Source organism: Marinomonas sp. ef1 (assembly GCF_002806845.1).
GTDB classification, from domain to species: domain Bacteria; phylum Pseudomonadota; class Gammaproteobacteria; order Pseudomonadales; family Marinomonadaceae; genus Marinomonas; species Marinomonas polaris.
The window spans coordinates 1-57,208 of record NZ_NHTT01000018.1; the positions used below are offsets into that span (position 1 = coordinate 1).

A 57,208-nucleotide genomic window follows, 5' to 3' on the forward strand; every position below is an offset into this window, starting at 1 on the left:
ATTTTTTTTGATCAACTACATCTCGGTAAAACCGGTCTGCGATGATCTTCTGAAGCCTCCAGCGAGCGCCCACACAAATTATCTGATTATCTATTTTAAAGAGCGGGCTGACTTGAATACTTAATCAGATCTTAATCTAGTAAAGTTGAACTTGGTCTTCGTTGCTCTGAAGCCTTGTCCGTGTCAGCGAGGGCGTATATTAAGGATCTACAGATTTTGTGCAACCCTTTTTTGAAGAAAATTTAAATTAATTTAAATTCGATCAAACTTCTACGATACGTAGTTCTTTAGGCATAGAGAAAGACACATTCTCTTCTCTACCTTTTAACTCTTGAGGTGCGCTACCACCTTCCTTAACAAGACGATCAATCACCTCATTAACAAGTACTTCAGGCGCAGAGGCTCCAGCAGTTACGCCAATACTACGAATACCTTTCAACCAATCGCACTGAATCTCACTGGCATTATCGATCAAATAGGCTTTCGCCCCCATTCTTTCAGCCAATTCCCGAAGACGGTTTGAATTAGAGCTATTCACTGAACCAACAACAAGAACTAATTCAGATTCTTCTGCTAGCGTCTTCACAGCATCCTGACGATTCTGTGTGGCGTAACAAATGTCATCTTTCTTTGGACCACAAATCATCGGAAAGCGTTTTCGAAGTGCATCAATAACAACCGAGGTATCATCCATAGACAACGTCGTTTGAGTGACAAAAGCAAGACGCTCAGGATTCTTAACCTTAAGTCTCTCTACATCAGCAGGACTCTCTACTAGATAGATAGCACCACCCTGACGATCATCGTACTGACCCATCGTACCTTCGACTTCTGGATGGCCATCATGACCAATCAAAATACATTCCATGCCATCACGAGAATAACGCAACACCTCCAAATGCACTTTTGTCACTAGTGGACAAGTCGCATCAAATACTTTTAAACCTCGATCTGTCGCTTCATCTCGAACGGCTTTTGAAACACCATGCGCACTAAAGATAACAATGTTGTCATCTGGTACTTGATCAAGTTCATCAACAAAAACTGCACCGCGAGACTTCAAAGACTCGACGACAAATTTATTATGTACCACTTCATGACGAACATAGATTGGCGCTTCAAAAAGATCCAAGCAGCGATTAACAATATCTATCGCCCTATCAACACCAGCACAGAAGCCACGAGGGTTAGCAAGTTGAATAGCAAAACTCATGCGGCATCCTCAATAGCTATGATTTGCACCCTAAAAGTAAGTGACCGACTAGCAAGAGGGTGATTAAAATCGACAACCACTTCTTTCTCACCAATCTCAGCAATGACACCCGGCAATTCGTTTTTGCTCATATCAGCAAAAGAAACCACCATCCCTTCTTCTAGATCCATAGAGAACTGTGAACGAGGCATACGCTGAATATTGCTTTCATTGTGTACGCCAAAGGCTTTTTCTGGCGACATAATGAAAGAAGCTTCTTGCCCTACAGACATACCTAGTAAAGCAGACTCAAAATCTGGCAATAAACTCCCATCACCAAATACAAAGCTAGCTGGAGATCGAGAAAAGTTAGAATCAACGATTTGACCATCTTCAAGTGACAACTCAAAGTGCAGAGTGACCCTGCTTGCCGCTGTAATTACGCTCATTCTTTTGTACCTTCCTGCTTTTTCGACACGAAACTTTCAAGCAACATTAAAATAACACCAATAGTAATAGCACTGTCAGCAAGGTTGAACGCAGGAAAATACCACGACTGCTGCCAATGAAATTGTAGAAAATCTACAACATGACCATAAACCAATCGATCATAAAGGTTACCAATCGCTCCACCCAACACAAAAGTCAGTGCCAGTGATTCTAATCGGTTGGTTTCTGCGATCTTAACAAGACGCCAACTAATACCAACAACCACTGCCAATGCGATCAAAGAGAAGAACCAACGCTGCCAACCACCAGCTTGCGCGAGGAAACTAAAGGCAGCACCAGTGTTGTATCTCAATGTCAGGTCAAAGAATGGAAAAACGGCAATTTCTTGTCCATAAAATAAGTTGGACACAACCGCTTGTTTTGTTACCCAATCTAAAACAAAAAGAATAAGAGCCAGCGCCCACCAGCGCTGGACTCGTTTCCACACAATCAAAGCAGTCATTAGGCGTAAAGGCGCTGTTCACCTTCCCCATCTGGCAAGTTAGAGATACAACGATCGCACAACTCAGGATGCGCTGCTCGCTTACCAACTTCTTCACGGTGATGCCAACAACGTACACACTTAGTATATTTACTCAACTCAACGTGAACTTTCAGACCATCAAGATCGGTAGCAACCGCGTCATCATCCGCTTGAGACAAAGGCAACACTTTAACGTCAGAAGCAATTAAGACAAAGCGCAACTCTTCACCTAAGCGATTCAATGTTGCTTGCAAAGCATCATCACAATAAAGTGTGATATCAGCACTTAAGCTCGCTTTCATCTTGCCCTCACTACGCGCAGCTTCTAATACTTTATTCGTTGCTACTTTCGCTTCAAGAACCTGCTTCCAGAATTCACGACCCATTGGCTCATCACCGGACAACTCTTCAAGGCCTTCATACCATGTTTCTAAGAAAACAGACTCACCGCGTTCCCCAGGAAGTGTTTGCCAGATTTCGTCAGCAGTGAAGCTCAAGATCGGTGCAATCCAACGAGAGAAAGCTTCCATCACATGGTAAAGCGCAGTCTGCGCAGAACGACGCGCCAGGCTGTCTTCTTGTGTTGTGTATTGGCGATCTTTGATGACATCCAGATAAAAACCACCCAAATCTACGGAACAGAAGTTCTGGATTTTCTGGTTCACTGTATGGAATTGATATTCGCTGTAAGCGATATTCAATTCTTTTTGCAACATGGCAGCACGATCTACAATCCAGCGATCTAACGCAATCATCTCGCTAGAAGGAACCATATCAGCCGCTGGATTAAAACCATTTAAGTTTGCCATCATGAAACGCGCAGTATTACGGATACGACGATAAGAATCCGCTACACGCTTAAGAATTTCATCAGAGACAGTCATTTCAGTGGTGTAGTCGGTCGCTGCTACCCACAAACGGATAATATCGGCACCCAAGGTATCCATGACTTTCTGTGGTGACAGTACGTTACCCAAAGACTTCGACATTTTGCGGCCATCGCCATCAACGGTAAAACCGTGAGTCAATACTTGCTTGTATGGCGGCACACCACGAATCGCGATTGAGGTTTTCAACGAAGACTGGAACCAACCACGATGCTGATCTGAACCTTCTAGGTACAAATCGGCAGGAAAGCTCAATTCATCACGCTGATCGATAACAGAATAATGGGTCACACCGGAGTCAAACCATACATCTAACGTGTCAGTTACTTTGCTGTATTTTTCAGCATCAGCACCCAACAACTCCTCTGCTTCCATTTCAAACCAAGCGTCGATTCCTTCAACTTCGATGCGCTTAGCAACTTCCTCGATCAAACGTGGCGTTTCAGGATGAAGCTCTTGAGTCTCTTTGTTGATAAACAACGCAATCGGCACACCCCAAGTACGCTGACGAGACACACACCAATCAGGGCTGTTATTCAACATCCCTTCCATACGGTTTTGTCCCCAGCTTGGTACCCACTTCACACCTTCAACAGCATGCTTTGCAGAATCCAGCAAACCTTCTTTGGTCATACTGATAAACCACTGAGGCGTCGCACGGAAGATTAGTGGCGTTTTAGTACGCCAGCAATGTGGGTAACTGTGGAAGATCTTCGACTCAAACACCAAAGCGTTATTACGATTCAGTGCCTCAAGCACGGCATCATCTACTTTATAAACATGCAAACCAGCAAACTCGCCTGCAGCATCAGAGTAAACACCATTATCTTGAACAAGGTTGATAGTGCCAATGCCATTTTCACGACCGACGTTAAAGTCATCCACGCCGTGGTCTGGTGCAGTATGCACGCAGCCAGTACCCGCTTCCGTTGTTACGTGCTCACCCAAGATGACAGGAATATCGCGCTCTAGGAACGGATGATCCAACACAGTGCCTGCCAGTTCAGCACCAACGGTACGACCAACAATGCGGAAATCAGTTACGCCGTAGCGAGACATAACACTTGCGACCATGTCTTCAGCAACAATTAAACGCTCTTTGCCTAAGCCCATATCGACTTCAACTAGCGCATAGTTGAAGTCTGGATGAACAGAAACAGCTTGGCTCGCTGGAAGCGTCCAAGGAGTGGTTGTCCAAATCACAACAGAAACCTTACCTTCACCCTCGACATCAGAGAATTTAACAAGTAAAGCAGCTTCGTCTTGTGGCACATAACGCACATCCAAAGACAAAGACGTTTTATCTTGATATTCCACTTCCGCTTCCGCCAAAGCAGAACCACCAACAACACTCCAGTAAACTGGCTTAAAGCCTTTTACCAAATGACCGTTCTCAGCGATTTTGCCTAAAGCACGAACAATATTGGCTTCTGTTTGGAAGTTCATTGTCAGATAAGGATTTTCCCAATCGCCCATCACACCCAAACGAATAAAGTCTTTTTTCTGTTCTTCTATTTGCGTATAAGCGTATTCGCGACATTTCGCGCGAAACTCTTTATAAGAAACTTTCGTCCCCGCTTTACCGATCAATTGCTCAACTTTGTGCTCAATTGGCAAGCCGTGACAATCCCAACCAGGAATATAAGGCGCATCAAAGCCACTAACGGTTTTAGACTTAACAATAATATCTTTGAGGATTTTGTTAACCGCGTGACCAATGTGAATACTGCCATTTGCGTACGGAGGGCCATCATGAAGAATAAAAGATTTACGGCCTTTACTTACATCACGTACTTTTTGATATAGGTCCATATCCTGCCAACGCTTAAGCATTGCAGGTTCACGTTTTGCCAAATCTCCACGCATTGGGAAGTCTGTATCTGGCAAATTCAGTGTCGGTTTATAATCACTCATGGTTTATCGATTCATCCTCAAAGATCATCTTTTCACTGATTAGCAAAGAAGCGTAATGCTTCTTCTTTATCACATTGAATTTGTTTTTCCAGCGCATCTAAGCTGGCCATTTTTCGCTCTGCCCTAATAAAATGACAGAAAGTAACCTGCACATATTTGTCATACAGATCACCGTTAAAATCTAATAAGTGCACTTCCAGTATCGGCGTCTTGCCTTGAACGGTAGGACGCACACCAATATTCGCAACACCGTTATAGGAGACGCCATCAACCATAAAGGTCACAGCATATACACCAGACAACGCAGACTTAATACCTTTAAGGTGCACGTTAGCCGTTGGAAAACCCAATTTTCGACCAAGTTGCTGTCCATGTATCACACGACCACTTAAGGTAACCAAGTGCCCCATGTTCATCTGTGCGGCAGTAATATCGCCGCGCTCTAGAGCATCCCTAACCAGAGTACTACTCACTCGCTCATTCAAAGTGTTTAACACTGACGGTGTATTTTCAACATCAAAGCCATGCTGACCACCAAACTCTTGCAGATAATAAAAATCACCTTGTCGATCACAGCCAAAGCGAAAATCATCTCCCACTACCAAATGCTTTACAGACAAGCCATCTAGCAAAATTTGCTGACAAAATGCCTGCGCATCTAGTTGTTGAAGTTTAGGGTTGAACGGCATGCAAAGAACATAATCGATACCCTGCCCTTCCAACAATTTCACTTTATCCCGCAGACGACCAATACGACCTGGGGCCGTATCCGGTGAAAAGAACTCTCTCGGCTGAGGTTCAAAGATCATGATAGCAGCAGGCGAATTGTATTGTTTAGCCAAAGCTTTTACTCGCGCTAATATAGCGCCATGCCCTAAGTGAACACCGTCAAAATTCCCTATCGTCAGCACGCATTCTTTATGCTTTGAACGGATATTATGAATACCGCGAATTAACTCCATAGAACCCCGTACAAAACAATTAAATCCAGCGTCGAAAAAATATCATGGATTATATAGCAGTTAACCAGATGAAGGTAGGCCAGAACTTGAACAAGCTGTGCAAACCAATAATCAAAGCAAAAAACACTTCAATACACCTAATGCTTCAAAATGGAAGGACGCAAACCCGCCGCTACCGCGACAAGAACGTACACCAGCACACCGCAAACGACAACCATCAAGGTACAGCCCACCCGATACAAGTCATCCATCTGGGTCCATTGCCACCCCTGAAGAAGAAACAAATACAAGCACACACCAAGCGCAACGGTAGCACTCACCAATATACGCAACAAACGCTTCCATTGAGCAGAAAATACGTGATATTGCTTTTTGTACAAACCGCGCCACAATAAAAAAGCATTTAAACCTGCAGACAAACTTGTCGCCAACGCCAACCCCACATGCCCCAATGGCCACACCAAAATCAAATTCAGCACCATATTCGATATCATCGCAATGATCCCAATACGTACAGGCGTTCTTGTATCCTGTCTCGCATAATACCCTGGCGCCAGTACCTTAATCAGCATCATAAACACCAACCCCAGTGAGTAAGCCTGCAGACTCTGAGCAGCCATATGAACATCATTCACCGTTAACTCACCACGATAAAAAATCGTCGCAATCAAAGGCTCAGCCAACATAAACAAAGCAAGAGAAGACGGAATAGCAATCAGCAAAAGTATTCGCAGCGCCCAATCGAGTGTTTCAGAAAACTTCGACGCTTCGCCACCAGAAAAACTACGCGACAAAGAAGGCAAAATAACCGTACTGATGGCAATAGCAAAAATACCCAACGGCAACTCATACAAGCGATCCGACAAGTACAACCAAGTAATACTGCCCGTTTGCAGAAAAGAAGCCAACACCGTATCAAGAAGCAAATTAATCTGACCGACAGACACACCAAACAATGCCGGCCCCATCAAAAGCAAAATTCGCTTCACACCTGGATGACGAAAACCCAACGTCGGCATCGGTAGCAATCGCAACCTCGCCAAAAATGGCACTTGAAACATCAACTGAATCAGCCCCGCAAAGAACACCCCCCAAGCAACAGCGGTTTCGGCCTGGGCCGCAGTGCGAGCAAAAAACACCGTCGCAACAATAAGAGAGATGTTCAGAAAAATCGGCGTAATAGCCGGAACCGCATATTCACCATGCGCGTTTAAAATACCGCCTGCCAATGCCGTTAATGAAATAAATAACAGATATGGAAAAGTAATGACTAACAGCTCAGAAGCCAATTTAGTCTGACCATCATCCGCAGCAAAACCAGGTGCAAATACATACACCACCCAAGGAGCACACACCATGAAAAGCACAGTAATACACAACAAGATCAAAGCCAGCGACCCTGACACAGCAGAGATAAGTGCTCGAACCTCGTCCTTGCCTTCTTTTACTCGGTAGTCACTCAATACTGGGACAAAAGCTTGAGCAAACGCCCCTTCGGCAAATAATCGACGAAAAAAGTTAGGAATTTTAAAAGCAACATAAAATGCATCTGCGCTGCCACTTGCACCTAATACATACGCCAAAGCAGCATCTCTTACCAAGCCAAGAATACGAGAAAAGAAAGTACAAATGGAAACCAAGACACCAGAACGCAACAAAGACAAAGACTTAGGCTCTTTATCGAGGAGGGATTTTTTTTCGGACATAAAAATTTACGACGTATGCAATAGATAGATCGACAAAGAATAACACCAGGTACTACCAGAGCGCAGCCAAATATATAAGCTCATTTGACTAATTTTTGTATAATAGGGTTGTGGCAACGCTAAAAACTGGTAAAATCCGCCGCGAGATTTCAAAGTTAAAACTTGACATTAATTTCATGACACAGCAGAGTGCTGGGTCATTACTTATTCCAATTTAAAGGAGCCAGACCGTGGCAAATTCCGCCGGTTCAAAAAAACGCGCGCGCCAAGCAGTAAAAAGCCGCGCTCACAATGGTAGCCTTCGTTCAATGGTTCGCACATACTTGAAAAAAGTAGATGCAGCTATCGAAGCAGGCAATCAAGCTGACGCACAAGCAGCTTACGTTCTAGCAACTTCTAAGCTAGACAAAGCCGCTGACAAAGGCCTATATCACAAAAACAAAGCAGCTCGCCATAAGAGCCGCTTGAGTGCTAAAATCAAAGCACTGGCCTAATACCTATAAAAAAACCGGCAAATGCCGGTTTTTTTATGTCTTTTATTTATACACCTGAAAATACACCTCGACTTTTTTGCCCAAACAGCATCAGCCAAACAAAACCACCAGCCAAACCACTGCCGCCAAGACCAAAGCCAACATGACAGCTGCAGAGCCTAAATCTTTCGCACGACCAGACAATTCATGATGCTCACTACTAATTCGATCAACCACAGCCTCAACACTTGAATTCAGCGTTTCAACAATCAACACCAAGCCTACAGAAAAAATCAGTACCGCACGCTCAAGACCAGTATCACCAAGCCAGATAGCAAAAGGCAAAGAAATCAAAAACAAAACAGCCTCTTGACGAAAAGCCGCTTCATGTTTCCATTGAGCTCGCAAACCTTGATAAGAATATTTCGAAGCACTCAATACGCGATCTAAACCTACTTTACCTGGCTTTGCCATGACACCACTACCTCTTAAATAATAACCAAATCATCGCGATGAATTAACTCTGGTTCACCCTTGTAACCCAAAATCGCTCCAATATTAGACGAAGGCTGACCAAGCAGCTTCAACGTTTCAGCCACACTGTAGTTCACTAAGCCGCGAGCAACCAGACCACCTTGCAAATCGACACAAATAACCATGTCTCCGCGCGAAAAAGTACCCTGCGCATCTTTCACTCCAACAGCCAAAAGACTCGTACCCGCTTTTCGCAACGCCTTTACGGCGCCATCATCTAAAATTAGGGCGCCGCGACTCTTCAAATGCCCAGCTAACCATTGCTTACGCGCCGCTACCCTTCCGTGTTCCGGCTGCAACCAAGTTCCTAATATTTCGCCTGACGCAACACGAACAATTACATTTTCTTCGCGACCTGAAGCTATCAAGGTATCCGCACCAGAGCGTGCAGCCAAAAGCGCAGCTCGCACCTTCGTTAACATTCCGCCACTACCTAGTACACCAGCCCCGCCACTCGCCATAGACTCAAGACGATTGTCCGATGCTGATATATGAGAGATTAAAGTTGCATCTTTATGATCACGTGGATTTTTATCGAACAGCCCTTGCTGATCTGTAAGGATGATCAACAAATCCGCCTCAATAAGATTAGCAACCAAAGCACCCAGCGTATCATTGTCACCAAACCGTATTTCGTCGGTTACAACTGTGTCATTTTCGTTAATTATAGGTACAACACCGAAACCAAGCAGAGTTCGCAACGAAGATCGAGCATTTAAATAGCGTCGACGGTTCGACAAATCATCATGGGTAAGCAAAATTTGCGCAGTACACAAACCATGCTTCTCAAAGTGAGACTCATAAACCCCAACCAATTCCATCTGCCCAACTGCCGCAGCAGCTTGCAGCTCATTTACTTGAGTGGGGCGAGAAGAAAAACCAAGACGCTTCATACCTGCAGCAATAGAACCAGAAGACACTAAAACGACTTCCTTTCCTTGCGCTCGTAACTCAGCAATTTGAGCAACCCAAAGACCAATTCGGGCAACATCCAACCCCTGACCATCGTTTGTCAGTAGCGCACTGCCGATTTTAACAACGACACGCTGCGCCTTAGCTATTTTTTCTCGCATTTCCATGATACTACTTATTCTCACCAATCAAGTTAGCTAACGTATTCCACTTCAACATCGTAGTCATCTTCATCAAAATCGTCATCATCAAGCAACAAACCTGCTTTACGACGTTTTTCACGTAATGACATAATACGGTTTCGACCTTCTTCATCAATCAAGGCGCGCATTGCTTTTTCTTTCTCACGAGCTTCTGGGCTTTCTAGCAACAACTCACGCTTTTCATCAAGCGCCGTCATCAGGTCTAAACACAACACCTCTGTGCCTTCACCTGATATCGCCGAAATACGGTAAGCCTTACCTTCCCATCCAAGTGCGTCAATAACACTCTGACAACGCTCTTCCAACTCATCTTCTGGCACCATGTCGGTTTTATTTAAAACCAACCAACGGTCACGCTCTGCCAAAGCAGGGCTGAACTGATGCAATTCGTTTACCGCAATAACCGCAGCTTCTGCCGGGGTAATTTCATCCCAAGGCGCCAAATCGACGATGTGCAACAAAATGCGGTTGCGCACCAAGTGCTTCAAGAAACGAATACCAAGACCTGCACCTTCAGATGCACCCTCGATAATTCCAGGAATATCGGCGATTACGAAGCTCTGGTGTTTCTTCACTTTTACCACACCAAGGTTCGGCACCAAGGTTGTAAAAGGATAATCAGCCACTTTTGGCTTAGCAGAAGAAACCGCACGAATAAACGTCGATTTACCTGCGTTAGGAAGACCAAGCAACCCTACATCGGCCAAGACTTTCATCTCTAGCTTCAGCGTACGCTCTTCACCTACCGTACCTTTCGTAGTCTGTCTTGGCGCACGGTTGGTACTTGATTTAAATCGAGTATTCCCCAGACCATGATGACCGCCTTGGGCCACTTTTAACTTTTGACCGTCACGAACAAGATCACCAAGCGTCTCGCCGGTATCATCATCAATAACCGTCGTACCAACAGGCACTTTAATTTCAAGATCAGGTCCTTTCGAGCCGGTCATATCTCGACCTTGACCACCCTCACCACTTTCAGCGATGTATTTTTTCGTAAAACGAAAATCGATCAAGGTGTTTAGCGCCTCATCAGCAACCAACACAACGCTGCCGCCATTACCGCCATCGCCGCCATCGGGACCACCTTTAGCGACAAATTTTTCACGCCAAAAGCTCAACGCTCCATTTCCACCTTTACCCGCTCTTACATAGATACTGGCTTCATCAACAAATTTCACAATAACACCTCTTCGGTGGATTATCAGAATCAACAAACCCTGATTATAGAATTCTTCCAAAAAAAAAGCCCCGCGTCGCGGAGCTTTTTTTAAGTTTTTAGTAAGCGATTAAGCAGCTACGACAGAAACTGTACGACGCTTCAACTTACCTTTCACTTCAAACTTCACTTGGCCTTCAACAACAGCGAACAAAGTGTGATCTTTACCAATTTGAACACCAACTCCAGGGTGGAACTGAGTACCACGCTGACGAACAAGGATGTTACCTGGGATCACAACTTGACCACCAAAACGTTTGACACCTAATCGTTTCGACTCGGAATCGCGACCGTTACGAGTACTACCACCCGCCTTTTTATGAGCCATGACTTACTCCTTAAATTTGAATAGTTAGCGCTTAGTTAATACCAGTTATTTTCACTTCCGTGAACCACTGACGATGACCCATACGCTTCATAGAATGCTTACGACGACGGAATTTCAAAATTTTCACTTTGTCTCCGCGACCATGAGCAACAACTTCAGCTGTTACTTTAGCGCCTTCTACAACTGGTGCACCAACTTTAACGTCGTCGCCGTTGCATACAAGAAGAACGTCATCGAATTGAATCGAACCGCCTTCTTCAACAGCTAATTTCTCAACCTTAAGGGTTTGGCCTTCTTCTACACGGTATTGCTTACCGCCAGTTTTGATCACTGCAAACATGTTCTTCTCCAATGAGATTTACCCGGCTACTGAAATTGAATTTGACCTACTTCTAGTGGCAATAAGTTCCTGACCGAATCGGACAAAAATCACTAACCATATGATAGGGAGCAAAATGTGGGTAAATCGGACGCGAGATTGTACAAAATCACACCACCCAATACAAGTGAAAAGCAATGTCTTTATACATTTTTCGTATTTTGGGTTGACCCTGACACAAGCCTTACCTAGCATGAGGCACACTTGCTGATCAGCTTGGGACTATTTAGCTTCGGAAATTGCATGCAACCTATACAAATACACGATGTTGTGGCCAATGAATTTGGCCAAGTGAATGACTATATTGTGTCACAACTTAGTAGTGACATCCCTCTAATCGAGCAAATCGGCTACTACATCATAAGCAATGGTGGAAAACGATTGCGACCTCTATTGGTGTTATTAGCAGCTAAAGCGAGCGCTGAACTAGATAAACCAAGACTAGATCAAACCATTCAAATGGCAACCATCATAGAGTTTATTCATACATCGACACTATTACATGACGATGTTGTTGATGAATCAGATATGCGCCGTGGAAAAAAAACGGCCAATGAAGAATGGGGCAATGCCCCGAGCGTTCTAGTTGGCGATTTCCTTTATTCTCGCGCCTTCCAAATTATGGTGGATGTCGGCAGCATGCAATGCATGAGCGTTCTTGCTAAAACAACCAATATTATTGCCGAAGGTGAAGTTCAGCAGCTCATTAACTGCGGCGACCCCGATACAACCGAAGAAAGCTATTTGAAAGTCATCCAATACAAAACAGCAAAACTGTTTGAAGGCGCCGCCCTTTGTGGTGCAATTATTGCAGGTGCGAACAAAGAATATCAAGAAGCTCTAAGACATTTTGGCATGTACGTTGGGACAGCTTTTCAGTTAATTGACGACGTAATGGATTACACCAGTACAGCTGAAGAAATGGGCAAAAGTGTTGGCGATGACCTTGCTGAAGGCAAACCCACCTTGCCGCTTATTTTCACTATGAAACATGGCCCTAAAGACGCAGTGGAGCGAGTCAAGCAAGCTATATTAACCGGTGGACTTGACCAGTTAGAGTCAATTATAAATGACGTGCAAAACTGCGGAGCCATTGAATACACTCAGCAAAAAGCACAAGAGCAAGCAGACCTAGCAATAAGATCTATTGCACCATTGCCAGAGTCTGACTATAAAAAGGCACTTGTCGCACTAGCCAACGCGTCAGTGAAGCGTCGCAACTAATCGAAGGTAAAACCCATCATACAAAAAAGCCAAACATTGTATTTAAACTGTGTTTGGCTTTTTCATTGACTTTCTCATGCTAATTTTTTCTCAACACATCCATTACTGCCTGAGCAGCCATAGTTGTATGTTGCTGCATGAAACAATGACCTCCGTCCACCTCAATCACCTTAATATTCGGATTCAGTTTTGCCGCTAGGCGGTAGGCCTCTTTGAAATAGTCAAAGGTATCTTTACCTTGAATAATGCAAGTAGGCACAGAAATATTAGCAATCGCGCTCCAGAGCCGCTTGGGATAACTCGAAAAGATCGCTGCCTCCATCCAAGATGGGCAACCTAATTTATAGCGCCCTTTTTCATCGTGCTTAATAGAAGAAGCGATATAATCCTCTAAGCAAGCAGGCTCCCAACCCTTAAATGTTCCTCGCTCAAAAAAGCTACTTTTCACTTGAGTAAGATTTTCCCATTGAGTGCGACGACGACGAGCCTGTTTTACCAAAGGAACCTGACTCTTTAAGCCTGTTAACTTAACACCGCGCATCATCCAAATTAAACGCGGAGGAAAAAGCGCAGGATCCAATAAAACCAAACGATCAAAAAGAGTTGGCGTTTGCGCACTCATTAACGCCGTCATACAGCCTCCAAAGCTGTGTCCGATGCCAATCAATTCTGTTTTCGGTAGTACCGATTGCTGCGCATTTAACGACTCAGCAAAACGAGCGGCAGTAATATTCCAACCAACAAACCGCTTTCCAGCCGTTGACTCACCATGACCTGCCGCATCTTGCATAATCAAATTGTAGCCTTCGAGCTTTTCCAAAAAGCACATGTAAGTCTTTACTGAAAAGCCATTACCATGCAGAAAATGAATTGTCGGTTGACTCTCTTCAATTTGCCCCAAGTATCCCTGAATATGACCATCGTCAAATTGATGCTGCCAAGCAGCTAGATTTATACTTCTTTTTGAACTCATAAAGGCACTCAAAACAACCAAGACATTACTAGAAGAAATATATTAACAGAAAAAATAATACTGAACGGTATTCGCAAATCGCTTAAAAACCTGTTTTTACAACTTCCATAGCCATTAAATTCTTGTAATAACGTAAAAATGATCACTTTTCATGCAGGTAATTTGGTTTTTTTCCGTTCAAACATTCATATTAGAGTTCCAAACCGATATAATCAGCTGGATTTTCTACTGCAAACTGGACCACGACAATCCGCCAGACTATTTTAAGTCATCGGCTGGATGTGGATATAGGACTATAATGACTACAGCTTCATCTTTTGAAAAAGACGAACTATTAAAATGCGGCCACGGTGAAATGTTTGGTGCAGGCAATGCCCAGCTTCCTGTCGGCAATATGCTTATGATGGATCGCATTACTCACATCTCGACTGAAGGCGGGGTATATGGCAAAGGCGAAATTATTGCTGAGCTAGACATCAATCCCGACCTATGGTTTTTCGAGTGTCACTTTCCTGGCGATCCAGTTATGCCTGGTTGCCTTGGCTTAGACGCGATGTGGCAGCTAGTAGGATTTTTTCTAGGTTGGAAAGGAAATAAAGGTCGCGGGCGAGCACTCGGTTCTGGCGAGGTGAAATTCACTGGACAAATCCTTCCAACAGCGAAAAAAGTTACCTTCCATATTAACCTTAAGCGTGTAATTGAACGTAAGTTAGTGATGGGGATTGCAGACGGAAGTGTTAAAGTTGATGGTCGTGAAATTTACACCGCAAAAGATTTGCGTGTAGGCTTATTCACTTCAACTGATAACTTCTAAAGATTAAGAATGAAAGAGGCACATTTATGCGTCGTGTAGTAGTAACAGGTCTTGGCATTGTCAGCTGCCTAGGTAATGACAAAGAGAGCGTTCTAAACTCCTTGCGCGAGGGCCAATCTGGTATTCGTTTCGCTGAAGATTACAAAGAACACGGCTTTCGTAGCCACGTTTGTGGTCGTATTGATTTAGATGCAGAAAGTATTGATCGTAAGATCCGCCGCTTCATGGGCGATGCCGCAACTTACGCTTACGTCTCTATGCAACAAGCTATTTTAGATTCAGGCTTAACAGAAGACCAAGTATCCAATATTCGCACAGGCCTAGTTGCAGGATCTGGTGGCGCATCAGCTAAAAATCTTGTTGATTCAGCAGATACACTTCGCGAGAAAGGTGTTAAACGTGTTGGACCATACCGAGTAACCCAAACTATGGGCAGCACGGTTTCTGCTTGTTTAGCAACCCCTTTTAAAATTAAAGGTGTTAACTATTCCATCACGTCTGCATGCTCTACCAGTGCCCACTGTATCGGTAATGCCATGGAGCTAATCCAACTTGGCAAACAAGATATCGTTTTTGCAGGTGGCGGCGAAGAAGAAAGCTGGACTCAAACTTGTATGTTTGACGCAATGGGCGCTCTATCTTCTAAGTACAATGAAACTCCTGAGAAGGCTTCTCGTGCTTACGATGCCAACCGTGATGGTTTTGTTATTGCTGGCGGTGGCGGTATGCTAGTTATAGAAGAACTAGAACACGCTAAAGCTCGTGGTGCAAAAATCTACGCTGAACTAGTAGGTTACGGTGCAACATCTGATGGCTACGATATGGTAGCCCCTTCTGGTGAGGGCGCAGTGCGCTGCATGCAGATGGCTATGAGCACAATTGATGGCGATATTGATTACATCAACACTCATGGCACAAGTACACCTGCTGGTGATATGAAAGAGCTACAAGCTGTCAACGAGACTTTCGGTGACAACATCCCATTGATTAGCTCTACAAAATCCCTTTCAGGTCACTCTTTGGGTGCTGCGGGTGTTCATGAAGCGATCTACTGCTTGCTAATGATGGAGAATAACTTCATCGCTGCGTCTGCAAACATTGATGAGCTTGATCCAGCCGCAGGAAACATTCCAGTGGTAACAACTCGTAAAGACAATGTAGATCTAAACATGATCATGTCTAATAGCTTTGGATTTGGTGGCACTAACGCCAGCTTAGTATTCAAAAAATACACAGCGTAAATAATCTTTAGCGACAAAAAAGCCGCATAAATGATGCGGCTTTTTTATGCTTTCAATTTGCCATGCAACCGAGCTAAAACAGAAAGTCATTTCCTTTCGGGAGTTTCGCCATTTCAGCTCGCATCCAAACATCCATTTCTTCATGTAATGCTGAGGTTTTCTTGCCCTCAGACTCAATAATAGGCCCAATAACAACACGGATAGATCCCGGAAACTTGCGCCAGCGCTTACCAGGCCAAGTATAACCAGCATTGTGTACCACAGGCAAAATAGGCACACCTGCAGATGTTGCTAACATAGCAGCGCCTTTGTTGAAGGCTTGCTCTTCATTAGGTGCGATTCGCGTGCCTTCAGGAAAAATCAGCACCGAACGGCCATCATCTAAACGCTCTTTACCCTGACTGATAATTTGCTTCAGAGCATTAGTACGCTGAGAGCGGTCAATTGCTATGGGCTGCACCATACGCAATCCCCAGCCAAAGAAAGGCACTGACAAAAGCTCTTTCTTTAAAACTGTTGAAACAGGTGCCATCAACACTTGCAGTACGTAGGTTTCCCATTCGCTCTGATGGTTTGCCACCAGCACAACAGGACGATTTTTGTTGATATGTTCTAAACCAACAATCTCAACTTTCACACCACAAAAAATACGAAAGACAAATAACAAACCTTTGTTATGTAGGTTCAAGACTGGCTGACGATAATTCTTTGGCAACAGAATCGTTGCAAAAGGCGCAAGAATACCAAATATAATGGTGGATACCGTATAGTAAATGGCGAATATTGTTGAGCCGATCCAAGATCTTAATGACGCCCACATGCTCATTGACAGCTTACTCCCCATGACTATTTATTCAGATATTTTTGCTGTTGCTGCAATGGATTTGCATACATTGCCAACACAGTTTCTTTTAAGTTTTCAGGACAACGCTCAAGATAACTTGAGAATGCACTATCGGTTGAAGGCAAGCCTTGCTGCAACGCAAGCGCAGCTTCATTGGTAGACTGAATAGCATAGTTAGTAATGATCTGACGATCTACTTCGGCTACAAATTCTTCAGGCGTTTCAAAACCATCTTTTATGACATCACCAAAAGTCACTACAACCTTGCCTTTCTGACCAACAATGCCATTTTTAATACTGTCGATGTCTTCAAACTCAGCTTTTTCATAATTACCTGTTGTTGATTTCTGATGCAGCTCACGGGCTTTATCAAAAGCACAAGGATCATATTCATAAGCAATTGAGACAGGTACAATTTTCAAGTTCGCCATGGCATCAGAGAAAGGTACTTTTTCTTTTTTCTGACTCATAAAGAACATTTTTATGATCGCAGGATCTGTCTGATCCAAGCCATCTTTCGCACGCCCTTCTTTTTGAGCTATCCAGATATTAGCTTGGTCTTTCGTCAATGATTCAGTGATATAAGCAGACAGTTGACCAAAAGCCGCCATCATTTCTCGAATACCATTTGCTGAGCGCTTCACAATAAAGCTTTTATTAAGGCGCATGAGATCAGACACAAAAGGTCGACGCAATAAATTGTCCCCTATAGCGATTCGCACCGTATTCAATTCTGCCAAATACAAGCCATAGTTAACAAAAGCTGGGTCCATGGCGATATCTCTATGATTCGACAAAAACAAATAGCCAACACCTTTTTCTAACTTTTCGATCCCTCGGTATTCAACATTCGTTGTCGTGGTTTTTATCATACGCTCCATGTAGCTTGCGACACGCATTTGGAACTCATGAACATTCGAAATATTAGTAATTTGACGTTTCAGCGCCAGCTTGACACAAAACGCCAATGGCACCTTAAGAAATTTAGGCCATTGAGCAAAGCGAAAACCAATAATAGTATTAATAAAATCTGGCATTTCGACCAGATTGTTCAACACCTCGGCGACCTCATCGTCGTTGTAGGGGCGTATATCGTGAAACTGATCCATTTAATTTTCCGTCAGTAAAAACTGTTTTGATTTTTATTATAAAAATATTTTTAAAGGCTTTGAATATCAAACCCTAACGCTTCTAGTTCCGCACGTTTTGACGTTGACGTTACCACAGCAACATTTTCGTTTTCTTTCGTTAGATAAGTCTTAGCGACTTGCTTCAACTGCTCAAGTGTTACCGCCAAGATCTTCGCGCGAAATGCTTCTCTATAGGCCAAACTACGACCGTGCAGATGCACATAGAAATCGCTTTGTGCTTCTCCTGCAGGAGAACCGGGTTTATCCATCGAACCAATCACACCCAAAATGGCTTCTTCTAGCGCATCATCAGTGTGTGCTTCATTTAGCATCCACTCAATTGAAGCATCAAAATCGGACAAGGTTTCAGTCAAACGAGGATCACGATAAGAGTAGAAGCGGAACGAGCCCGTGCTACCATCAAACGTCGCACCGCCACCGTAAGCACCGCCTTGCTCGCGAATCACACGATGTAAGAAACCATTACGTAAGAAGCCACCCAACACAGTCAAGGCAGCAACATCAGGATGTTCGCCAAATACCGTACGGAAGGCTTTACTGCAGAAACTCACCTGAGTTGATGTCAACCAAGCAACATTCACTTTCGAGTCAACTGGCGCCATAGAAAACTTAGTTTGCACACCGCCAGCAGACAAGTCGGCAAAAACAGCCTGAACCTCGTTCAATACACTTGCTTCATGCTGAGGCTCTGCCACCAATAAAAGCTGCTTGTTCGCTTGTAGTAATTTTTCATGCAAACGTTTAAAAATAGCCAAGACATTTTCGGCTGTTTTACTATCTGCTTTCATGGCATCGTCCAATGCAATAGCTGAACGAATGCCTGACATGCCACTCCATTTTTCTTGCTGCGCCGCAAGACCAGAAATCGCACTTGAAGCCGCCGTCATAGCAAGCGAGTGACCTTGACCAGTAATAGATTGTTCGCGACGAGCACGACGTTGAGCCACCAGCTCTTTCACTCGATTTGCTTCATCAAAGCGTACATTAAGCATAGTGTCTTTCAAAAGTTCGCTCATGGCTTTAACATTTGGCACCAAGGCTTTAGAGGACAAGATGAAGTAGCCATTTAGTTCTTGGCGATCTTCAATCGTAGCGCGAATCGAATTAGAAGCACCTAATCCACCACAAACTTGGGCTTGACGCTCCTGAACAACAAGGTAATCGTTTTCACCAATACCTAGCTCAGTCATCATTGAAGAAAACAAAGGCAAGTACTCGATTTCCTCTTCGTCTAGCTCTGGTAGATCAATCACCAACTGCTGATAAACCAAGCCATTTGTGCCTTGTGGGTAAAAAGTAATCGGTAAATTACCTGCCACTTTTTCATTTTCATATTCTGGCAAACGTGCAGGCACATCTTCTAAGCCAACTTTTGGCAAAATGCTCATGTCGTCAACTTGGGATTGACGCGTTTTCAAGGCCGCGCTGCGAGCAATGATCTGTTGCTTCTCGGCATCGGACAAGGCCGCTTTGATCTGACTCAATCGGTCTTTTTCCGCCTGATTACGACGCGCTTCAAGTGCATCATCAGGACTTAATGTTAGCGTTACTCTGTGCGCATTCGTTAGCAGCAAGTTTTTGATCAAGTTAGGAATATATTGCTGATCCTGAACTTTCTCACGCATTGCATTGATAACAGGATCAAGATCAAGCTGAGCGATCACATCACCCGCATGAACCGCGGTCGACAAGCCAGCCAAAATCAACTGCAAACCATAAGGGTAGCTGCCGCCGCCGACTTCACGCTGGCTCAATTCCAATTGGTGCAACATGGCATCAACCATATCTTGTGGCACGCCTTTTTCAGCAATGCTCTCTAGAGTCGACAAGACTAAAGCTTCAACTTTCGGTGCGTCTTCTCGTTTTACACCTTCCAATCCGCACATGAAGCTCATTTCTTTATTGCTGTCTTCAAGGCCACACATTGGCGATGGCGCACGACCAAGATCACTGTTTTCTAATACTCGTAATAAAGGCGATGCGCTGTTATCTAGCAAAACGCTAGACAGCAATTGCGCTTCGAACTGTTGATTTAGATCGGTACTTTCACCTAACAACCAACCGACAACCACGTGGCTGCCATCTTCTTTCACTTCATCTGCCGCGTAGCCTTCTTCCACTCGTACTGGCGAGAAATAACGCTTGGCGTTCGGCACACTAACTTGCTCTTCTAAGCGCTCAAAACGGCTTAGTACTTTCTCTTCGAATTCAGCTTGTAATGTTTCAGCTGGGATATCGCCAAACGTCATAAATACTGCATTCGAAGGATGGTAATGCGTGCGATAAAACGACAATAAATCTTGGTAAGATAAATCTGGGATATCCGTGGGCTCGCCACCGGAATTGAAATGATAGGTATTGTTTGGGAACAGATATTTAGTTAGCGTTTGCCACAACACCGACGTCGTTGAACTCATCGCACCTTTCATCTCATTGAATACAACGCCTTTGAACGTCAATTCTGACTCAGCATTATCTGGCTCGGCGAATTCTAAGCGATGACCTTCCTGAGAAAAATCCAATTCATCAAGACGCGAGAAAAACACTGCATCCAAATACACGCCTAAAAGGTTATGGAAGTCTTTCTTATTCTTACTGGCAAATGGATAAGCCGTCCAATCAGAAGACGTAAACGCGTTCATAAAGGTATTCAACGAACGACGAATCATCATGAAGAAAGGGTCACGCACAGGGAAACGCTCGGAACCACACAATACCGTGTGTTCAAGGATATGCGCGACGCCACAAGAATCCGTCGGAACGGTTTTTAGGCCGACTAAGAATACATTTTCGTCATTCTCAGACGCGATATGAAAATGTTTAGCTCCCGTGACTGTGTGCTCAAACTCTTGAACAGTAACATTCAGAGCATCGATAAACTCACTGCGAAGAAACGTAAACGCAGGATGGTGCGCGGTGCTATTTGCCATTCTCTACCTCGATAAAATTAGAATACGATAAATACAATGTTTTGGGGCAGCTTGGATACATTCAAGATAACATAAGTCCAAGACAGCAAAGTGGCGGAATTATAGCAAAAACATGGCTTTTACTGCACGAACTAACGTGAATACTCCCATCTAAGACGAAACAAAGCATTAACGCTTTTGATGTTTTTCCCAATCGTCCAAGCGTACTTTTTCCGTCTTTTTAAACAACACATACACAGCACCCAAACCACCATGGTGTCGCTGCGCGCTATGAAACGCCATAACAGCATCAAGCTCTCTCAACCATTTATTAATATGGCTTTTAATCATAGCTTGGCTATCAGGGTCTGGCGTGCGATCCCCTTTACCATGCACAACAATAGCGACTCGAATATCGTTACGCATGCAGTCATCAACAAATTGATACACCTGTTCTCGCGCTTGAGCCACGGTATGCCTATGCAGATCTAAACGTGCATCAATGCCATACTTACCTTGTCTCAGGCGCTTAAAAACACCGTCTTGCACGCCAGAGCGCTTATATTCGAGCACATCATTGGGCTCAACTTTTTCAACATAGTCTTGCGACAAATGATTTCTGTCCGCCTCTTTAGCGATCAACGCCGCCTTTTGGCGAGCTGAAAAGTCGACCTGAGGACCCTTCTTACCCAGATACACTTCGCTTTTTTTAAGTGGCTTAATACCCGCCACCTCTTGAGCGAACAAAGACGTTTCATCTTCGTCGTTCACAGCCTAAACCCTCTATGACTTACTCATCTTATTTAGCACACCACTATAGAACAATAAAGGCCCCTAAACAGGAGCCTTTACTTATTTCAACACAGACAGACCAAAGGTCCTACGCATTTCTTAGAACGGAATATCGTCGTCGAAATCGTCAAAGTTTGGCGCTTGTTGAGGCTTTGGCTCTGGCGCTGGTGCACGTTGAGGGGCTGGCTGTGGCGCACGTTGTTGTGGTGCTGCTTGAGCCGGAGCTTGCTGTGGTGCATTACCCCAGCTTCCAAAAGACTGTGGTGCTGCTTGTTGTGGAGCGGCCTGCTGAGGCGCTGCTTGATGTGCTGGCGCTTGGTAGCCACCTTGAAGTTGATTAAAGCCACCTTGAGGTGCATGCTGCTGTGGAGCCTGTTGCGCTGGCGCTTGGCCATATCCGCCTTGTTGAGGAGCAGACTGTTGTGGCGCACTGCCATAACCGCCGCCTTGACCACCTTGCATTGAGTCGTAACTACCGCCTTGCTGCCCAGCATTATCGCCACGGCCATCCAGCAATTGCATTTCGTTCGCTACGATTTCAGTCGTGTAGCGTTTGATGCCGTCTTTTTCCCACTCACGAGTACGCAATGAACCTTCTACGTAAACTTTAGAACCTTTCTTAATAAAATCGCCTGCGATTTGACCAAGACGGAAATTACCACGATCCATAAAAGCCACACGGTGCCATTCCGTACGCTCTTGCATTTGACCAGTTTGCTTGTCGCGCCAGCTTTCTGTTGTTGCTAAGTTAACGTTTGCAACCGCTGCACCAGATGGCATGAAACGCACTTCGGCATCGTTGCCTGCGTTACCAATCAAAATTACTTTGTTTATTCCACGTGCCATGACGTTCTTCTCCAACTAAAAGATAGAATAGTGTTTTACTTAAAGACGCACTTGCGGTGCCAGACGCACCAGAGCATCTTTGTCTAATATTTTTTTATCGACTTTCAGATAAGCGGTTTGCTCATCTTTAAAAATTTGCATACCTTCCACTCCTTGGATTTCTGCAAGTTGATCCGCCAACTTCGTTACTTCTTCATCTGTCATATTGGGCAGGCTAAACGCCAGACTACTTAACTGACGAGGTGCAGGCTGGATGGCACAAACAAGTGACCAAGCCAAAAACACCACGCCGACAACCCAAAAGACGCCACTGCTTGAATGATGCTGGAGCAGCCAACCGCCACCAACGCCACCCAAAAATGATCCCATAAATTGATGGGTAGAAAACACGCCCATCGCTGTGCCGCGATAACCAACTGGCGCTAACTTGCTAATAAGAGATGGCAACACAGCTTCCAGTGAGTTAAAGCCTACAAAATAAGCCCATAACAGCACCCCAAACACCCAAAGGTAAGGAGCCCATTGCAGCAATATCGAGCTTAAACCCAACAAAATCATCACGGCGATTAACACGCCTTTTGTCTTACCTTTTGATTCGGCAATAATCACCAATGGTAACATACCTGCGAAGGCAAAACCCATGATGGCTAAGTATAGCCAGCTATGTTGTGACAAGGGTAAATCAAACTGCTGAATCAACAAATTCGGCACGGTAACAAACAAAGCAGTTAGGCTCGCGTGCAACAACAAAACACTCACATTCAAGAACCGTAGTCTTGAATCTTTTAAGACCAAGCCTAACGCCAAAAGACTCGGTGTCGTATCGCGCCGAAAAGTGTGCTGGACGATATTCGGCACAGCAAAAATGATCAAGACTATTCCCAGTAAAGATAGAGCAAAGGATAGATAAAACAGACCTGAAAGCCCGACTAAGGCAAAAATCCAAGGCCCTAATACCAAAGACAGCATAAACGAGGCACCAATACTAATACCAACAATCGCCATGGCTTTAGTTCGATTTTGCTCTCTAGTTACATCACTCAATAGCGCCATCAAGGTACTGGCAATAGCACCAGCGCCCTGAACCGCGCGCCCAACAATCAATGTATTGATATCGCTCGCATTGGCACAGATCAAACTACCTACAGCAAACAATAGCAGCCCAATAACAATGACGCGTTTACGGCCAATTTTATCTGACCACATGCCCATCGGAATCTGTAAGCTCGCCTGAGTCAGACCATAAATACCGATAGCAGTACCAATCAACGCGGCGTCCGCTCCGGTCAACCCATCAGCGGCCACGCTGATGACAGGCATAATAAGGAATAAGCCTAACATTCTAAATAAATAGATCAGCGCTAAAGCAAGAACTGAACGACGTTCGAGTAGATCCATAAGGAGGTTTCAACCGTTTAACTTAGGTGGTTAAGAAAAAGATTGTCAATTTTACAAAAAATACCGTTGAAGCTCCATTTCAACTACTGTAAAAATAGACAGTTATTTAATTTACTGGCAGATTTCTTTCTGTTGATCGACTTCACATTGGAGAATCATGGATACCATTACCATACGCGGGGCCCGCACACACAATCTAAAAAATGTGGACCTAGACATCCCAAGAGACAAACTTGTGGTGATTACTGGCCTATCCGGCTCAGGTAAATCCTCTCTCGCTTTTGATACTTTGTACGCCGAAGGACAACGACGCTATGTAGAATCCCTTTCGACATACGCTAGACAATTTTTGTCCATGATGGAAAAGCCAGACATAGACCACATTGAAGGCCTTTCTCCTGCTATCTCTATCGAGCAAAAATCAACCTCTCACAACCCACGATCAACAGTCGGTACAATAACAGAAATCTACGATTATCTACGATTGTTATTTGCCCGTGCAGGACAACCTCGCTGCCCAGATCATGGAGAGCCACTAGAGGCGCAAACCATATCACAAATGGTCGATAAAGTTATATCGCTACCAGAAGAAACTAAGATGATGCTGCTTGCACCGATCGTCAAGGATCGAAAAGGTGAGCACTTACATACCATCAGTGACTTACTTTCAAAAGGCTTTATTCGCGCGCGAATCGATGGCATCGTCGTCGACCTAGATGATGCTCCAGCATTAGAAAAAAACAAGAAGCACACAATCGAAGTCGTCATTGACCGTTTTAAAGTTCGTTCTGATCTACAGCTTCGCTTGGCAGAATCCTTTGAAACATGCCTTGGTTTATCCGACGGGATCGCCAAAGTCATCAATATGGATGACGAGCAAGAAGAATACATTTTCTCTAGTAAATTCGCCTGTCCGGTTTGTGGTTACAGCTTAACGGAATTAGAGCCACGCCTTTTCTCCTTTAACAACCCAAACGGCGCTTGTCAGACATGTGACGGATTGGGCACTCATCAGATGTTTGATCCTGATCGAATCATTCAAGATGAAACTCTGACGCTTGCTGAAGGTGCAATCCGAGGCTGGGGTCGACGTAGTATTTTTTACTACCAGCAACTTAGTGCCTTGGCAAAACACTATGGCTTCGACATAGAATCGAAATATAAAGATATCCCTAGCGATTTCAAAAAACGCATCTTGCAAGGCTCAGGTAAAGACAAGATAGATTTCATCTACATCAATGAACGTGGCGATAAAATGACACGCTCTCATTCATTTGAAGGTGTCATCCCAAATTTACAACGTCGCTATCACGAAACAGAATCTGACAGCGTGCGTGATGACCTTTCACAGTACATCAGCATCCAACCTTGCCCAGACTGTCATGGCTCTCGACTCAATCGATCCGCTCGCAACGTCTTTATAGCTGAGCAAACATTGCCAGAAGTTGTGACCTATCCAATCGCTGAATGTTTGAAGTACTTTGAAACACTTGAACTTCCTGGGTCACGTGGAGAGATCGCCTCTAAAATTCTTAAAGAGATTCGTGACCGATTAACCTTCTTGGTAAACGTTGGCTTGGAATATCTGACACTCGACCGAAAAGCCGACTCGCTATCTGGAGGCGAGGCACAACGAATCCGACTTGCTAGTCAAATTGGTGCCGGTTTAGTAGGGGTTATGTATATCCTTGATGAGCCGTCTATTGGTTTGCATCAACGCGATAACGAAAGACTGATAGCAACACTGACCAGACTAAGAGACCTAGGCAATACTGTCATTGTCGTTGAACACGATGAAGACGCCATTCGTATCGCCGACTTTGTTGTCGACATTGGCCCTGGCGCCGGCATTCACGGTGGCGAAATTATCGCCAGCGGCACACCACAAGACATAATGGATTGCCCTGAATCCATTACAGGACAGTTTCTAACGGGCAAACGAAAAATTGAAATCCCAGCCATTCGCCATCAAGCCAAGGACAAACAATTCCTTAAGTTAATCGGCGCAACAGGCAACAATCTAAATACTGTTGACCTTAAGATCCCTGTCGGCGTAATGACTTGTATCACTGGCGTTTCTGGATCTGGTAAATCGACATTAATAAACGGTACTTTGTACCCACTTGCCGCTACAGCACTTAATGGCGCAACCACACTTAAAGCGGCACCCCATGAACGTATTGAAGGTTTAGATTTATTTGATAAGTGTGTGGATATCGATCAAAGCCCTATCGGTCGTACGCCAAGATCAAACCCTGCAACCTACACGGGTATTTTCACTCCGATGAGAGAGCTATTCTCAGCAACACAAGAATCTCGCTCACGAGGCTATAAACCAGGTCGATTCAGCTTTAACGTGAAAGGTGGACGCTGTGAAGCCTGCCAAGGTGATGGAGTAATCAAGGTAGAAATGCACTTTCTTCCAGATATCTACGTACCTTGTGATACCTGTAAAGGCAAACGCTACAATCGCGAGACGTTAGAGATCCATTACAAAGGCAAAAACATTCACCAATGTCTAGAAATGACGATTGAAGACGCTCGAGAGTTCTTTGATCCAGTCCCATCTATCGCAAGAAAACTACAGACTCTAATCGATGTTGGTTTGGGTTATATTCGGCTTGGACAAGCAGCCACAACGCTTTCTGGCGGCGAAGCACAACGAGTTAAATTAGCGAAAGAGCTGTCTAAACGTGACACAGGTACAACGCTATACATTCTTGATGAGCCGACAACAGGCCTGCACTTTGCCGATATAGAACAGCTACTAAAAGTTCTTCATCGCCTAAGAGATCATGGAAATACCGTCGTTGTTATTGAGCATAACCTTGATGTGATAAAAACCGCTGACTGGATCGTAGATTTAGGTCCCGAAGGTGGTAGCGGCGGAGGATACATAGTCGCTGAAGGTACACCTGAGGATATCGCTAAAGCAGAGAAGTCTCATACTGGGCGATTCTTAAAACAAATGCTTAACTAGTATTTCATAGATAAATAAAAACACCCGATGAATCTATACTTCATCGGGTGTTTTTTTGCGCCTAAATATCCGCTAAATTTTTAGCAAAAAAAAGCCGAGCTATTAGCTCGGCTTTTTATTACAAACTGATATTACTCAGCGGCTTCTGCAACTGGACGATCGACCAATTCAACATAAGCCATAGGTGCGTTGTCACCTGAGCGGAAGCCACATTTAAGAATGCGAACATAACCACCAGGACGAGCTTGGTAACGAGGACCAAGTTCAGTGAACAATTTACCTACTGCATCTTTGCTACGAGTACGAGCAAAGGCAAGGCGACGATTCGCAACAGAATCAACTTTCGCCAATGTTATCAACGGCTCAGCAACACGACGTAGTTCTTTAGCTTTCGGCAACGTAGTTTTAATAACTTCGTGTTCGAACAAAGAGGCAGCCATGTTTTTAAACATCGCTTTACGATGTGAGCTAGTACGGTTTAAGTGACGTCCACTCTTACGATGACGCATTTTACATTCCTTACCAAACTACGGTGGTCAGGGAACAATGACCTAGCGAGCTAGAACTTTGCTATCGTCTTTCAAACTAGCCGGTGGCCAATTCTCTAAACGCATTCCCAAAGACAAACCACGCTGTGCTAAAACATCTTTGATTTCAGTTAACGACTTCTTACCTAGGTTAGGCGTCTTAAGAAGCTCAACCTCAGTACGTTGAATCAAATCACCGATGTAATAAATGTTCTCTGCTTTTAAACAGTTAGCACTGCGAACGGTCAATTCAAGATCATCAACCGGGCGTAGCAAAATTGGATCAATCTCATCCTCTTCTTCTACAACAGGTGCTTCGCTCTCGCTTTCAAGGGCGACGAACACGGCAATTTGCTGTTGTAAAATAGTCGCTGCACGACGAATTGCTTCTTCAGGATCGATAGTACCATTAGATTCGATGTCTAAGACTAACTTATCTAAGTCTGTACGCTGCTCTACACGAGCATTATCGACACTGTACGCAACACGGCGAACAGGGCTGAATGAGGCATCCAGTTGCAAGCGACCGATTGGACGAGTCTCATCGTCGCCAGCAACACGAGCATCAGCAGGCTCATAACCACGGCCACGTGCGACTTTGATCTGCATAGTTAACTCAGCAGTGTCATCTAAGTGCGCAATAATGTGATCCGGGTTAGCGATCTCTGCATCAGCAACCAACTGGATATCTCCAGCTGTTACGATACCAGGACCTTTTTTACTTAGAGTAAGAGTTGCTTCATCTTGCCCGTGTAGAGCGATCGCAACTCCTTTCAGGTTAAGAAGAATTTCAATTACATCTTCTTTAACCCCTTCGATTGCGCTGTATTCGTGTAATACACCGTCGATTTCAACTTCAACAATCGCACAACCTGGCATTGAAGAAAGCAGGATACGGCGCAGTGCGTTACCCAAAGTATGACCAAAACCACGTTCTAGCGGTTGCAGTGTAACTTTAGCGCGACAGTTGCCTAGTTCCTGAACTTCAATGTTGCGTGGGGTTAACAATTCGCTCACTGAACGCTGCATAGATCCACCTATTTCTTAATCCTAATCACCAACTTACTTAGAGTAAAGTTCGACAATTAGGTTCTCATTAATTTCAGCTGATAAATCGGCACGTTCTGGAAGTGCTTTGTAAGTAGCTTCCAGTTTAGTTGAATCAACTTCGATCCAATGGATCGGTGCACGACCTTTAGATAGCTCTAGTGCGCTTTGTACACGCAATTGCTTCTTAGCTTTTTCACGGATAGACACAACGTCACCAGCTTTAACTTGGTAAGACGGAATGTTAACCGTAGCGCCATTAACTAGAATACCTTTATGGCCTACTAGCTGACGAGCTTCTGCACGTGTAGAACCAAAACCTGCGCGATATACAACGTTATCTAAACGTGATTCCAAAAGTTGCAGAAGGTTTTCACCAGTAGCACCTTTAAGACGAGCAGCAGATTTATAGTAATTACGGAATTGTTTTTCAAGAATACCGTACATACGACGTACTTTTTGTTTCTCACGTAGTTGCAAGCCGTATTCAGAAAGGCGACCGCGACGTGCACCGTGCACACCTGGAACCGTTTCTACTTTACATTTCGACTCAAGAGCGCGTGAACCGCTCTTCAATTGCAAGTCGGTACCTTCACGACGAGACAACTTACAAGTTGGACCTATATAACGAGCCATGTATCTGTCTCCTCAATTAAACGCGACGTTTCTTAGGTGGACGGCAACCGTTGTGCGGAATTGGCGTCACATCTGTGATGTTATTGATACGCAAGCCCAATGCATTTAATGCACGAACTGCGGACTCACGACCAGGACCTGGGCCCTTAATCATTACGTCAACGTTTTTAAGGCCGAACTCTTGTGCGACAGTACCGGCACGTTCCGCTGCTACTTGAGCTGCGAAAGGAGTACTTTTACGAGATCCGCGAAAACCAGAACCACCTGCAGTAGCCCAAGACAAAGCATTGCCTTGGCGGTCAGTGATAGTCACGATCGTGTTATTAAATGACGCGTGTACATGAGCAACACCGTCGACGACCGTCTTTTTGACTTTTTTCTTGGTGTTGCGCGTAGCTGGCTTAGCCATATTGCACTTTCCTATTTAATGCTCAGCTCTAGCAAACTTAGTGGCTAGAGCGAAACGCGTTTAAATTACTTACGAATAGGCTTACGAGGGCCTTTTCGTGTACGAGCGTTCGTTTTGGTACGTTGACCACGAACTGGTAGGCTGCGGCGATGACGAATCCCGCGATTACAACCTAGGTCCATCAAACGTTTGATAGACATACTGACTTCACGACGTAAGTCACCCTCTACAGTATACTTAGCAACTTCGCCACGAAGTTCATCAAGGATATCATCACTTAATGAACCAATTTTCGCAGTTTCAGCAACACCCGTAGCAGCGCAAATAGCGCGAGAACGAGTGCGACCAATTCCGAAGATGTAAGTCAGAGAAATGACCGCATGTTTATTGTCAGGAATATTGACACCGGCTATACGAGCCATTCACTTTACTCCGTTGTTATTGATGATTATATGTTAATTCATCACTTTACTATCATGAGGGCGGCTGATTATGCCTATCTTTAGGCCATAAATCAACCACCCTTTCCCATCATCGAGCGAACTCGCTATTAACCTTGACGCTGTTTGTGACGAGGCTCAACGCAAATCACTCGAACTGAACCGTTACGACGAACGATTTTGCAGTTACGACAGATTTTCTTTACAGATGCACGTACTTTCATGTTCAACTCCAACCTACGCTTAACGCATTAGGCCATTTGGACCATAACCAGTCAGATTAGATTTCTTCATTAATGATTCGTATTGCTGACTCATCAAATGACTTTGAACTTGCGACATAAAGTCCATGACAACTACCACTACGATTAACATAGAAGTACCGCCAAAGTAGAATGGAACATTCCACGCAACAACAAAGAACTGAGGCATCAGAGACACTAGAGTGATGTATAAAGCACCAAACAGTGTCAAACGAGTCATTACACCGTCAATATATCGAGCTGTATGATCGCCTGGACGAATACCCGGCAAAAAAGCACCGGATTTTTTCAAGTTATCTGCCACATCTTTAGGGTTGAACACTAGCGCCGTATAGAAGAAGCAAAAGAATACAATTGCTATCGCAAACAACAGCACATAGAGCGGTTGCCCAGGAGCTAGAGCCAAAGAGATATTTTGCAACCATTCCATTCCTTCACCTTGACCGAACCATTGGCCAATCGAAGCTGGGAACAAAAGGATACTTGAAGCGAAAATAGGTGGAATTACACCAGCCATATTCACTTTAAGAGGCAAATGACTCTTTTGTGCAGCAAATACTTTTTTGCCTTGCTGACGCTTAGCATAATTAACCGTTATACGACGTTGACCGCGTTCGATGAAAACAACGAATGCGATAGTCGCAATGGCTAATATACCAATTAGCAACAAAGCTAAAATATTGATATCGCCTTGACGAGCCGACTCAAACGAACGACCTAAAGCAGATGGCAAGCCTGCAACGATACCAGCAAAGATAAGAATGGATATACCATTACCAATCCCTTTTTCAGTAACTTGCTCACCTAACCACATCAAGAAAACAGTACCAGCAACAAGAGTCACAACTGCAACAGCATAGAATTCCATGCCATTACTGAACGAGATCCCTTGACTTGCCAAACCAACCGCCATACTAGCAGATTGGACAAGAGCAAGAAGCACTGTACCGTAACGAGTGTACTGAGTAATCTTGCGACGACCCGCCTCACCCTCTTTCTTTAGCTGCTCTAGCTGCGGGCTCACAACCGTCAATAACTGCATAATAATAGAGGCAGAAATATAGGGCAAAATCCCAAGCGCAAAAATACTCATGCGCTCAAGCGCGCCCCCTGAGAATACGTTAAATAAACTCAGAATAGTGCCTTCATTTTGATCAAACAACGCAGACAATCTGTCAGGATTAATACCTGGAACAGGAATGTGTGCACCGATTCGGTATACAATAATTGCTAGAAATACGAAACGAATACGAGACCAAAGCTCGCTTAATCCGTTTTGCATACCAGCTGGTAGTGAGCCACGCTTTGCCATTTATTCCTCGACTTTTCCGCCAGCTGCTTCAATAGCGGCACGAGCACCTTTAGTCACCTTAAGACCACGAACTGTGATAGCTTTGTCGATTGAACCAGACAAAATCACACGAGCAGTCTTAATTTGATGACCAAGAATGTCGGCGCTTTTAAGAGCAGCCAAATCTACAACTTCAGCATTTACAGCAGCAAGCTCGTTTAAACGAACTTCAGCAACATACTTTGCCTGACGTGAAGTAAAACCGAATTTTGGCAGACGACGCTGCAAAGGCATTTGACCACCTTCAAAACCAGGTTTTACTGAGCCACCAGAACGAGACTTAAGACCTTTATGGCCACGTCCGCCAGTTTTACCCAAGCCGCTACCAATGCCGCGACCAACACGTTTAGGAGCATGTTTGCTACCTTCGCCAGGACGAAGTGTATTTAAGAACATGTTATTCCCCTACCACTTTAACCATATAATAAACTTTATTAACCATGCCACGTACAGAAGGAGTATCTTCCAACTCACGTGTTTGGCCAACTTTACGCAAACCCAAGCCTTTAACAGTTTCACGGTGCTTTGGAAGACGACCGATCGGGCTGCGGGTTAGTTGAACTGTGATGGTATTATTCGCCATGACACATTACCCCAAAATTTGATCGACTGACTTACCGCGTTTTGCCGCGATTTGTTCAGGTGCTTTCATATCCTGCAAACCTTTAATCGTAGCACGAACTACGTTTACTGGGTTTGTAGAGCCGTAACATTTCGCCAAAACGTTATGAACGCCAACGATTTCTAGAACCGCACGCATTGCACCACCGGCGATAACACCAGTACCTGGAGACGCTGGTTGCATAAACACTTTAGATGCTCCGTGACTTGCTTTAATAGGATACTGAAGGGTATCACCATCAAGTCTTACAGAAACCATGTTACGACGAGCTTGTTCCATTGCTTTTTGAATAGCTTGAGGAACTTCACGCGCTTTACCACGACCAAAGCCAACTTTACCATTACCGTCACCAACAACTGTTAAAGCTGTAAAAGAGAAGATACGACCACCCTTTACAACTTTAGCAACGCGGTTTACTTGAACCAGCTTCTCTTGGAGATCGCTAGTTTGTTGATCATTAACTGCCATTTGCTACCCCTTAAAACTCTAGACCGGCTTCACGTGCAGCGTCAGCAAGAACTTGAACGCGACCATGGTATTTAAAGCCAGAACGGTCAAAAGCGACCGAAGTGACGCCTGCTGCTTTAGCGCGCGTAGCAATCAAAGTACCGACTTCTTTAGCCGCTACTTTATTACCAGTCGCCGAGCCACGAAGAGCTTCTTCAAGAGTAGAAGCACTAGCTAGCACTTTACTACCACAAGGAGAAATCACTTGAGCATACATATGGCGTGGTGTGCGATGTACAGTAAGACGATTCGCACCTAAGTCACGAATATGCAAGCGAGCACGACGTGCACGACGAATCCGAGATTGTTTTTTAGTGTTCATGAATGCCTACCTACTTCTTCTTAGCTTCTTTACGACGAATTACTTCGTCAGAATAGCGAACACCTTTGCCTTTATATGGCTCTGGCGGACGGAAACCGCGAACTTCTGCAGCGACTTGACCAACGGCTTGTTTATCAATGCCACGGATCACAATTTCTGTTTGAGAAGCACATTCAGCTGTTACGCCTTCAGGAAGTTCGTAATCTACTGGGTGAGAAAAACCCAGAGACAGGTTAAGTACATTGCCTTTAAGCGCAGCACGGTAACCAACACCTTGAAGAAACAATCTTTTCTCAAAACCTTGACTAACACCAACAACCATGTTGTTAACCAAAGCACGAGTTGTACCAGCTAAGGCACGGCTTTGTTTTGCACCATCGCGCGCAGCGAAGGTAATAACATTTTCTTCTTTAGACACTTGTACGCTTGTGTGAATATTAAACTCTAAAGAACCTTTACCGCCTTTAACAACGACAGTTTGTCCATTTAGGGTTAAATCTACACCACTAGGAAGCGTCACGGGACTATTAGCAACTCGAGACATACTAACTCCTAGAATACTGTGCAGATTACTTCGCCACCGATACCAGCAGCACGAGCTGCACGGTCTGTCATCACACCTTTAGAGGTAGAGATGATTGCAACACCAAGGCCAGCTTCTACTTTTGGTAGAGCACTAGTGCCTTTGTATTGACGCAAACTTGGGCGAGATGCGCGTTTGATTTGTTCGATAACTGGCTTACCTTCGTAGTATTTCAACTCGATAGTAAGCGTCGGTTTTATTGCTTCGTCTACAGAAAAGTTACCTACGTAACCTTCTTCGCGTAGAACAGCAGCAATAGATGTCTTCATTTTTGATGAAGGCATGCTCACAGAGGTCTTTGCAGCCATCTGTGCATTACGAATACGTGTAAACATATCCGCAAGGGTATCTTGCATACTCATTTAAGAGCTCCTAATTTAAAAACCATTGTGCAGCAAATAGAGCTCGCGCATAGTACACAGCAGCGAGCAGAATGTCCAGTATTTAGACACTCCACTCACTGCCATGTATTATGATCGCGCTCTACTTGCTTACCAACTAGCTTTCTTCAAGCCAGGTACGTCGCCACGCATCGCTGCTTCACGCAGTTTGATACGAGACAGACCGAAGCGACGGTATACACCGTGCGGACGACCTGTAATTTGGCAACGGTTACGTTGGCGTGAAGAAGATGAATCGCGTGGAAGCGCTTGTAATTTAAGCGTTGCATCCCACTTTTCATCGTCCGATGCATTAACGTCGCTAATGATCGCTTTTAGAGCCGCACGCTTTTCAGCGAATTTAGCTACTAATTTGGTACGTTTTGCTTCGCGCTGAATCATTGATACTTTAGCCATGATTCCTACCTCTTATTTCTTGAAAGGGAAACTAAAGGCTGCTAGCAAAGCACGACCTTCTTCATCGGTACGAGCAGTCGTTGTAATGGTAATATCCATACCACGTACACGATCCACTTTATCGTAATCGATCTCTGGGAAGATGATTTGCTCTTTAACACCCATACTGTAGTTACCACGACCGTCGAAAGACTTAGGATTAAGTCCACGGAAGTCACGGATACGTGGAATGGCAACATCTACCAAACGATCGAAGAAATCCCACATACGCTCGCCACGCAGAGTAACTTTACAACCGATCGGGTAACCGTCACGGATTTTAAAGCCTGCTACAGATTTACGAGCCTTAGTCACTACAACTTTCTGGCCGCTAAGTGCTTCAAGATCATTTACCGCATGCTCAAGAAGTTTCTTGTCTGCGATAGCTTCACCAACACCCATATTTAAAGTGATTTTAGTGATTTTAGGCACTTCCATCACGTTTTTGTAGCTAAACTCTTCTGTAAGTTTTGCTACAACTTGATCTTTATAAACTTGCTTAAGTCTCGCCATGGCTATAATTCTCGCTCTTAGGCGTCGATCGCTTCACTATTTGATTTAAAAACACGTACTTTCGTACCGTCTTCGTTCAATTTAAAGCCGACGCGATCCGCTTTACCCGTAGCACTATTATAAATGGCTACATTGGAAACCTGGATAGGTGCTTCTTGTTCAACGATACCACCAGTTGAACCCTTCATAGGGTTTGGTTTCTCGTGTTTCTTAACAGTATTAACGCCAGAAACTAGAACTCGGTTTTCGCCTACTACTTTAACAACTTTACCGCGTTTGCCTTTATCTTTCCCAGCAATCACGATAACTTCGTCGTTACGTTTGATTTTACGCATAATGTCCCCTCTCCCTCTTACAGCACTTCAGGCGCAAGAGAAACAATTTTCATGAACTGCTCAGTACGCAATTCACGTGTTACAGGGCCAAAGATACGAGTACCAATAGGCTGCCCTGAAGCATTCAATAGAACCGCTGAGTTTACATCAAAACGGATCACTGAACCATCAGAACGACGAACACCTTTTCTAGTTCTAACGACAACTGCGTTAAGAACCTGCCCTTTTTTAACACGACCACGTGGGATCGCTTCTTTCACTGTGACCTTAATAATGTCACCGATAGCAGCATAACGACGATGTGAGCCACCCAGTACTTTAATACACTGAACACGCTTTGCGCCGCTGTTATCTGCAACATCAAGCATCGATTCTGTTTGAATCATTACTGCTCTCCAATCAAATTAGATAACAAGTCTCACGAAGGAAGGAGCAGCTTATACAGCTGCTGCTTTCTCTACAACTTGAACCAGTTTCCAAGTCTTAGACTTAGAGTAAGGACGTGTTTCTACGACCTTAACTAAATCACCGATTTGGCACTCATTGTTTTCATCGTGAGCGTGTAGTTTAGTTGAACGACGTATAAACTTACCGTATAAAGGGTGTTTTTCTGTACGCTCAACTAGTACCGTGATGGTTTTATCCATCTTATCGCTTACTACTTTACCAGTAGCTATACGCGCTTTTGTTTCTGCCATCTTAGTTACCTGCCTTATCATTTAGCACGGTTTTAACACGTGCGATATTGCGGCGAACTTGCGAGAGCAAATGAGTTTGCGCTAACTGACCAGTGGCTTTCTGCATGCGCAGAGTAAATTGCTCACGTAGCAGTTCAATCAAGGTCGCTTGTAGCTCAGCTACAGACTTTTCTTGCATTTCTTTTGCTTTCATCTACATCACCGTACGCGTTACGAAAGTTGTGGACAGAGGAAGCTTAGCAGCAGCCAACGCGAACGCTTCGCGTGCTAACTGTTCTGAAACGCCCTCAACTTCATAAAGCATCTTGCCAGGTTGAATCTGTGCAACCCAGTATTCTACGCTACCCTTACCTTTACCCTGACGAACCTCAAGAGGTTTCTGAGTAATCGGCTTATCAGGGAACACACGAATCCAGATTCTGCCGCCACGCTTGATGTGACGAGTCATTGCACGACGCGCCGCTTCAATTTGACGAGCTGTAAGACGACCACGTTCTGTGGACTTCAATCCGAATTCACCAAAGCTAACTTGGTTTCCGCGAAGAGCAAGACCGCGGTTACGGCCTTTCTGCATTTTGCGGAACTTAGTACGTTTCGGTTGTAACATGACTTACCCCCTACTTAGACTTCTTCTTTTGTGCGCCTTTATCAGCTCGCACTTGTTCAATACCGCCCAAGATTTCGCCTTTGAAGATCCACACTTTTACGCCAATGATGCCGTAAGTTGTAGCAGCTTCATAAGTAGCGTAGTCAATGTCAGCGCGTAGAGTGTGCAGAGGCACACGGCCTTCACGGTACCACTCAGCACGTGCAATTTCTGCACCGCCTAAACGACCACTTACCTGAACCTTGATACCTTTCGCGCCTGCACGCATAGCATTTTGTACTGCGCGCTTCATAGCACGACGGAACATTACGCGACGCTCAAGTTGGCTAGCAATATTTTGCGCAACCAATTTAGCATCCATTTCAGGCTTGCGAATTTCTTCGATGTTGATGTGGACAGGTACGCCCATCATTTCAGAAACTGCATTACGTAGTTTCTCAACATCTTCGCCTTTCTTACCAATCACGATACCCGGACGGGCAGTGTGAATTGTAATACGAGCTGTCTGAGCAGGACGCTGAATCTCGATACGAGAAACAGAAGCCTGGACCAATTTTTTCTCCAGGAACGCACGAACCTGAAGATCGTTTAATAACAGCTTAGAGTAGTTTTGGTTATTCGCATACCAAGTAGAAGTATGATCTTTAACTATCCCTAGGCGTATACCAGTTGGATGAACCTTCTGACCCATTGGGTTTCTCCTAATTAGTCAGCGACTTTAACTGTGATATGGCAACCGCGTTTTAGAATACGGTCAGCACGGCCTTTGGCACGTGGCATAATACGCTTCAGAGTCATAGCCTCATCAACGTAAGCCGTAGACACTCGCAAGTCATCTACATCAGCACCTTCGTTATGCTCAGCGTTAGCTATAGCAGACTCTAGTACCTTCTTAACAATTACTGCCGCCTTCTTAGGACTGAACGTTAAAATGTTCAGTGCTTCGCTAACAGATTTGCCGCGGATTTGATCTACAACCAAACGGGCCTTCTGCGCTGAGAGGCGAGCACCCTTCAATGAAGCTTTTACTTCACTCATGTTAATACCCCTTATTACCGTTTGGCTTTCTTGTCCGCAGCATGACCACGATATGTACGGGTCGGAGCGAACTCACCCAATTTATGACCGACCATATCTTCAGTTACTAGAACTGGAACATGCTGGCGACCATTATGGACAGCGATAGTCAACCCTACAAAATCAGGGAAGATAGTAGAACGGCGTGACCAAGTTTTAATTGGACGACGATCATTTTTCTCTACCGCAGCCTCTACCTTTTTCAACAAATGAAGGTCGATAAAAGGACCTTTTTTTAGTGAACGTGGCACAGTCGTTTCCTCTTATTACTTAGTACGGCGACGTACAATAAGTTTGTCAGTACGCTTGTTGCTGCGTGTTTTGTAACCTTTAGTAGGCACACCCCATGGCGTAACTGGGTGACGACCACCTTTGCTACGACCTTCACCACCACCATGTGGGTGATCCACTGGGTTCATCGCCGCACCGCGAACGGTAGGACGAACACCACGCCAACGCGTAGCACCAGCTTTACCAAGAACTCGCAAGCTATGCTCAGAGTTTGATACTTCACCTAAAGTAGCGCGACATTCCGTCAATACTTTACGCATCTCACCTGAACGTAGGCGAAGGGTAACGTAACGACCTTCACGAGCAACTAGCTGAGCAGAAGCACCAGCGGAACGTGCAACTTGCGCACCTTTACCTGGCTTAAGCTCGACACAGTGTACGGTACTACCAACTGGAATGTTTTGCAGAGGCAAAGTATTACCAGCTTTGATAGGCGCATCTGCACCACTAAAAACGATATTGCCAGCGACCATACCTTTGGAAGCGATAATGTAACGACGCTCACCATCAGCATATCTAATCAATGCAATATTTGCAGAACGGTTTGGATCATATTCCAAACGCTCAACTACCGCAGAAATTCCATCTTTATTACGACGAAAATCAACCATACGGTAATGCTGCTTATGACCACCACCTACGTGACGCGTAGTGATGCGTCCGTTATTGTTACGTCCACCAGATTTGCTTTTTGTGTCTAGCAAAGGTGCATATGGTGCGCCTTTGTGCAAATCGTTGTTGGTAACTTTAACAACGTGACGACGGCCTGCAGACGTTGGCTTACTTTTAACAACAGCCATTGACCTATCTCCCCTTATTCAGCGACCATGAAATCAATGTCTTGACCTTCAGCTAAACGCACATACGCTTTTTTCACGTCTTTACGCTTACCTAGACCACGAACTGTACGCTTTGTTTTACCTTTATGGTTCAACGTGCGAACAGACTCAACTTTGACTTCAAAAAGCGCTTCGATAGCTTGTTTGATTTCAGGTTTCGTTGCATCACCAGTTACACGAAAAACATATTGACCATTGCCTTCGGCTACGATCGTTGCTTTTTCGGAAATGTGTGGACCCAACAGAACTTTATAAATACGTTCGCCGATCATGCTAGTGCCTCCTCAACTTGTTTCAGAGCACCAACTGTCACCAACACTTTGTCGTAAGCAATCAAGCTAACAGGGTCGATAGACGCTGCATCACGTACATCTACGTTAGGAATGTTGCGAGCCGCTAAGAATAAATTGTCATCCAAATTATGGGAAACAATCAAAGCGTTCTCAATATTCAATTCTGCCATTTTTGCTATGAAGAGCTTAGTTTTTGGAGCTTCCAATTTAAGATCTTCAACAACAACAAGACGGTCTTGACGTACAAGCTCAGACCAGATGGTGCGCATTGCTGCACGGTACATCTTCTTGTTCACTTTCTGAGAGTGATCTTGTGGTTTCGCAGCGAAAGTAACACCACCTGAGCGCCATAAAGGGCTACGGATAGTACCTGCGCGCGCACGACCAGAACCTTTTTGTTTCCAAGGTTTGCGTCCACCACCCGCCACTTCAGAGCGTGTTTTTTGTGCACGTGAGCCTTGACGAGCGCCAGCCAAGTAAGATGTAACTACTTGGTGAACCAACGCTTCGTTATATTCACGAGCAAAGGCTACATCAGAAACTTCTACAGTTCCTTCCGCGCCTGTTAGATTCAAGTTCATTGTCTACCCCTCTTAGCGAGCTTTAACAGCTGATTGAAGAATAACATCACCATTTACTGCACCAGGTACGGCACCTTTCACTAGGATAAGGTTACGTTCTGTGTCTACACGAACCACTTCTAGTGATTGAGTAGTTACTTGTGCAGCACCCATATGGCCAGCCATCTTCTTGCCTTTCCAAACACGACCAGGTGTTTGACATTGGCCGATAGAACCAGGTGCACGGTGAGACAACGAGTTACCATGAGTAGCGTCTTGCATACTAAAATTATGACGCTTGATGGCACCTTGAAACCCTTTACCCTTTGATTGACCAGTTACATCAACCATTTGGATAGATTCGAAATCAGCAACAGTCAGCTCATCACCAACATTGATTTCTTTTTCGTCACCTGCCAGGCGGAACTCCCACAAACCACGACCTGCTTCAACATTCGCTTTTGCATAATGACCCGCAGCAGCTTTGTTAACGCGGCTCGAACGGCGAGAACCTACAGTAACTTGAATAGCTTGGTAGCCATCAGTTTCTGCTGTTTTCACCTGAGTAACGCGGTTCGGTTCAACCTCGATGACGGTTACTGGCACGGATACACCATCTTCAGTGAAGATACGTGTCATACCGGCTTTGCGTCCGACTAATTGAATAGCCATTTTTTACCTCACTTGCCAGTTGTGTATGGGGCTATCACCCGCTACGGCTGATCATTCCAGATCATTCCACTATTGTGCATATAGCCGACTGATAACCAGCCGGTTGTCGCACCCCAAACCTTGAGTTATTAACCCAAAGAAATTTGTACTTCCACGCCTGCCGCAAGATCTAGTTTCATTAGAGCATCAACAGTTTTTTCTGTTGGCTCAACGATATCTAGAACACGTTTGTGTGTACGGATTTCATACTGATCACGCGCATCTTTGTTTACGTGTGGAGAAATCAATACTGTATAACGCTCTTTGCGAGTAGGAAGTGGAATCGGTCCACGCACTTGCGCACCTGTACGTTTCGCTGTGTCCACAATTTCTTGTGTTGAAGCATCGATCAGACGATGATCAAACGCTTTCAGACGAATACGGATTTTTTGGCTTTGCATTTCCAACTCCAAATACAATGTTTTAATGACTTAACTGTACATTTATTAAGCCACAATCCTTTTTTAAGGACGGCGAATATTAGCCATTCAAAAACTGGTTGTCAAGTAACCAATTTCTGAACAAACAAAATAAACCATAAAATAAAAAGGCCACCCGATATGCGGGTGGCCTTTTCTAAATCAAAGTAAGCAGATATTAATATCTAATTACTTAAGGATTTTAGCTACAACACCAGCACCAACTGTACGACCACCTTCACGGATCGCGAAACGTAGACCTTCGTTCATCGCGATTGGGTGAATTAGCTCAACAGTCATTTGAATGTTATCACCAGGCATAACCATTTCTACGCCTTCAGGTAGAGAACATGCACCAGTTACGTCAGTTGTACGGAAGTAGAACTGTGGACGGTAACCTTTGAAGAATGGAGTGTGACGACCACCTTCATCTTTACCCAATACGTAAACTTCTGCTTCAAACTCAGTGTGAGGAGTGATTGAACCAGGCTTAGCCAATACTTGGCCACGCTGCACATCTTCACGCTTAGTACCACGTAGAAGAATACCACAGTTCTCACCAGCACGACCTTCGTCTAGAAGCTTACGGAACATCTCTACACCAGTACAAGTTGTTTTAGTAGTATCAACGATACCAACGATCTCAACTTCTTCTTGGATTTTGATGATACCACGCTCAACACGACCAGTAACAACAGTACCACGACCCTGGATAGAGAACACATCCTCGATAGGCATCAAGAATGCACCATCAATAGCACGCTCTGGCTCAGGAATGTAAGAATCTAGTGTTTCAACTAGTTTACGTACTGCAGTAGTACCCATTTCGTTGTCGTCTTCGCCTTTCAACGCCATTAGCGCAGAACCTGGGATGATTGGAGTGTCATCACCTGGGAAGTCGTATTCAGAAAGAAGGTCACGCAATTCCATCTCAACCAATTCTAGCATTTCAGCGTATTCTTCAGAATCCGCACCACCACAGTCTTCAGCCAACAAGTCAGACTTGTTCAAGAAAACAACGATGTAAGGAACACCTACTTGACGAGAAAGAAGGATGTGCTCACGAGTCTGAGGCATAGGACCATCAGTCGCACCACAAACTAGGATTGCGCCGTCCATTTGAGCAGCACCAGTGATCATGTTTTTAACATAATCGGCGTGTCCAGGACAATCTACGTGTGCGTAGTGACGCACTGGAGAATCATACTCTACGTGAGAAGTAGAGATAGTGATACCACGCTCGCGCTCTTCTGGAGCATTGTCGATACCATCAAAAGCAACAGCTGTACCGCCGTACACTTCTGCACATACGCGAGTCAATGCTGCAGTTAGAGTTGTTTTACCGTGGTCAACGTGACCGATAGTGCCAACGTTAACGTGTGGTTTATTACGTTCAAATTTACTCTTTGCCATGATACATACACCTTAAGAATTAGTAAGTATGATGATTAATCTTCATTTTTGATGATCGCGTCTGCCACACTAGCCGGTGCTTCAGCGTATTTCTCAAACTCCATTGCATAACTTGCACGCCCTTGCGACAAGCTACGCACATCAGTTGCATATCCGAACATCTCCCCAAGAGGAACTTCAGCACGAATAATTTTCCCTGACGGGGAATCGTCCATCCCCTGAACAACACCACGACGACGATTCAGGTCACCCATCACATCACCCATGTATTCTTCAGGGGTTACAACTTCCACTTTCATTACAGGTTCAAGAACGCAAGGATCAGCATCAGCCGCTCCCTTTCTTAACCCCTGAGAAGCTGCAATTTTAAAGGCCATTTCATTAGAGTCAACATCATGGAATGAACCATCGATCAGTACAACCTTGATACCCAACAATGGATAGCCAGCGATTACACCGTTCTTCATTTGCTCTGAAACACCCTTTTCTACTGCAGGGATGTATTCTTTAGGAATAGCACCACCAACAATCTCGTTAACAAATTCAAGCCCATCTTTATCAGTAGGGATTAACTTCATTACGACGTGACCGTATTGACCACGACCACCGGATTGACGCACAAATTTGTGATTAACCACCACTTCTTTGCGAATTTTCTCCCGATAGGAAACCTGAGGCTTACCAATGTTCGCCTCCACCTTAAACTCGCGACGCATACGATCAACAAGTATATCAAGGTGCAGCTCGCCCATACCGGAAATAATTGTTTGACCCGTCTCTTCATGCGTTTCCACTCGAAAAGAAGGATCTTCTTGCGCTAATTTACCCAGCGCAACGCCCATTTTATCTTGATCAGCTTGAGATTTAGGCTCAACAGCTACAGATATAACAGGCTCTGGAAACTCCATACGCTCAAGCACAACAACATTATTCATATCACAAAGCGTATCACCCGTAGTTACGTATTTCATACCCACGATAGCAGCAATATCACCCGCCAATACTTCTTTGATTTCTTCGCGATTATTAGCATGCATCTGAACCATTCGACCAATACGCTCACGCTTCTGCTTAACAGAATTGTAAACCGCATCTCCTGAACGCAACACTCCAGAATACACTCGAATAAATGTTAATGTACCAACAAATGGGTCTGTCGCTATCTTAAAAGCCAACGATGAAAACGGATCATCATCATTAGCAATTCGTGTTACAACAGTCTCACCATCTTCAAGCGTACCTTCAATCGCTTTTACTTCAAGCGGTGAAGGCAAATATTCAACAACAGCATCCAAAACAGCCTGAACGCCTTTATTTTTAAAGGCTGAACCGCACGTCACCAAGACAATTTCATTGGATAGCGTACGAATTCGCAGACCACTTTTTATCTCATCAACAGATAACTCACCCTCTTCAAGGTATTTATCCATCAATTCATCATTTGCCTCAGCTGCTGCCTCAACCATGTGCTCACGCCACTCTAGAGCATCATCAAGCAAGTCATCAGGAATATCCTCTAAAGAGAAAGTCATCCCATGATCTTCTTCACTCCACACTATAGTCTTCATCAAAACCAAATCGATCACACCTCTGAAATCTTCTTCAGTGCCGACATTGATCTGTATTGGAACAGCATTAGCCCCAAGACGAGTTTTTAACTGACGAACAACAGAAAAGAAATCAGCCCCAGTACGATCCATCTTATTGACGAAAACCATACGTGGAACTTCATACTTGTTTGCTTGACGCCAAACCGTCTCAGTTTGAGGCTGCACACCCGAAGAACCACAAAGCACAACAACAGCACCATCTAACACACGTAAAGAACGTTCTACTTCAATAGTAAAATCTACGTGCCCAGGTGTGTCTATAATATTGACACGGTGCTCTTCAAACTGCTTGTTCATTCCACTCCAGAAGCATGTTGTTGCTGCTGAAGTTATCGTGATACCACGCTCTTGCTCTTGCTCCATCCAATCCATTGTTGCTGCACCATCATGCACTTCACCAATTTTATGAGACAGACCTGTATAGAAAAGAACGCGCTCAGTTGTCGTCGTCTTACCTGCATCAACATGCGCACAAATACCGATATTACGGTAGCGGTTGATAGGTGTTTTACGTGCCACTGTGTATCCTTCTCCGGATGATTAGAAACGGTAGTGAGAGAATGCTTTGTTAGCTTCTGCCATGCGATGAACGTCTTCACGTTTCTTAACAGCAGAACCTTTGTTTTCAGCAGCATCTAAGATTTCGCCAGCTAGACGCAAAGCCATGGATTTTTCACCACGCTTACGAGAAGCATCAACCAACCAACGCATAGATAAAGCTGCGCGGCGAGCTGGACGAACTTCTACAGGAACTTGGTAAGTCGCACCACCAACACGGCGAGATTTAACCTCAACCATTGGCTGGATAGATTCCAAGGCTTTTTCGAAGATAGCCATCGGCTCTTCAGTTTTAGCGCGAGCTGCTACAGTATTTAGCGCATTGTAAACGATGCTCTCTGCAACAGATTTTTTACCGCTAACCATTACATGGTTGATAAATTTAGCGAGAATCTGGCTTCCGTGTTTAGGATCCGGAAGGATTTCACGCTTAGCGACGACGCGTCTTCTAGGCATATCTATATCCTCTTCAGGTTCGCCCGAGACAATTTAATTATTGCTCGGCCTTACTGTATTAAAAAATTATGTCTAAACGATGAATTAAGCCGTTTTAGCTTACTTCTTAGGACGTTTAGTACCGTATTTAGAACGGCCTTGCTTACGATTTTGCACGCCTGAAGTATCCAAGCTACCACGTACTGTGTGGTAACGAACACCAGGAAGGTCTTTTACACGACCGCCGCGAATCAGCACTACGCTGTGTTCTTGCAGGTTGTGACCTTCACCACCGATGTAGGAAGTAACTTCGAAGCCGTTAGTCAAGCGAACACGACATACTTTACGCAAAGCCGAGTTAGGCTTTTTAGGTGTAGTAGTATATACGCGAGTGCAGACACCGCGGCGTTGCGGACAAGCTTGTAACGCAGGAACGTCACTCTTTGCCACTTTACGTTTACGTGGTTTACGAACCAACTGGTTAACGGTTGCCATTAGACAAGCTCCACAAATCCAATTCTCATGACGGAAATCGCCAAAATTAAGGAGGCGCAAGTTTAATTTGCGCCTATAAAACAGTCAATAGGGAGGCGACTAAAAAATCACCTCCCTTACGATTTAACAGCAAATAACTAGTCTTTCAGTGCAGCACTCAATGCTTCTTCAACATCAGAGGCACTTACTGTCGAACTTCCTTCCTTCGCTGCTAACGCAAGCTCTTTCTTTCTCTTGCGCTCATTGTGGTAAGCCAAACCTGTACCGGCTGGTATCAAGCGACCCACAACAACGTTTTCTTTCAAGCCACGTAAGTGATCTTTCTTACCAGTTACCGCACCTTCCGTAAGAACTCGAGTTGTCTCTTGGAAAGATGCTGCTGATATAAAGGACTCAGTAGCCAAAGAAGCTTTCGTGATACCCAGAAGCACACGTTCAAACTTAGCTGGGAACTTGCCCTCAGCTTCGGCTTTTTCGTTTGAATCTAGCAGATGAGTAAACTCAACCTGATCACCTTGAATAAGATCTGTATCACCAGACTCACCAACTTCTACTTTACGCAACATTTGGTTAACGATAACTTCAATGTGCTTATCGTTAATTACTACGCCTTGTAAGCGGTAAACTTCTTGCACTTCATTCGTAATGTAATCAGCCAAAGCCTCTACACCTTGAAGACGCAAAATGTCATGAGGACTCAAAGGACCGTCGGCAATAATCTCACCTTTAGCCACTTCTTCACCATCAAAGATGTTGATTTGACGCCATTTAGGAATCAAAGTCTCGACTGGATCATCACCGTTTTGAGGTGTGATAACCAAACGGATCTTACCTTTTGTTTCTTTACCGAAGCTAACCACACCGCTAGTTTCCGCCATAACAGCTGGATCTTTCGGACGACGCGCTTCGAATAGGTCTGCCACTCGCGGCAAACCACCGGTAATATCTTTGTTACCAATAGATTCTTGAGGAATACGCGCAAGAACCTCACCTGATTTCACTGTCGCACCATGATCTAGGCTTAACAATGCTTTTTCAGGAAGCATGTACTGTACTGGCGACTCAGTACCTGGAATCAATACAGGATTACCCTGTGCATCAACTACGGCAATCATCGGACGTATGTCTTTACCAGCAGAAGGACGATCACGCATCTCCATAACTTCAATAGTAGTCAAGCCCGTCATTTCGTCAGATTGACGACGAATAGTAACGTTCTCTTCCATACCGCTGAACTCAAGACGACCTTCCATCTCAGATACGATTGGGTGTGTATGTGGATCCCAGTTAGCCACGATTTGACCCGCAGTAACTTGATCACCTTCACGCACGCTCAATACCGCACCGTAAGGAAGCTTATAACGCTCTTTCTCACGACCAGCTTCATCAGCAATTGCCAATTCAGAAGAACGAGATGCAACAACTAGATGCCCAGTGTGACGCTCGATACTCTTCATCTTATTGAAACGAACCGTACCCGCACTCTTCACCTGAACACTATCGATCGCAGAAGCTCGAGATGCTGCACCACCGATGTGGAACGTACGCATTGTCAACTGTGTACCTGGTTCACCGATAGACTGTGCTGCAACAACACCAATCGCTTCACCGATGTTAACCTGATGACCACGAGCAAGATCACGGCCGTAACACTTAGCACATACACCATGACGTGTATTACAAGTGATAACAGAACGAATGATCATTTCATCCACACCAGCCGCCTCAATAGTACGAACATCATGTTCGTCAATCAAAGTACCAGCAGCAAGAACGAAATCGCCTTTACCGTCAATAACATCTTGAGCCACTACACGACCCAATACGCGATGACCTAGCGGCACAACTACGTCACCACCTTCAATCATGGCTGCAACGGAAATACCGTTTGTAGAACCACAATCCACTTCAGTGATAACCAAATCCTGCGCTACGTCTACTAGACGACGAGTCAAGTAACCAGAGTTTGCTGTTTTCAATGCCGTATCAGCTAGACCCTTACGAGCACCGTGTGTAGAAGTAAAGTACTGAAGTACTGACAGACCTTCACGGAAGTTCGCAGTGATTGGCGTTTCGATGATGGAACCATCTGGTTTCGCCATCAGACCACGCATACCACCTAACTGACGCATTTGCGCAACACTACCACGGGCACCAGAGTCGGCCATCATATATACAGAGTTGAAAGATTGCTGCTCAACCGTTTCACCTGCTTTATTGACAGTCATCTCTTTTGCCAAGTTTTTCATCATGGCTTCAGTTACAGTTTCGTTAGTACGAGACCATAAATCGATTACCTTGTTGTACTTCTCGCCTTGCGTAACAAGACCATCCGCATATTGGTATTCGATTTCTTTAACTTCTGCCTCTGCTTTAGCAATGATCGCCGCTTTCTCTGGTGGAATAACGAAGTCATCAACACCAACAGAAGAACCAGACGCCGTTGCGTAAGCAAAACCTGTGTACATCAATTGGTCAGCAAAAATACAGCTCTCTTTCAAGCCTACTTTACGGTAACACTCGTTGATCAAGTTAGAGATCGCTTTCTTCTTCATGGTTTGGTTAACCACAGAGAACGGTAGGCCATCAGGAACAATATCAAACAACAAGGCACGACCAACTGTTGTATCTGCAATGAAAGTAGATGGCACTTTGTCGCCATCAAGCGTGGTATCAACTTGGCTGATACGTACTTTTACTTTCGCGTGCAATTCAACTTGTTTAGCACCATACGCACGGTGTACTTCTTTGATGTCAGAAAATGCCATGCCTTCGCCTTTGGCATTAATTTTCTCACGAGTCATATAGTACAGACCCAATACAACGTCCTGAGAAGGAACGATGATCGGTTCACCGTTTGCAGGTGATAGGATGTTGTTCGTAGACATCATCAAGGCACGAGCTTCAAGCTGCGCTTCGATAGTCAACGGAACGTGAACCGCCATTTGGTCACCATCGAAGTCGGCGTTATATGCCGCACACACTAGTGGGTGCAACTGAATCGCTTTACCTTCGATCAACATTGGTTCAAACGCTTGGATACCCAAACGGTGAAGTGTTGGCGCACGGTTCAACATCACTGGATGTTCGCGGATAACCTCATCAAGGATATCCCACACTTCAGGCGTCTCACGCTCAACCATTTTCTTCGCTGCTTTGATCGTCGTAGCCATACCACGAAGCTCAAGTTTAGAGAAGATAAATGGCTTGAATAGCTCAAGTGCCATTTTCTTAGGTAGACCACACTGATGTAGACGCAGTGATGGACCTACTGTGATTACAGAACGACCAGAATAATCGACACGCTTACCTAGCAAGTTCTGACGGAAACGACCTTGCTTACCTTTGATCATATCAGCCAAAGATTTCAGAGGACGTTTGTTAGAACCAGTAATCGCGCGACCACGACGACCGTTATCAAGCAAAGCATCAACAGATTCTTGCAACATACGCTTTTCGTTACGTACGATGATATCTGGAGCTGATAGCTCTAACAGGCGTTTTAGGCGGTTGTTACGGTTAATCACACGACGGTATAGGTCGTTCAAATCAGACGTCGCAAAACGGCCACCTTCAAGAGGTACCAATGGGCGAAGATCTGGCGGAAGAACTGGCAATACATCTAGCACCATCCACTCTGGGCTGTTGCCAGAATGATAGAATGCCTCAACCAACTTAAGACGCTTAGAAAGCTTCTTAATACGAGTTTCAGAATTCGTGCTGCTTAGCTCTTCACGCATGCTGTTAATTTCTACAGGCATATCTAAATCGCGAAGCAACATCTGAACCGCTTCCGCACCCATACGGGCATCAAACTCGTCACCGAATTCTTCTAGCGCTTCAAAGTACTGCTCATCGTTTAGCAATTGGCCTTTATCAAGCGTAGTCATACCTGGATCGATCACAATGAAAGATTCAAAATACAAAACACGCTCAATGTCACGCAACGTCATATCTAAGATAAGACCGATACGAGACGGTAGAGACTTCAAAAACCAAATGTGTGCAACAGGCGATGCAAGCTCAATGTGACCCATGCGTTCACGACGCACTTTAGACAGAGCCACTTCAACGCCACACTTCTCACAGATAACACCACGGTGTTTCAAACGCTTGTATTTACCACACAAGCATTCGTAGTCCTTAATAGGACCAAAGATTTTTGCACAGAACAAGCCGTCACGTTCTGGTTTGAACGTACGGTAGTTGATGGTCTCTGGCTTTTTAACTTCACCGTAAGACCATGAACGAATCATATCTGGTGATGCCAAGCCAATGCGGATCGCATCAAACTCGTCAGATTGTCCCTGTGATTTTAGAAGACCTAATAAGTCTTTCATGGATATTCGCCCCACTCGTAAGGCCGGGGAGTCTTGCTCCCCAGCAGGTCAAATGTGATTCGTGCTTATTCGTTTTCCAGCTCGATATCGATACCAAGAGAACGAATCTCTTTCACCAACACGTTGAAGGACTCAGGCATGCCAGGTTCCATACGGTGGTCACCATCTACGATGTTTTTATACATCTTAGTACGGCCATTCACGTCATCGGATTTAACAGTCAACATTTCTTGAAGCGTGTAAGCAGCACCGTATGCTTCTAGTGCCCATACTTCCATCTCCCCGAAACGCTGACCACCGAACTGAGCTTTACCACCCAGCGGCTGCTGAGTAACCAAGCTGTAAGAACCGGTAGAACGTGCGTGCATTTTATCGTCAACCAAGTGGTTCAACTTAAGCATGTACATGTAACCAACAGTTACAGGACGTTCAAAAGCATCACCAGTACGGCCGTTAAACAATTTAACCTGACCGCTTTCGTTGATTCCAGCTAAACGCAACATACGTTTAATCTCAGACTCTTTTGCACCATCAAAGGCACCAGACGCCATTGGAACACCACCGGTTAGGTTGGATGCCAAGGTCAAAATTTCTTCGTCTGTAAAGCTGTCCAAATCTTCAGTACGCGCGCACTTCAAATCACCTTCGTGGCCGTTATAGATCTCGTCAAGGAAGCTACGCAGTTCTGCAACCGCTTCAGCCTTCTCACGTTCTACAACTAGCATTTCGTTGATCTTACGACCCAAGCCTTTAGAAGCTGCACCTAAGTGAGTCTCCAAGACCTGACCAACGTTCATACGTGAAGGAACACCTAGTGGGTTCAATACGATATCAACTGGATCACCGTTTTCATCGTACGGCATGTCTTCAACTGGCATAATTTTAGAAATTACACCTTTGTTACCATGACGACCGGCCATTTTATCACCTGGCTGGATGCGACGTTTGATGGCAACATAAACCTTAACGATTTTAAGAACGCCAGGCGCTAGATCATCACCTGTTTGTAGCTTGCGTTTCTTATCTTCGAATTTCGCATCAAGTTCTTTACGGCGCTCAATCAAAGCGGCTTGTGCTTTTTCAAGCTGCTCACTCGCTTCTTCATTAGCAACGCGAATTTTAAACCACTCAGGGTGATCTAGATTCGCCAAGTATTCTTCCGTAATAATCGCATTGCGAGCCAAACCAGGACCGCCTTCCGCCTGCTGGCCGATTAGGGCTTCTGCTAGACGCTCGAAAGTCGCTTTCTCAACAATACGGAACTCTTCGTTCAAGTCTTTACGAACTTGATCAAGCTGCGATTTTTCAATGAACTTAGCACGGTCATCTTTTTCAATGCCATCACGAGTGAAAACTTGCACGTCGATAACAGTACCGCGTGTGCCAGTCTTAACACGTTGTGACGTATCTTTTACGTCAGACGCTTTTTCACCGAAGATAGCTCGCAAAAGTTTCTCTTCAGGCGTTAGCTGTGTTTCACCCTTAGGCGTCACTTTACCAACTAGAATATCGCCTGGCTCAACTTCTGCTCCGATGTAAACGATACCAGACTGATCCAACTTAGAAAGCGCACCTTCACCCACGTTAGGGATATCGGCAGTAATCTCCTCAGGCCCAAGCTTAGTATCACGAGCAACACACGTTAGTTCTTGAATATGAATCGACGTGAATCGATCTTCTTCTACAACACGCTCAGAAACTAGGATCGAGTCCTCGAAGTTGTAACCATTCCAAGGCATGAAAGCGATACGCATGTTTTGGCCAAGCGCCAATTCACCCATATCAACAGAAGGACCATCAGCCATAATATCGCCAGATGCTATCTTCTCACCCTTCATAACCAAAGTACGTTGGTTAATACAAGTGTTCTGGTTAGAACGCACGTATTTAGTCAGGTTGTAGATATCTACACCCGCTTCACCAGCAATCGTTTCTTCTGAATTCACACGCACAACGATACGACTTGCATCAACAGACTCAATCACACCGCCGCGATTCGCAACAATACAAACACCAGAGTCTTTTGCTACGTTTTTCTCCATACCAGTACCAACAACCGGCTTGTCAGCCTTAAGTGTTGGAACAGCTTGACGTTGCATGTTCGAACCCATCAAAGCTCGGTTAGCATCATCGTGCTCTAGGAACGGAATCAAAGACGCCGCCACAGAAACAACCTGACGAGGAGACACGTCCATTAGGTTTACTTTTTCTTTTGGAATCAAAGTGGTTTCGTGCATATGACGCACCTGAACCAACTCATCAACCAAACGACCCTCTTCGTCTACGTTTGCAGACGCTTGGGCAATAACATATTTCGCTTCATCAATCGCCGAAACATAAACAGTTTCGTCAGTCTGCTTGCCATCTACAATTTTACGATAAGGCGTTTCTAAGAAGCCGTAGCTGTTAGTACGCGCATAAGTAGAAAGCGAGTTGATCAAACCGATGTTTGGACCTTCTGGCGTTTCGATAGGACAAACACGACCGTAATGAGTAGCGTGTACGTCACGCACTTCAAAGCCAGCGCGTTCACGTGTAAGACCACCAGGCCCTAACGCTGACACACGACGCTTATGCGTTACTTCAGATAACGGGTTGTTTTGGTCCATAAACTGAGACAACTGGCTTGAACCGAAGAACTCTTTAATAGCAGCAGCTACAGGCTTCGCATTCAAAAGGTCTTGCGGCATAAGGCCATCAGCTTCCGCCATAGACAAACGTTCTTTCACTGCACGCTCAACACGCACAAGGCCAACACGGAATTGGTTCTCGGCCATTTCGCCAACAGAACGAACTCGACGGTTACCCAAGTGGTCGATGTCATCAACCATGCCGTTACCGTTACGGATATCAAGCAAAGTTCTTAGAACAGCAACGATGTCATCGTTATCAAGAACACCAGCACCAGTATCTTCTTCACGACCTAAACGACGGTTGAATTTCATTCGACCAACGCCAGATAGATCATAACGATCTTCTGAGAAGAACAAGCCTTGGAACAAACCTTCAGCCGACTCTTTGGTCGGTGGCTCGCCAGGACGCATCATGCGGTAGATTTCAACCAAAGCTTCCAACTGATTACTAGTTGGATCAATACGAAGTGTGTCAGAAATAAATGGACCGTTATCCAAATCATTCGTGTAAAGCGTATCAACTTCAGTAATACCAGAAGAAACCAACGCTTCAAGTAAATCAACAGACAACTCAGTGTTTGCTTCCGCAATCAACTCACCCGTCGCAGGGTGAACTAAGTTTTTCGCCGTTACTTTACCAAGCATGTACTCAAGCGGCACAGATAGACGCTCAAGACCTGATTTTTCCATCACACGAATGTGCTTAGCAGTAATACGACGACCTTCTTCTACGATCAGTTCGCCATTCGCATCAGCAATATTAAACAGTGCAGTCTCGCCACGTAGGCGATTTGCAACTAGATCCATTTCAAAACCATCACGCTTTAAATAGAAACGAGTTGAGTCAAAGAAAGTATCTAGGATTTGCTCTGTTCCGTAGCCCAAAGCGCGCAACAAAATAGTTGCCGGCAACTTACGACGACGGTCAATACGAACAAATACGCAATCTTTTGGATCAAACTCGAAGTCCAACCATGAACCGCGGTAAGGAATAATACGAGCAGAATGTAGTAACTTGCCTGAAGAGTGTGTCTTACCACGATCGTGGTCGAAGAACACACCAGGAGAACGGTGTAATTGAGATACAATAACACGCTCAGTCCCGTTGATTACAAAGGTACCATTGTCTGTCATAAGCGGAATCTCGCCCATGTAGACTTCTTGCTCGCGAATGTCTTTGATTGCCTTGTTGGACGACTCTTTATCATAAATGATAAGTCGTACACGAACACGTAAAGGTGCCGCGTAAGTAACACCACGCAACTGACACTCTTTAACATCAAAGACTGGCTTGCCTAAACGGTAATCGACGTATTCTAGCGCCGCATTGCCGGAAAAGCTGACCATTGGAAAGACAGATTTAAAGGCCCCATGCAGACCTAATTCCCCACGCTCTGCAAGACTTTTACCTTCCTGCAGAAAATTACGGTAGGATTCAAGCTGAATTGCCAGCAAGTATGGCACATCCAAAACGGGCGGCAGTTTACCGAAATCCTTACGGATACGTTTTTTCTCAGTGTATGAGTAAGCCATCAGCATTCCCCAGCTTGTGCACATTGACGCAAAAGGCCCAAATCAGGCCTTACCATATATGGGAGCATTATCTCCCATGTGAAAATTCTTTTAAGTTTTATTTGAGTTTCAGAAACCCAAAAAGGCCGGTGACAATAATGTCACCAGCCATTTCGACTATTGGTCGAAATCTGGAAATGCAAGTATCATTACTTGATTTCGACAGATGCACCAGCTTCTTCAAGAGCTGCTTTAAGAGCGGCAGCATCTTCTTTAGAAGCAGCTTCTTTAACAGTCATTGGAGCGCCGTCAACGATAGCTTTAGCTTCTTTCAAGCCAAGACCAGTCGCTGCACGAACAGCTTTGATTACGTTTACTTTCTTCTCGCCTGCAGCAGTAAGAACAACGTCAAATTCAGTTTGTTCTTCAGCAGCAACGCCAGCGTCAGCAGCAGGACCTGCAGCTACAGCAGCTGCTGCAGATACGCCGAATTTTTCTTCCATTGCAGAAATTAGTTCAACAACGTCCATCACAGACATTTCTGCTACTGCATTGATGATATCTTCTTTAGTTAGAGCCATGACTCAGATTCCTAGCATTCTTTATAATCACCCAAGGGTGATAAAACAAATATTTATCAAGAAGGGATACGACAAGCCGTATTAAGCCGCTTCTTGCTCTTTTTGATCGCGAACCGCTGCAAGAGTACGTACAAACTTGCTTGTTGCGCCCTGAATAACACTCATCAGTTTCGCAATAGCTTCGTCGTATGTAGGCAGTGTTGCCAAACGATCAATGTCGCCAGCTGGGATCAACTCACCGTTGAACGCCAACGCCTTCACTTCAAACTTACTGTTAGTTTTCGCAAACGCTTTCAACAAACGAGCAGCCGCACCCGGGTGTTCGTTAGAAAAAGCAATTAGCGTAGGACCAACAAAGCTTTCAGCTAGACATTCGAAGTCAGTGCCTTCAACTGCACGGCGAGCCAAAGTGTTACGTACTACACGTACATAAACACCTGCTTCGCGCGCTTCTTTACGTAGTGCTGTCATATTGCTCACGGTAACACCGCGAGAATCAGCAACTACCGCAGACAATGCAGTTTTAGCAGCTTCGCTAACTTCGGCGACAATGGCTTTTTTGTCTTCTAGACCTAATGCCACTGGTTTTCTCCTGGATTAGCAGGGAATAAATTCCCCTATTTTTACCAACTCTCCGATTACTCGAAGTACTTGCTGGTGAGTTAGATCCAGTTAATCTGAATCGGGCCACACCATCTGCGCAGGACAAACATTTTTCAACGTTGTTATTAAACCGTTAGGTTCCTGCGGTCTTTGACGGCCTACTCAACAAATAAATGAAGGCAGACCCCAAAGCTCATGATCTAAACATGCTTACTTAGTAGAGTTAAGCGCGCCTAGATCAATTTGTAGACCAGGTCCCATTGTAGAGGACAAGGTCACTTTTTTCAGGTAAACACCTTTAGAAGACGCAGGCTTAGCACGACGCAAATCGGTTAAAAGCGCTTCCAAGTTACCTCTGATAGCATCAGCAGCGAACTCAATAGAGCCAACAGCAGCATGGATGATACCATTTTTATCTGTACGGTAACGAGCTTGACCTGCTTTTGCATTTCGTACTGCAGTAGCAACATCAGGCGTTACAGTGCCAACTTTAGGGTTAGGCATTAGACCACGTGGGCCTAAAATCTGACCTAGTTGACCAACGATACGCATCGCATCAGGTGATGCAATAACTACGTCAAAATCAAGGTTACCAGCTTTAACTTGTTCAGCCAAATCGTCGAAACCAACAACATCTGCACCAGCTTCTTTCGCAGCTTCAGCGTTTGCACCTTGTGCAAATACTGCAACACGAACATCTTTACCAGCACCATGAGGCAATACTGTAGAGCCACGAACAACCTGATCTGATTTACGTGGGTCAACGCCTAGGTTAACAGATACGTCGATAGACTCTTTAAACTTAACAGTAGAAAGCTCAGACAATAGAGCAACAGCTTCTTCTACAGAGTAAAATTTAGTTGCTTCTACTTTTTCAGCGATCAAGCGAGCGCGTTTAGTTAATTTAGCCATTAGTTAACACCCTCAACTTCTAGACCCATAGCGCGTGCGCTACCAGCAATAGTACGAACTGCTGCATCCATGTTAGAAGCAGTCAAATCAGCCTGCTTAGCAACAACAATCTCTTCTAGTTGAGCACGAGTAACCGTACCAACTTTTTGAGTGTTTGGACGTGGAGAACCACTCTTCAAGCCAGCTGCCTTTTTAAGCAAAACTGCTGCAGGAGTAGATTTAGTTTCGAATGTAAAACTACGATCACTGTAAACAGTGATGATAACAGGCGTTGGAAGACCTGGCTCAAGGCTTTGAGTTTTAGCATTGAACGCTTTACAGAATTCCATGATATTCACACCGTGTTGACCAAGTGCTGGACCAACTGGTGGACTTGGGTTCGCTTGACCCGCTTTAACTTGTAGCTTGATATAAGCTTGGACTTTCTTAGCCATTTTTCAACTCCAATTGGGTCACTGCCCGAAGGCTACCCGTTCAACAAAATCAGGCCTTTTCAACCTGACTAAATTCCAAATCAACTGGCGTAGAGCGCCCAAATATAAGCACTGCCACTTTGATTCGACTTTTATCGTAATCCACTTCTTCCACAACACCGTTGAAATCAGCAAATGGCCCTTCGTTAACACGAACAACCTCACCAACTTCAAACAAAGTCTTAGGACGAGGCTTATCAACACCGTCACTAACACGCTGTAGAATAGCATCCGCTTCGCGAGCCGTAATTGGTGAAGGCTTATCAGCCGTACCACCAATAAAACCAAGCACACGAGACGTACCTTTAACCAAATGCCAAGAGGCGTCATTCATATCCATTTGAACCAATACATAACCTGGATAGAACTTTCTTTCACTCTTGCGCTTTTTGCCATCTCGAATCTCGACCACTTCTTCAGTCGGCACCAAGATGTCACCAAAATTCTCTTCCTGCCCCATAACCTGCACTCGCTCTGTAAGCGAACGCATTACGTGCTTTTCGTACCCTGAGTACGCTTGTACTACATACCATCGTTTGGTCACGAGCAACTCCTAACTAATTACCGAGGAAACGATCCAACCAAGGAACGAATCCACCCCCCATAGTACGAGAGACATAAAAACAACAACCGCTAATACTATTAAGGTTGTTTGCATGGTTTCTTGTCTAGTTGGCCATACAACTCTGCGAATTTCAGTTTTAGCTTCTTTTGCCAAAGTAAAAAAAGCCTTTCCTTTCACAGTTTGTAATGCAACAAAACCAGCGACACCAGCCAACACCAAGATAGCGATTAAGCGATACAATAGTGACTCAGCAGAATAATAGTTATTACCAATCACGCCTACCGCAACTAGCAGAACAACAATTGCCCACTTAAACACATCTCCGCGAGACGCTTGAG

At 44.7% G+C, this 57,208-nt stretch carries 63 protein-coding genes (1 of these 63 cut by a window edge); 5 read left to right on the plus strand and 58 right to left on the minus strand.

All coding sequences use genetic code 11. The features are described from left to right. Window positions 1-262: 262 nt before the first annotated feature. From ispH to murJ, 6 genes are all read right to left on the minus strand, one after another. The gene (gene ispH, locus CCS02_RS19280) at window positions 263-1,213 is read right to left on the minus strand and encodes a 4-hydroxy-3-methylbut-2-enyl diphosphate reductase (protein ID WP_100188194.1); all 951 of its coding nucleotides are present in this window, start codon (window positions 1,211-1,213) and stop codon (window positions 263-265) included. Further along, window positions 1,210-1,641 carry an FKBP-type peptidyl-prolyl cis-trans isomerase gene (locus tag CCS02_RS19285; RefSeq protein ID WP_100188193.1) on the minus strand — a complete coding sequence of 144 codons (432 nt, stop codon included), beginning with the start codon at window positions 1,639-1,641 and terminating at the stop codon, window positions 1,210-1,212. Before CCS02_RS19285 ends, ispH begins: the two co-directional genes overlap by 4 nt. Further along, window positions 1,638-2,144: a signal peptidase II gene (lspA, locus tag CCS02_RS19290; protein ID WP_100188192.1), complete on the minus strand. Its 507-nt coding sequence runs from the start codon at window positions 2,142-2,144 to the stop codon at window positions 1,638-1,640. Before lspA ends, CCS02_RS19285 begins: the two co-directional genes overlap by 4 nt. Next, on the minus strand, window positions 2,144-4,966 hold the full coding sequence (ileS, locus tag CCS02_RS19295; RefSeq protein WP_100188191.1) for an isoleucine--tRNA ligase: 2,823 nt from the start codon (window positions 4,964-4,966) through the stop codon (window positions 2,144-2,146). Before ileS ends, lspA begins: the two co-directional genes overlap by 1 nt. Before the next feature lie 32 nt (window positions 4,967-4,998). Next, window positions 4,999-5,928 carry a bifunctional riboflavin kinase/FAD synthetase gene (gene ribF / locus CCS02_RS19300; RefSeq protein ID WP_072841789.1) on the minus strand — a complete coding sequence of 310 codons (930 nt, stop codon included), beginning with the start codon at window positions 5,926-5,928 and terminating at the stop codon, window positions 4,999-5,001. Between the two features lie 137 nt (window positions 5,929-6,065). After that, on the minus strand, window positions 6,066-7,634 hold the full coding sequence (gene murJ, locus CCS02_RS19305) for a murein biosynthesis integral membrane protein MurJ (protein ID WP_100637468.1): 1,569 nt from the start codon (window positions 7,632-7,634) through the stop codon (window positions 6,066-6,068). Window positions 7,635-7,864: 230 nt separating this feature from the next. On the opposite strand from murJ, the gene rpsT reads away from it, so the two are divergent. After that, the gene (gene rpsT / locus CCS02_RS19310; protein WP_012071893.1) at window positions 7,865-8,128 is read left to right on the plus strand and encodes a 30S ribosomal protein S20; all 264 of its coding nucleotides are present in this window, start codon (window positions 7,865-7,867) and stop codon (window positions 8,126-8,128) included. A gap of 90 nt (window positions 8,129-8,218) precedes the next feature. On the opposite strand, the gene CCS02_RS19315 is transcribed toward rpsT, so the two are convergent. The 5 genes from CCS02_RS19315 to rplU form a co-directional block, all read right to left on the minus strand. Beyond that, window positions 8,219-8,581, minus strand: a complete 363-nt coding sequence (locus tag CCS02_RS19315; protein WP_072841793.1) for a diacylglycerol kinase — start codon at window positions 8,579-8,581, stop codon at window positions 8,219-8,221. 14 nt (window positions 8,582-8,595) lie between these two features. Further along, window positions 8,596-9,720, minus strand: coding sequence for a glutamate 5-kinase (gene proB / locus CCS02_RS19320; protein WP_100188188.1), 1,125 nt, complete (start codon window positions 9,718-9,720; stop codon window positions 8,596-8,598). A 26-nt stretch (window positions 9,721-9,746) separates the two neighbouring features. Beyond that, window positions 9,747-10,937: an Obg family GTPase CgtA gene (gene cgtA, locus CCS02_RS19325; RefSeq protein WP_072841796.1), complete on the minus strand. Its 1,191-nt coding sequence runs from the start codon at window positions 10,935-10,937 to the stop codon at window positions 9,747-9,749. A gap of 108 nt (window positions 10,938-11,045) precedes the next feature. Then, the gene (gene rpmA, locus CCS02_RS19330; RefSeq protein ID WP_012071897.1) at window positions 11,046-11,303 is read right to left on the minus strand and encodes a 50S ribosomal protein L27; all 258 of its coding nucleotides are present in this window, start codon (window positions 11,301-11,303) and stop codon (window positions 11,046-11,048) included. A 31-nt stretch (window positions 11,304-11,334) separates the two neighbouring features. Next, a complete protein-coding gene (gene rplU, locus CCS02_RS19335; RefSeq protein ID WP_072841799.1) occupies window positions 11,335-11,643 on the minus strand; it encodes a 50S ribosomal protein L21 in 309 nt (102 codons plus the stop codon). Window positions 11,644-11,925: 282 nt separating this feature from the next. On the opposite strand from rplU, the gene CCS02_RS19340 reads away from it, so the two are divergent. Then, window positions 11,926-12,906, plus strand: coding sequence for a polyprenyl synthetase family protein (locus CCS02_RS19340; RefSeq protein WP_100637469.1), 981 nt, complete (start codon window positions 11,926-11,928; stop codon window positions 12,904-12,906). A gap of 79 nt (window positions 12,907-12,985) precedes the next feature. On the opposite strand, the gene CCS02_RS19345 is transcribed toward CCS02_RS19340, so the two are convergent. Continuing rightward, window positions 12,986-13,879, minus strand: coding sequence for an alpha/beta fold hydrolase (locus tag CCS02_RS19345; protein WP_100637470.1), 894 nt, complete (start codon window positions 13,877-13,879; stop codon window positions 12,986-12,988). Window positions 13,880-14,177: 298 nt separating this feature from the next. On the opposite strand from CCS02_RS19345, the gene fabA reads away from it, so the two are divergent. Together fabA and fabB are read left to right on the plus strand one after the other, a co-directional pair. After that, complete coding sequence (fabA, locus tag CCS02_RS19350; protein ID WP_012071901.1) at window positions 14,178-14,693, plus strand: 3-hydroxyacyl-[acyl-carrier-protein] dehydratase FabA; 516 nt, start codon at window positions 14,178-14,180, stop codon at window positions 14,691-14,693. Window positions 14,694-14,719: 26 nt separating this feature from the next. Continuing rightward, window positions 14,720-15,934 (plus strand): beta-ketoacyl-ACP synthase I, encoded by a 1,215-nt coding sequence (fabB, locus tag CCS02_RS19355; RefSeq protein ID WP_072841805.1) that lies wholly within the window; start codon window positions 14,720-14,722, stop codon window positions 15,932-15,934. Between the two features lie 73 nt (window positions 15,935-16,007). Here fabB and CCS02_RS19360 read toward each other — a convergent pair whose 3' ends face one another. The 6 genes from CCS02_RS19360 to CCS02_RS19385 all read right to left on the minus strand — a co-directional run bounded on the left by CCS02_RS19360 (window position 16,008) and on the right by CCS02_RS19385 (window position 23,874). Further along, window positions 16,008-16,760, minus strand: coding sequence for a lysophospholipid acyltransferase family protein (locus CCS02_RS19360; protein WP_072841807.1), 753 nt, complete (start codon window positions 16,758-16,760; stop codon window positions 16,008-16,010). Window positions 16,761-16,780: 20 nt separating this feature from the next. Beyond that, complete coding sequence (locus tag CCS02_RS19365) at window positions 16,781-17,887, minus strand: 1-acyl-sn-glycerol-3-phosphate acyltransferase (protein ID WP_100637471.1); 1,107 nt, start codon at window positions 17,885-17,887, stop codon at window positions 16,781-16,783. Between the two features lie 50 nt (window positions 17,888-17,937). Further along, window positions 17,938-20,859, minus strand: coding sequence for an insulinase family protein (locus tag CCS02_RS19370; RefSeq protein WP_100637472.1), 2,922 nt, complete (start codon window positions 20,857-20,859; stop codon window positions 17,938-17,940). 168 nt (window positions 20,860-21,027) lie between these two features. After that, window positions 21,028-21,609 (minus strand): DNA endonuclease SmrA, encoded by a 582-nt coding sequence (gene smrA / locus CCS02_RS19375; RefSeq protein ID WP_100637473.1) that lies wholly within the window; start codon window positions 21,607-21,609, stop codon window positions 21,028-21,030. Between the two features lie 120 nt (window positions 21,610-21,729). Beyond that, the gene (gene ssb / locus CCS02_RS19380) at window positions 21,730-22,476 is read right to left on the minus strand and encodes a single-stranded DNA-binding protein (RefSeq protein WP_100637474.1); all 747 of its coding nucleotides are present in this window, start codon (window positions 22,474-22,476) and stop codon (window positions 21,730-21,732) included. 39 nt (window positions 22,477-22,515) lie between these two features. After that, window positions 22,516-23,874, minus strand: coding sequence for an MFS transporter (locus tag CCS02_RS19385; RefSeq protein WP_100188183.1), 1,359 nt, complete (start codon window positions 23,872-23,874; stop codon window positions 22,516-22,518). A 157-nt stretch (window positions 23,875-24,031) separates the two neighbouring features. Between CCS02_RS19385 and uvrA the strand changes: the two genes are divergently transcribed. Beyond that, window positions 24,032-26,854 (plus strand): excinuclease ABC subunit UvrA, encoded by a 2,823-nt coding sequence (gene uvrA, locus CCS02_RS19390; protein WP_072841818.1) that lies wholly within the window; start codon window positions 24,032-24,034, stop codon window positions 26,852-26,854. Between the two features lie 131 nt (window positions 26,855-26,985). Here uvrA and rplQ read toward each other — a convergent pair whose 3' ends face one another. The 40 genes from rplQ to secE form a co-directional block, all read right to left on the minus strand. Then, the gene (gene rplQ / locus CCS02_RS19395) at window positions 26,986-27,363 is read right to left on the minus strand and encodes a 50S ribosomal protein L17 (protein WP_072841820.1); all 378 of its coding nucleotides are present in this window, start codon (window positions 27,361-27,363) and stop codon (window positions 26,986-26,988) included. 42 nt (window positions 27,364-27,405) lie between these two features. Then, window positions 27,406-28,410, minus strand: a complete 1,005-nt coding sequence (locus CCS02_RS19400; RefSeq protein ID WP_012071911.1) for a DNA-directed RNA polymerase subunit alpha — start codon at window positions 28,408-28,410, stop codon at window positions 27,406-27,408. A 33-nt stretch (window positions 28,411-28,443) separates the two neighbouring features. Then, the gene (rpsD, locus tag CCS02_RS19405; RefSeq protein WP_012071912.1) at window positions 28,444-29,064 is read right to left on the minus strand and encodes a 30S ribosomal protein S4; all 621 of its coding nucleotides are present in this window, start codon (window positions 29,062-29,064) and stop codon (window positions 28,444-28,446) included. Window positions 29,065-29,080: 16 nt separating this feature from the next. Continuing rightward, complete coding sequence (gene rpsK, locus CCS02_RS19410) at window positions 29,081-29,473, minus strand: 30S ribosomal protein S11 (RefSeq protein ID WP_012071913.1); 393 nt, start codon at window positions 29,471-29,473, stop codon at window positions 29,081-29,083. Between the two features lie 65 nt (window positions 29,474-29,538). Continuing rightward, a complete protein-coding gene (gene rpsM, locus CCS02_RS19415) occupies window positions 29,539-29,895 on the minus strand; it encodes a 30S ribosomal protein S13 (protein ID WP_013797821.1) in 357 nt (118 codons plus the stop codon). 128 nt (window positions 29,896-30,023) lie between these two features. After that, window positions 30,024-30,137, minus strand: coding sequence for a 50S ribosomal protein L36 (gene rpmJ / locus CCS02_RS19420; protein WP_012071915.1), 114 nt, complete (start codon window positions 30,135-30,137; stop codon window positions 30,024-30,026). Window positions 30,138-30,156: 19 nt separating this feature from the next. After that, window positions 30,157-31,488, minus strand: a complete 1,332-nt coding sequence (secY, locus tag CCS02_RS19425) for a preprotein translocase subunit SecY (protein WP_100188181.1) — start codon at window positions 31,486-31,488, stop codon at window positions 30,157-30,159. Continuing rightward, window positions 31,489-31,923 (minus strand): 50S ribosomal protein L15, encoded by a 435-nt coding sequence (gene rplO / locus CCS02_RS19430; RefSeq protein WP_100637475.1) that lies wholly within the window; start codon window positions 31,921-31,923, stop codon window positions 31,489-31,491. Between the two features lies 1 nt (window position 31,924). Further along, window positions 31,925-32,110, minus strand: a complete 186-nt coding sequence (rpmD, locus tag CCS02_RS19435; RefSeq protein ID WP_012071918.1) for a 50S ribosomal protein L30 — start codon at window positions 32,108-32,110, stop codon at window positions 31,925-31,927. Between the two features lie 6 nt (window positions 32,111-32,116). Beyond that, window positions 32,117-32,617, minus strand: a complete 501-nt coding sequence (gene rpsE / locus CCS02_RS19440) for a 30S ribosomal protein S5 (RefSeq protein WP_072841826.1) — start codon at window positions 32,615-32,617, stop codon at window positions 32,117-32,119. Window positions 32,618-32,627: 10 nt separating this feature from the next. Continuing rightward, on the minus strand, window positions 32,628-32,978 hold the full coding sequence (gene rplR / locus CCS02_RS19445) for a 50S ribosomal protein L18 (RefSeq protein ID WP_012071920.1): 351 nt from the start codon (window positions 32,976-32,978) through the stop codon (window positions 32,628-32,630). A gap of 10 nt (window positions 32,979-32,988) precedes the next feature. Further along, complete coding sequence (gene rplF, locus CCS02_RS19450; RefSeq protein WP_012071921.1) at window positions 32,989-33,522, minus strand: 50S ribosomal protein L6; 534 nt, start codon at window positions 33,520-33,522, stop codon at window positions 32,989-32,991. 8 nt (window positions 33,523-33,530) lie between these two features. Beyond that, window positions 33,531-33,923 (minus strand): 30S ribosomal protein S8, encoded by a 393-nt coding sequence (gene rpsH / locus CCS02_RS19455; RefSeq protein ID WP_072841828.1) that lies wholly within the window; start codon window positions 33,921-33,923, stop codon window positions 33,531-33,533. Between the two features lie 129 nt (window positions 33,924-34,052). Continuing rightward, window positions 34,053-34,358: a 30S ribosomal protein S14 gene (rpsN, locus tag CCS02_RS19460; RefSeq protein WP_072841830.1), complete on the minus strand. Its 306-nt coding sequence runs from the start codon at window positions 34,356-34,358 to the stop codon at window positions 34,053-34,055. Window positions 34,359-34,370: 12 nt separating this feature from the next. After that, the gene (rplE, locus tag CCS02_RS19465) at window positions 34,371-34,910 is read right to left on the minus strand and encodes a 50S ribosomal protein L5 (protein WP_012071924.1); all 540 of its coding nucleotides are present in this window, start codon (window positions 34,908-34,910) and stop codon (window positions 34,371-34,373) included. 17 nt (window positions 34,911-34,927) lie between these two features. Continuing rightward, on the minus strand, window positions 34,928-35,245 hold the full coding sequence (gene rplX, locus CCS02_RS19470; protein ID WP_012071925.1) for a 50S ribosomal protein L24: 318 nt from the start codon (window positions 35,243-35,245) through the stop codon (window positions 34,928-34,930). A gap of 17 nt (window positions 35,246-35,262) precedes the next feature. Beyond that, window positions 35,263-35,631 carry a 50S ribosomal protein L14 gene (gene rplN, locus CCS02_RS19475; protein WP_012071926.1) on the minus strand — a complete coding sequence of 123 codons (369 nt, stop codon included), beginning with the start codon at window positions 35,629-35,631 and terminating at the stop codon, window positions 35,263-35,265. Between the two features lie 51 nt (window positions 35,632-35,682). Continuing rightward, complete coding sequence (gene rpsQ, locus CCS02_RS19480; RefSeq protein ID WP_012071927.1) at window positions 35,683-35,943, minus strand: 30S ribosomal protein S17; 261 nt, start codon at window positions 35,941-35,943, stop codon at window positions 35,683-35,685. A gap of 1 nt (window position 35,944) precedes the next feature. Further along, entirely contained in the window at window positions 35,945-36,136 is a 192-nt protein-coding gene (gene rpmC / locus CCS02_RS19485) for a 50S ribosomal protein L29 (RefSeq protein ID WP_012071928.1), read from the minus strand. Then, window positions 36,137-36,550 carry a 50S ribosomal protein L16 gene (gene rplP, locus CCS02_RS19490; RefSeq protein ID WP_012071929.1) on the minus strand — a complete coding sequence of 138 codons (414 nt, stop codon included), beginning with the start codon at window positions 36,548-36,550 and terminating at the stop codon, window positions 36,137-36,139. 10 nt (window positions 36,551-36,560) lie between these two features. Further along, window positions 36,561-37,241 (minus strand): 30S ribosomal protein S3, encoded by a 681-nt coding sequence (gene rpsC / locus CCS02_RS19495; protein ID WP_012071930.1) that lies wholly within the window; start codon window positions 37,239-37,241, stop codon window positions 36,561-36,563. A 14-nt stretch (window positions 37,242-37,255) separates the two neighbouring features. After that, window positions 37,256-37,588 carry a 50S ribosomal protein L22 gene (gene rplV, locus CCS02_RS19500; protein WP_012071931.1) on the minus strand — a complete coding sequence of 111 codons (333 nt, stop codon included), beginning with the start codon at window positions 37,586-37,588 and terminating at the stop codon, window positions 37,256-37,258. A gap of 14 nt (window positions 37,589-37,602) precedes the next feature. Next, window positions 37,603-37,878, minus strand: coding sequence for a 30S ribosomal protein S19 (gene rpsS / locus CCS02_RS19505; protein WP_012071932.1), 276 nt, complete (start codon window positions 37,876-37,878; stop codon window positions 37,603-37,605). Window positions 37,879-37,893: 15 nt separating this feature from the next. Further along, on the minus strand, window positions 37,894-38,718 hold the full coding sequence (gene rplB, locus CCS02_RS19510; protein WP_012071933.1) for a 50S ribosomal protein L2: 825 nt from the start codon (window positions 38,716-38,718) through the stop codon (window positions 37,894-37,896). 14 nt (window positions 38,719-38,732) lie between these two features. Continuing rightward, a complete protein-coding gene (rplW, locus tag CCS02_RS19515; protein ID WP_012071934.1) occupies window positions 38,733-39,029 on the minus strand; it encodes a 50S ribosomal protein L23 in 297 nt (98 codons plus the stop codon). Further along, window positions 39,026-39,631: a 50S ribosomal protein L4 gene (gene rplD, locus CCS02_RS19520; protein ID WP_072841832.1), complete on the minus strand. Its 606-nt coding sequence runs from the start codon at window positions 39,629-39,631 to the stop codon at window positions 39,026-39,028. Before rplD ends, rplW begins: the two co-directional genes overlap by 4 nt. 12 nt (window positions 39,632-39,643) lie before the next feature. Next, window positions 39,644-40,282, minus strand: a complete 639-nt coding sequence (gene rplC, locus CCS02_RS19525; protein ID WP_072841833.1) for a 50S ribosomal protein L3 — start codon at window positions 40,280-40,282, stop codon at window positions 39,644-39,646. A gap of 128 nt (window positions 40,283-40,410) precedes the next feature. Then, window positions 40,411-40,722 (minus strand): 30S ribosomal protein S10, encoded by a 312-nt coding sequence (rpsJ, locus tag CCS02_RS19530; protein ID WP_012071937.1) that lies wholly within the window; start codon window positions 40,720-40,722, stop codon window positions 40,411-40,413. Window positions 40,723-40,929: 207 nt separating this feature from the next. Then, window positions 40,930-42,153, minus strand: a complete 1,224-nt coding sequence (gene tuf, locus CCS02_RS19535) for an elongation factor Tu (protein ID WP_072841835.1) — start codon at window positions 42,151-42,153, stop codon at window positions 40,930-40,932. A 35-nt stretch (window positions 42,154-42,188) separates the two neighbouring features. After that, entirely contained in the window at window positions 42,189-44,282 is a 2,094-nt protein-coding gene (gene fusA / locus CCS02_RS19540; protein ID WP_072841837.1) for an elongation factor G, read from the minus strand. Between the two features lie 21 nt (window positions 44,283-44,303). Beyond that, on the minus strand, window positions 44,304-44,777 hold the full coding sequence (rpsG, locus tag CCS02_RS19545) for a 30S ribosomal protein S7 (protein ID WP_012071940.1): 474 nt from the start codon (window positions 44,775-44,777) through the stop codon (window positions 44,304-44,306). A 99-nt stretch (window positions 44,778-44,876) separates the two neighbouring features. Further along, entirely contained in the window at window positions 44,877-45,251 is a 375-nt protein-coding gene (gene rpsL, locus CCS02_RS19550; RefSeq protein ID WP_012071941.1) for a 30S ribosomal protein S12, read from the minus strand. 137 nt (window positions 45,252-45,388) lie between these two features. Next, window positions 45,389-49,591: a DNA-directed RNA polymerase subunit beta' gene (gene rpoC / locus CCS02_RS19555; RefSeq protein ID WP_072841839.1), complete on the minus strand. Its 4,203-nt coding sequence runs from the start codon at window positions 49,589-49,591 to the stop codon at window positions 45,389-45,391. A gap of 65 nt (window positions 49,592-49,656) precedes the next feature. Beyond that, window positions 49,657-53,757 carry a DNA-directed RNA polymerase subunit beta gene (gene rpoB / locus CCS02_RS19560; RefSeq protein ID WP_072841841.1) on the minus strand — a complete coding sequence of 1,367 codons (4,101 nt, stop codon included), beginning with the start codon at window positions 53,755-53,757 and terminating at the stop codon, window positions 49,657-49,659. Between the two features lie 188 nt (window positions 53,758-53,945). Further along, a complete protein-coding gene (gene rplL, locus CCS02_RS19565) occupies window positions 53,946-54,317 on the minus strand; it encodes a 50S ribosomal protein L7/L12 (RefSeq protein WP_072841843.1) in 372 nt (123 codons plus the stop codon). A gap of 81 nt (window positions 54,318-54,398) precedes the next feature. Then, complete coding sequence (rplJ, locus tag CCS02_RS19570; RefSeq protein WP_072841845.1) at window positions 54,399-54,899, minus strand: 50S ribosomal protein L10; 501 nt, start codon at window positions 54,897-54,899, stop codon at window positions 54,399-54,401. 231 nt (window positions 54,900-55,130) lie between these two features. After that, window positions 55,131-55,832 carry a 50S ribosomal protein L1 gene (gene rplA / locus CCS02_RS19575; RefSeq protein ID WP_072841847.1) on the minus strand — a complete coding sequence of 234 codons (702 nt, stop codon included), beginning with the start codon at window positions 55,830-55,832 and terminating at the stop codon, window positions 55,131-55,133. Then, the gene (gene rplK / locus CCS02_RS19580; protein WP_012071947.1) at window positions 55,832-56,266 is read right to left on the minus strand and encodes a 50S ribosomal protein L11; all 435 of its coding nucleotides are present in this window, start codon (window positions 56,264-56,266) and stop codon (window positions 55,832-55,834) included. The genes rplA and rplK overlap by 1 nt, the downstream gene beginning before the upstream one ends. Before the next feature lie 49 nt (window positions 56,267-56,315). Continuing rightward, on the minus strand, window positions 56,316-56,849 hold the full coding sequence (gene nusG, locus CCS02_RS19585; RefSeq protein ID WP_072841849.1) for a transcription termination/antitermination protein NusG: 534 nt from the start codon (window positions 56,847-56,849) through the stop codon (window positions 56,316-56,318). Window positions 56,850-56,858: 9 nt separating this feature from the next. Next, a protein-coding gene (gene secE / locus CCS02_RS19590; protein ID WP_072841851.1) for a preprotein translocase subunit SecE crosses the window boundary here: on the minus strand, window positions 56,859-57,208 show its 3' portion. 19 nt of this gene lie beyond the right edge of the window; the window shows 350 of its 369 coding nt (coding positions 20-369); its start codon lies beyond the right edge, outside the window — the gene reads right to left on this strand; the stop codon is at window positions 56,859-56,861.

Excerpts from the sequence above, each read along its gene's own strand:
- rpsE (WP_072841826.1), bottom strand. The coding sequence starts at position 32,617 with ATGGCAGTTAATGATCAACAAACTAGCGATCTCCAAGAGAAGCTGGTT.
- CCS02_RS19385 (WP_100188183.1), bottom strand. The coding sequence starts at position 23,874 with ATGGATCTACTCGAACGTCGTTCAGTTCTTGCTTTAGCGCTGATCTAT.
- rpsC (WP_012071930.1), bottom strand. The coding sequence starts at position 37,241 with ATGGGTCAGAAGGTTCATCCAACTGGTATACGCCTAGGGATAGTTAAA.
- rpmD (WP_012071918.1), bottom strand. The coding sequence starts at position 32,110 with ATGGCGAATAATACCATCACAGTTCAACTAACCCGCAGCCCGATCGGT.
- uvrA (WP_072841818.1), top strand. The coding sequence starts at position 24,032 with ATGGATACCATTACCATACGCGGGGCCCGCACACACAATCTAAAAAAT.
- rpsM (WP_013797821.1), bottom strand. The coding sequence starts at position 29,895 with ATGGCTCGTATAGCCGGTGTCAATATTCCTGACAATAAACATGCGGTC.
- CCS02_RS19360 (WP_072841807.1), bottom strand. The coding sequence starts at position 16,760 with ATGAGCATGTGGGCGTCATTAAGATCTTGGATCGGCTCAACAATATTC.
- rplK (WP_012071947.1), bottom strand. The coding sequence starts at position 56,266 with ATGGCTAAGAAAGTCCAAGCTTATATCAAGCTACAAGTTAAAGCGGGT.
- murJ (WP_100637468.1), bottom strand. The coding sequence starts at position 7,634 with ATGTCCGAAAAAAAATCCCTCCTCGATAAAGAGCCTAAGTCTTTGTCT.
- rplB (WP_012071933.1), bottom strand. The coding sequence starts at position 38,718 with ATGGCTGTTGTTAAAAGTAAGCCAACGTCTGCAGGCCGTCGTCACGTT.
- rpsK (WP_012071913.1), bottom strand. The coding sequence starts at position 29,473 with ATGGCTAAGCCAGCTACGCGCAACACCAAGAAAAAAGTCAAAAAGACG.
- CCS02_RS19365 (WP_100637471.1), bottom strand. The coding sequence starts at position 17,887 with ATGGATCAGTTTCACGATATACGCCCCTACAACGACGATGAGGTCGCC.
- rplN (WP_012071926.1), bottom strand. The coding sequence starts at position 35,631 with ATGATTCAAACAGAATCGATGCTTGATGTTGCAGATAACAGCGGCGCA.
- rpoB (WP_072841841.1), bottom strand. The coding sequence starts at position 53,757 with ATGGCTTACTCATACACTGAGAAAAAACGTATCCGTAAGGATTTCGGT.
- rpmA (WP_012071897.1), bottom strand. The coding sequence starts at position 11,303 with ATGGCTCATAAAAAGGCGGGTGGTAGTACTCGTAACGGTCGCGATTCC.
- rplE (WP_012071924.1), bottom strand. The coding sequence starts at position 34,910 with ATGGCGAGACTTAAGCAAGTTTATAAAGATCAAGTTGTAGCAAAACTT.
- rplA (WP_072841847.1), bottom strand. The coding sequence starts at position 55,832 with ATGGCTAAATTAACTAAACGCGCTCGCTTGATCGCTGAAAAAGTAGAA.
- rplR (WP_012071920.1), bottom strand. The coding sequence starts at position 32,978 with ATGAACACTAAAAAACAATCTCGGATTCGTCGTGCACGTCGTGCTCGC.
- rplU (WP_072841799.1), bottom strand. The coding sequence starts at position 11,643 with ATGTTTGCAGTGATCAAAACTGGCGGTAAGCAATACCGTGTAGAAGAA.
- rplP (WP_012071929.1), bottom strand. The coding sequence starts at position 36,550 with ATGTTACAACCGAAACGTACTAAGTTCCGCAAAATGCAGAAAGGCCGT.
- rplC (WP_072841833.1), bottom strand. The coding sequence starts at position 40,282 with ATGGCTATTCAATTAGTCGGACGCAAAGCCGGTATGACACGTATCTTC.
- rpsH (WP_072841828.1), bottom strand. The coding sequence starts at position 33,923 with ATGAGTATGCAAGATACCCTTGCGGATATGTTTACACGTATTCGTAAT.
- rpmJ (WP_012071915.1), bottom strand. The coding sequence starts at position 30,137 with ATGAAAGTACGTGCATCTGTAAAGAAAATCTGTCGTAACTGCAAAATC.
- CCS02_RS19400 (WP_012071911.1), bottom strand. The coding sequence starts at position 28,410 with ATGCAGCGTTCAGTGAGCGAATTGTTAACCCCACGCAACATTGAAGTT.
- rplW (WP_012071934.1), bottom strand. The coding sequence starts at position 39,029 with ATGATCGGCGAACGTATTTATAAAGTTCTGTTGGGTCCACACATTTCC.
- CCS02_RS19370 (WP_100637472.1), bottom strand. The coding sequence starts at position 20,859 with ATGGCAAATAGCACCGCGCACCATCCTGCGTTTACGTTTCTTCGCAGT.
- fabB (WP_072841805.1), top strand. The coding sequence starts at position 14,720 with ATGCGTCGTGTAGTAGTAACAGGTCTTGGCATTGTCAGCTGCCTAGGT.
- secY (WP_100188181.1), bottom strand. The coding sequence starts at position 31,488 with ATGGCAAAGCGTGGCTCACTACCAGCTGGTATGCAAAACGGATTAAGC.
- ribF (WP_072841789.1), bottom strand. The coding sequence starts at position 5,928 with ATGGAGTTAATTCGCGGTATTCATAATATCCGTTCAAAGCATAAAGAA.
- CCS02_RS19340 (WP_100637469.1), top strand. The coding sequence starts at position 11,926 with ATGCAACCTATACAAATACACGATGTTGTGGCCAATGAATTTGGCCAA.
- CCS02_RS19315 (WP_072841793.1), bottom strand. The coding sequence starts at position 8,581 with ATGGCAAAGCCAGGTAAAGTAGGTTTAGATCGCGTATTGAGTGCTTCG.
- ispH (WP_100188194.1), bottom strand. The coding sequence starts at position 1,213 with ATGAGTTTTGCTATTCAACTTGCTAACCCTCGTGGCTTCTGTGCTGGT.
- rplF (WP_012071921.1), bottom strand. The coding sequence starts at position 33,522 with ATGTCTCGAGTTGCTAATAGTCCCGTGACGCTTCCTAGTGGTGTAGAT.
- rpsQ (WP_012071927.1), bottom strand. The coding sequence starts at position 35,943 with ATGGCAGAAACAAAAGCGCGTATAGCTACTGGTAAAGTAGTAAGCGAT.
- rpsL (WP_012071941.1), bottom strand. The coding sequence starts at position 45,251 with ATGGCAACCGTTAACCAGTTGGTTCGTAAACCACGTAAACGTAAAGTG.
- rplO (WP_100637475.1), bottom strand. The coding sequence starts at position 31,923 with ATGTTCTTAAATACACTTCGTCCTGGCGAAGGTAGCAAACATGCTCCT.
- lspA (WP_100188192.1), bottom strand. The coding sequence starts at position 2,144 with ATGACTGCTTTGATTGTGTGGAAACGAGTCCAGCGCTGGTGGGCGCTG.
- rplX (WP_012071925.1), bottom strand. The coding sequence starts at position 35,245 with ATGCGTAAAATCAAACGTAACGACGAAGTTATCGTGATTGCTGGGAAA.
- rpmC (WP_012071928.1), bottom strand. The coding sequence starts at position 36,136 with ATGAAAGCAAAAGAAATGCAAGAAAAGTCTGTAGCTGAGCTACAAGCG.
- proB (WP_100188188.1), bottom strand. The coding sequence starts at position 9,720 with ATGGAAATGCGAGAAAAAATAGCTAAGGCGCAGCGTGTCGTTGTTAAA.
- rpsJ (WP_012071937.1), bottom strand. The coding sequence starts at position 40,722 with ATGCAAAGCCAAAAAATCCGTATTCGTCTGAAAGCGTTTGATCATCGT.
- CCS02_RS19345 (WP_100637470.1), bottom strand. The coding sequence starts at position 13,879 with ATGAGTTCAAAAAGAAGTATAAATCTAGCTGCTTGGCAGCATCAATTT.
- rplV (WP_012071931.1), bottom strand. The coding sequence starts at position 37,588 with ATGAGTGAAGTAAAAGCTTCATTGAAGGGTGCTCGCCTCTCAGCGCAG.
- CCS02_RS19285 (WP_100188193.1), bottom strand. The coding sequence starts at position 1,641 with ATGAGCGTAATTACAGCGGCAAGCAGGGTCACTCTGCACTTTGAGTTG.
- rpsN (WP_072841830.1), bottom strand. The coding sequence starts at position 34,358 with ATGGCTAAAGTATCAATGATTCAGCGCGAAGCAAAACGTACCAAATTA.
- ileS (WP_100188191.1), bottom strand. The coding sequence starts at position 4,966 with ATGAGTGATTATAAACCGACACTGAATTTGCCAGATACAGACTTCCCA.
- fabA (WP_012071901.1), top strand. The coding sequence starts at position 14,178 with ATGACTACAGCTTCATCTTTTGAAAAAGACGAACTATTAAAATGCGGC.
- rpsD (WP_012071912.1), bottom strand. The coding sequence starts at position 29,064 with ATGGCTCGTTATATAGGTCCAACTTGTAAGTTGTCTCGTCGTGAAGGT.
- rplD (WP_072841832.1), bottom strand. The coding sequence starts at position 39,631 with ATGAACTTGAATCTAACAGGCGCGGAAGGAACTGTAGAAGTTTCTGAT.
- rplL (WP_072841843.1), bottom strand. The coding sequence starts at position 54,317 with ATGGCTCTAACTAAAGAAGATATCATCAATGCAGTAGCAGAAATGTCT.
- rpoC (WP_072841839.1), bottom strand. The coding sequence starts at position 49,591 with ATGAAAGACTTATTAGGTCTTCTAAAATCACAGGGACAATCTGACGAG.
- tuf (WP_072841835.1), bottom strand. The coding sequence starts at position 42,153 with ATGGCAAAGAGTAAATTTGAACGTAATAAACCACACGTTAACGTTGGC.
- rpsG (WP_012071940.1), bottom strand. The coding sequence starts at position 44,777 with ATGCCTAGAAGACGCGTCGTCGCTAAGCGTGAAATCCTTCCGGATCCT.
- rplQ (WP_072841820.1), bottom strand. The coding sequence starts at position 27,363 with ATGCGTCATCGTAAGAGTGGACGTCACTTAAACCGTACTAGCTCACAT.
- ssb (WP_100637474.1), bottom strand. The coding sequence starts at position 22,476 with ATGGCACGTGGAATAAACAAAGTAATTTTGATTGGTAACGCAGGCAAC.